General features: G+C 29.6%; 52 protein-coding genes (2 of these 52 only partly in view). 19 read left to right on the top strand and 33 right to left on the bottom strand.

What is annotated here, in order from left to right; all coding sequences use genetic code 11:
• The 3 genes from EGM88_RS05860 to EGM88_RS05850 form a co-directional block, all read left to right on the top strand.
• Positions 1-159 carry the final stretch of an ABC transporter ATP-binding protein gene (locus EGM88_RS05860; protein ID WP_123897028.1) on the top strand. 570 nt of this gene lie to the left of the window's left edge, so only the last 159 of its 729 coding nucleotides appear in the window; the start codon falls outside the window, past its left edge; it ends in the stop codon at positions 157-159.
• 6 nt (positions 160-165) lie between these two features.
• The gene (locus EGM88_RS05855) at positions 166-948 is read left to right on the top strand and encodes an ABC transporter permease (protein WP_123897027.1); all 783 of its coding nucleotides are present in this window, start codon (positions 166-168) and stop codon (positions 946-948) included.
• Positions 949-1115: 167 nt separating this feature from the next.
• The gene (locus tag EGM88_RS05850; RefSeq protein ID WP_123897026.1) at positions 1116-2912 is read left to right on the top strand and encodes a hypothetical protein; all 1797 of its coding nucleotides are present in this window, start codon (positions 1116-1118) and stop codon (positions 2910-2912) included.
• A 77-nt stretch (positions 2913-2989) separates the two neighbouring features.
• Here the strand turns inward: EGM88_RS05850 and nadB are convergent, their stop codons facing one another.
• Together nadB and nadA are read right to left on the bottom strand one after the other, a co-directional pair.
• Positions 2990-4597: an L-aspartate oxidase gene (nadB, locus tag EGM88_RS05845; RefSeq protein WP_238988392.1), complete on the bottom strand. Its 1608-nt coding sequence runs from the start codon at positions 4595-4597 to the stop codon at positions 2990-2992.
• Positions 4598-4603: 6 nt separating this feature from the next.
• Positions 4604-5599, bottom strand: a complete 996-nt coding sequence (gene nadA / locus EGM88_RS05840) for a quinolinate synthase NadA (RefSeq protein WP_203229434.1) — start codon at positions 5597-5599, stop codon at positions 4604-4606.
• A gap of 230 nt (positions 5600-5829) precedes the next feature.
• Between nadA and EGM88_RS05835 the strand changes: the two genes are divergently transcribed.
• The 4 genes from EGM88_RS05835 to EGM88_RS05820 all read left to right on the top strand — a co-directional run bounded on the left by EGM88_RS05835 (position 5830) and on the right by EGM88_RS05820 (position 10340).
• Positions 5830-7287, top strand: coding sequence for a pyridoxal phosphate-dependent decarboxylase family protein (locus EGM88_RS05835; RefSeq protein WP_123897025.1), 1458 nt, complete (start codon positions 5830-5832; stop codon positions 7285-7287).
• On the top strand, positions 7274-7936 hold the full coding sequence (locus EGM88_RS05830) for a hypothetical protein (protein ID WP_123897024.1): 663 nt from the start codon (positions 7274-7276) through the stop codon (positions 7934-7936). The genes EGM88_RS05835 and EGM88_RS05830 overlap by 14 nt, the downstream gene beginning before the upstream one ends.
• A 94-nt stretch (positions 7937-8030) precedes the next feature.
• Positions 8031-9509, top strand: a complete 1479-nt coding sequence (locus EGM88_RS05825; RefSeq protein WP_123897023.1) for a potassium/proton antiporter — start codon at positions 8031-8033, stop codon at positions 9507-9509.
• A 12-nt stretch (positions 9510-9521) separates the two neighbouring features.
• Positions 9522-10340: a universal stress protein gene (locus EGM88_RS05820; protein WP_123897022.1), complete on the top strand. Its 819-nt coding sequence runs from the start codon at positions 9522-9524 to the stop codon at positions 10338-10340.
• 87 nt (positions 10341-10427) lie between these two features.
• Here EGM88_RS05820 and EGM88_RS05815 read toward each other — a convergent pair whose 3' ends face one another.
• The 9 genes from EGM88_RS05815 to EGM88_RS05770 form a co-directional block, all read right to left on the bottom strand.
• A complete protein-coding gene (locus EGM88_RS05815; protein WP_123897021.1) occupies positions 10428-11798 on the bottom strand; it encodes an aldehyde dehydrogenase in 1371 nt (456 codons plus the stop codon).
• 164 nt (positions 11799-11962) lie between these two features.
• A complete protein-coding gene (locus EGM88_RS05810) occupies positions 11963-14533 on the bottom strand; it encodes a glycoside hydrolase family 3 C-terminal domain-containing protein (protein WP_123897020.1) in 2571 nt (856 codons plus the stop codon).
• 73 nt (positions 14534-14606) lie between these two features.
• Entirely contained in the window at positions 14607-15311 is a 705-nt protein-coding gene (locus EGM88_RS05805; RefSeq protein WP_123897019.1) for a sulfite exporter TauE/SafE family protein, read from the bottom strand.
• Positions 15312-15326: 15 nt separating this feature from the next.
• A complete protein-coding gene (locus tag EGM88_RS05800; protein WP_123897018.1) occupies positions 15327-15782 on the bottom strand; it encodes a FixH family protein in 456 nt (151 codons plus the stop codon).
• Between the two features lie 28 nt (positions 15783-15810).
• Positions 15811-17226 carry a cytochrome c oxidase accessory protein CcoG gene (gene ccoG, locus EGM88_RS05795; protein WP_123897017.1) on the bottom strand — a complete coding sequence of 472 codons (1416 nt, stop codon included), beginning with the start codon at positions 17224-17226 and terminating at the stop codon, positions 15811-15813.
• 230 nt (positions 17227-17456) lie between these two features.
• On the bottom strand, positions 17457-18101 hold the full coding sequence (locus tag EGM88_RS05790; protein WP_123897016.1) for a cbb3-type cytochrome c oxidase N-terminal domain-containing protein: 645 nt from the start codon (positions 18099-18101) through the stop codon (positions 17457-17459).
• A gap of 189 nt (positions 18102-18290) precedes the next feature.
• On the bottom strand, positions 18291-20441 hold the full coding sequence (gene ccoN, locus EGM88_RS05780; protein ID WP_123897014.1) for a cytochrome-c oxidase, cbb3-type subunit I: 2151 nt from the start codon (positions 20439-20441) through the stop codon (positions 18291-18293).
• Between the two features lie 2 nt (positions 20442-20443).
• On the bottom strand, positions 20444-20635 hold the full coding sequence (gene ccoS, locus EGM88_RS05775) for a cbb3-type cytochrome oxidase assembly protein CcoS (protein ID WP_123897013.1): 192 nt from the start codon (positions 20633-20635) through the stop codon (positions 20444-20446).
• A 97-nt stretch (positions 20636-20732) separates the two neighbouring features.
• Entirely contained in the window at positions 20733-23099 is a 2367-nt protein-coding gene (locus EGM88_RS05770; protein ID WP_123897012.1) for a heavy metal translocating P-type ATPase, read from the bottom strand.
• 103 nt (positions 23100-23202) lie between these two features.
• Between EGM88_RS05770 and EGM88_RS05765 the strand changes: the two genes are divergently transcribed.
• Entirely contained in the window at positions 23203-23889 is a 687-nt protein-coding gene (locus EGM88_RS05765) for a Crp/Fnr family transcriptional regulator (RefSeq protein ID WP_123897011.1), read from the top strand.
• 15 nt (positions 23890-23904) lie between these two features.
• Here the strand turns inward: EGM88_RS05765 and EGM88_RS05760 are convergent, their stop codons facing one another.
• Positions 23905-24573: a TrmH family RNA methyltransferase gene (locus tag EGM88_RS05760; protein WP_123897010.1), complete on the bottom strand. Its 669-nt coding sequence runs from the start codon at positions 24571-24573 to the stop codon at positions 23905-23907.
• 131 nt (positions 24574-24704) lie between these two features.
• Here EGM88_RS05760 and EGM88_RS05755 point away from each other — a divergent pair, with 131 nt between their 5' ends.
• Both EGM88_RS05755 and EGM88_RS05750 read left to right on the top strand, forming a co-directional pair.
• Complete coding sequence (locus tag EGM88_RS05755) at positions 24705-25385, top strand: SIR2 family NAD-dependent protein deacylase (RefSeq protein WP_123897009.1); 681 nt, start codon at positions 24705-24707, stop codon at positions 25383-25385.
• The gene (locus tag EGM88_RS05750) at positions 25386-25967 is read left to right on the top strand and encodes an adenylosuccinate lyase (protein ID WP_123897008.1); all 582 of its coding nucleotides are present in this window, start codon (positions 25386-25388) and stop codon (positions 25965-25967) included.
• A gap of 90 nt (positions 25968-26057) precedes the next feature.
• On the opposite strand, the gene EGM88_RS05745 is transcribed toward EGM88_RS05750, so the two are convergent.
• The 5 genes from EGM88_RS05745 to rpsF form a co-directional block, all read right to left on the bottom strand.
• Entirely contained in the window at positions 26058-26516 is a 459-nt protein-coding gene (locus EGM88_RS05745) for a heme-binding domain-containing protein (protein WP_123897007.1), read from the bottom strand.
• A 15-nt stretch (positions 26517-26531) separates the two neighbouring features.
• The gene (locus tag EGM88_RS05740) at positions 26532-27002 is read right to left on the bottom strand and encodes a DUF6495 family protein (protein WP_123897006.1); all 471 of its coding nucleotides are present in this window, start codon (positions 27000-27002) and stop codon (positions 26532-26534) included.
• A gap of 137 nt (positions 27003-27139) precedes the next feature.
• The gene (rplI, locus tag EGM88_RS05735) at positions 27140-27592 is read right to left on the bottom strand and encodes a 50S ribosomal protein L9 (protein WP_123897005.1); all 453 of its coding nucleotides are present in this window, start codon (positions 27590-27592) and stop codon (positions 27140-27142) included.
• A 19-nt stretch (positions 27593-27611) separates the two neighbouring features.
• A complete protein-coding gene (gene rpsR, locus EGM88_RS05730) occupies positions 27612-27911 on the bottom strand; it encodes a 30S ribosomal protein S18 (protein ID WP_123897004.1) in 300 nt (99 codons plus the stop codon).
• Between the two features lie 3 nt (positions 27912-27914).
• Positions 27915-28256: a 30S ribosomal protein S6 gene (gene rpsF / locus EGM88_RS05725; RefSeq protein WP_123897003.1), complete on the bottom strand. Its 342-nt coding sequence runs from the start codon at positions 28254-28256 to the stop codon at positions 27915-27917.
• Between the two features lie 192 nt (positions 28257-28448).
• On the opposite strand from rpsF, the gene EGM88_RS05720 reads away from it, so the two are divergent.
• The 5 genes from EGM88_RS05720 (at position 28449) to EGM88_RS05705 (ending at position 33066) form a co-directional block, all read left to right on the top strand.
• Positions 28449-29357, top strand: coding sequence for a sterol desaturase family protein (locus tag EGM88_RS05720; RefSeq protein ID WP_123897002.1), 909 nt, complete (start codon positions 28449-28451; stop codon positions 29355-29357).
• Positions 29358-29383: 26 nt separating this feature from the next.
• Positions 29384-30634 carry a serine hydrolase domain-containing protein gene (locus tag EGM88_RS05715; RefSeq protein WP_123897001.1) on the top strand — a complete coding sequence of 417 codons (1251 nt, stop codon included), beginning with the start codon at positions 29384-29386 and terminating at the stop codon, positions 30632-30634.
• A gap of 94 nt (positions 30635-30728) precedes the next feature.
• On the top strand, positions 30729-31013 hold the full coding sequence (locus EGM88_RS16005) for a hypothetical protein (RefSeq protein ID WP_238988391.1): 285 nt from the start codon (positions 30729-30731) through the stop codon (positions 31011-31013).
• Complete coding sequence (locus EGM88_RS05710; RefSeq protein WP_238988390.1) at positions 31013-31555, top strand: hypothetical protein; 543 nt, start codon at positions 31013-31015, stop codon at positions 31553-31555. The genes EGM88_RS16005 and EGM88_RS05710 overlap by 1 nt, the downstream gene beginning before the upstream one ends.
• Before the next feature lie 230 nt (positions 31556-31785).
• A complete protein-coding gene (locus EGM88_RS05705; RefSeq protein WP_238988389.1) occupies positions 31786-33066 on the top strand; it encodes an alkaline phosphatase family protein in 1281 nt (426 codons plus the stop codon).
• A gap of 30 nt (positions 33067-33096) precedes the next feature.
• Here the strand turns inward: EGM88_RS05705 and EGM88_RS05700 are convergent, their stop codons facing one another.
• Entirely contained in the window at positions 33097-36576 is a 3480-nt protein-coding gene (locus tag EGM88_RS05700; protein WP_123897000.1) for a hypothetical protein, read from the bottom strand.
• A gap of 254 nt (positions 36577-36830) precedes the next feature.
• A complete protein-coding gene (priA, locus tag EGM88_RS05695) occupies positions 36831-39278 on the bottom strand; it encodes a replication restart helicase PriA (protein ID WP_203229433.1) in 2448 nt (815 codons plus the stop codon).
• 290 nt (positions 39279-39568) lie between these two features.
• Here priA and EGM88_RS05690 point away from each other — a divergent pair, with 290 nt between their 5' ends.
• Both EGM88_RS05690 and EGM88_RS05685 read left to right on the top strand, forming a co-directional pair.
• Positions 39569-40456 carry a dienelactone hydrolase family protein gene (locus tag EGM88_RS05690; RefSeq protein ID WP_123896999.1) on the top strand — a complete coding sequence of 296 codons (888 nt, stop codon included), beginning with the start codon at positions 39569-39571 and terminating at the stop codon, positions 40454-40456.
• 133 nt (positions 40457-40589) lie between these two features.
• Positions 40590-41639, top strand: a complete 1050-nt coding sequence (locus EGM88_RS05685) for a hypothetical protein (protein WP_123896998.1) — start codon at positions 40590-40592, stop codon at positions 41637-41639.
• Positions 41640-41774: 135 nt separating this feature from the next.
• Here EGM88_RS05685 and EGM88_RS05680 read toward each other — a convergent pair whose 3' ends face one another.
• The 6 genes from EGM88_RS05680 to EGM88_RS05655 all read right to left on the bottom strand — a co-directional run bounded on the left by EGM88_RS05680 (position 41775) and on the right by EGM88_RS05655 (position 47013).
• Complete coding sequence (locus tag EGM88_RS05680) at positions 41775-42191, bottom strand: VOC family protein (RefSeq protein WP_123896997.1); 417 nt, start codon at positions 42189-42191, stop codon at positions 41775-41777.
• 217 nt (positions 42192-42408) lie between these two features.
• Entirely contained in the window at positions 42409-42735 is a 327-nt protein-coding gene (locus EGM88_RS05675; protein ID WP_123896996.1) for a hypothetical protein, read from the bottom strand.
• A gap of 40 nt (positions 42736-42775) precedes the next feature.
• Positions 42776-43747, bottom strand: a complete 972-nt coding sequence (locus EGM88_RS05670; RefSeq protein WP_123897188.1) for a deoxyhypusine synthase family protein — start codon at positions 43745-43747, stop codon at positions 42776-42778.
• Positions 43740-44681 (bottom strand): agmatinase, encoded by a 942-nt coding sequence (speB, locus tag EGM88_RS05665; protein ID WP_123896995.1) that lies wholly within the window; start codon positions 44679-44681, stop codon positions 43740-43742. The genes EGM88_RS05670 and speB overlap by 8 nt, the downstream gene beginning before the upstream one ends.
• Positions 44674-46071 (bottom strand): type III PLP-dependent enzyme domain-containing protein, encoded by a 1398-nt coding sequence (locus EGM88_RS05660; RefSeq protein ID WP_123896994.1) that lies wholly within the window; start codon positions 46069-46071, stop codon positions 44674-44676. The genes speB and EGM88_RS05660 overlap by 8 nt, the downstream gene beginning before the upstream one ends.
• Positions 46072-46365: 294 nt before the next feature.
• A complete protein-coding gene (locus tag EGM88_RS05655) occupies positions 46366-47013 on the bottom strand; it encodes a rhomboid family intramembrane serine protease (RefSeq protein WP_123896993.1) in 648 nt (215 codons plus the stop codon).
• Between the two features lie 72 nt (positions 47014-47085).
• On the opposite strand from EGM88_RS05655, the gene EGM88_RS05650 reads away from it, so the two are divergent.
• Positions 47086-47994: a lysophospholipid acyltransferase family protein gene (locus tag EGM88_RS05650; RefSeq protein WP_123896992.1), complete on the top strand. Its 909-nt coding sequence runs from the start codon at positions 47086-47088 to the stop codon at positions 47992-47994.
• A 3-nt stretch (positions 47995-47997) separates the two neighbouring features.
• On the opposite strand, the gene EGM88_RS05645 is transcribed toward EGM88_RS05650, so the two are convergent.
• The 7 genes from EGM88_RS05645 to EGM88_RS05615 all read right to left on the bottom strand — a co-directional run bounded on the left by EGM88_RS05645 (position 47998) and on the right by EGM88_RS05615 (position 55922).
• The gene (locus EGM88_RS05645) at positions 47998-49479 is read right to left on the bottom strand and encodes an aminotransferase class V-fold PLP-dependent enzyme (protein WP_123896991.1); all 1482 of its coding nucleotides are present in this window, start codon (positions 49477-49479) and stop codon (positions 47998-48000) included.
• 49 nt (positions 49480-49528) lie between these two features.
• Complete coding sequence (gene glmM / locus EGM88_RS05640; protein ID WP_123896990.1) at positions 49529-50920, bottom strand: phosphoglucosamine mutase; 1392 nt, start codon at positions 50918-50920, stop codon at positions 49529-49531.
• 106 nt (positions 50921-51026) lie between these two features.
• Positions 51027-51911, bottom strand: coding sequence for a DMT family transporter (locus EGM88_RS05635; protein ID WP_317126532.1), 885 nt, complete (start codon positions 51909-51911; stop codon positions 51027-51029).
• A complete protein-coding gene (locus tag EGM88_RS05630; RefSeq protein ID WP_123896988.1) occupies positions 51911-52996 on the bottom strand; it encodes an LptF/LptG family permease in 1086 nt (361 codons plus the stop codon). The genes EGM88_RS05635 and EGM88_RS05630 overlap by 1 nt, the downstream gene beginning before the upstream one ends.
• 79 nt (positions 52997-53075) lie before the next feature.
• Positions 53076-54206, bottom strand: coding sequence for a tRNA guanosine(34) transglycosylase Tgt (tgt, locus tag EGM88_RS05625; RefSeq protein ID WP_123896987.1), 1131 nt, complete (start codon positions 54204-54206; stop codon positions 53076-53078).
• Between the two features lie 60 nt (positions 54207-54266).
• A complete protein-coding gene (gene ychF, locus EGM88_RS05620; protein ID WP_123896986.1) occupies positions 54267-55361 on the bottom strand; it encodes a redox-regulated ATPase YchF in 1095 nt (364 codons plus the stop codon).
• A 210-nt stretch (positions 55362-55571) separates the two neighbouring features.
• The gene (locus tag EGM88_RS05615; RefSeq protein ID WP_123896985.1) at positions 55572-55922 is read right to left on the bottom strand and encodes a 4Fe-4S dicluster domain-containing protein; all 351 of its coding nucleotides are present in this window, start codon (positions 55920-55922) and stop codon (positions 55572-55574) included.
• A 64-nt stretch (positions 55923-55986) separates the two neighbouring features.
• Here EGM88_RS05615 and EGM88_RS05610 point away from each other — a divergent pair, with 64 nt between their 5' ends.
• Positions 55987-57045 (top strand): acyl-CoA reductase, encoded by a 1059-nt coding sequence (locus EGM88_RS05610; protein WP_123896984.1) that lies wholly within the window; start codon positions 55987-55989, stop codon positions 57043-57045.
• Between the two features lie 4 nt (positions 57046-57049).
• Here EGM88_RS05610 and EGM88_RS05605 read toward each other — a convergent pair whose 3' ends face one another.
• On the bottom strand, positions 57050-57671 hold the 3' portion of the coding sequence (locus tag EGM88_RS05605) for a PH domain-containing protein (RefSeq protein ID WP_123896983.1). Its footprint extends 860 nt past the window's final position; only the last 622 of its 1482 coding nucleotides appear in the window; the start codon falls outside the window, past its right edge; the stop codon is at positions 57050-57052.

Genomic DNA, 57671 nt, shown 5'->3' with positions numbered 1-57671 from the left:
AGTTTTGTTGAAGAAATGGCCGATGAAATTGTATTTCTTTTAGATGGAAAAATATATTTCAAAGGCACTTTGGTAGAAATTAAACAAAGTACCAATCAAAAAGATTTAGAACATGCTATTGCTGCTATATTAACTACTACCAATTCAAAATTCAATTGATATAATATGTTTAAAATATTAAAATATAGTTTTTACGATTTAATGCGTAGCAGTTGGAGTTATGTATATTTTCTATTTTATTTGGCTTTAGGCTTTGTATTGCTATTTCTTAATAACGATGTTTCTAAAGCTGTAATCACTTTAATGAACGTTATTGTAGTACTTACACCTTTAATAGGAACTATTTTTGGTGTTATGTATTATTACAATTCTCGTGAATTTACAGAGCTACTCTTAGCACAACCTTTAAAAAGATCAACAATTTTTATTGGTCAATATTTAGGAGTTGCTCTATCTTTATCTTTAAGTTTAATTATTGGACTTGGTATTCCATTTTTAGCCTATGGCTTACTACAGTCTAATGCCATTTTTAATTTTACTTCCCTTCTACTAGTTGGAGCCTTTTTAACATTTATTTTTGTTGCATTAGCATTTAATATTGCATTATCTCATGAAAATAAAATAAAAGGTTTTGGCTATGCCATTTTAGTTTGGCTGTTTTTGGCTGTAATTTATGATGGACTTTTTTTGATATCATTAGTAATGCTTCAGGAATATCCATTAGATAAATTTTCGTTAATAGCAACGATGTTTAATCCTATAGATTTATCTCGTATTTTAGTTTTATTAAAACTTGATATCTCAGCTCTTCTTGGCTATACTGGTGCCGTGTTTCAAAAGTTTTTTGGAACAAATGCTGGTATGCTAATTTCTTTTTTTGTGCTTTTGTTATGGGTAATATTACCTGCGTTAAGAATCATTTATATATCGAAACGAAAAGACTTTTAAGTTGTTCTATTCCTTTTTAACCGGAACATTTTTAAAACAGATAGCGTATCTAATTGATATTTATAAAAGGTCTTACTTATAAAAACATGACAATCATCATGTTTTTAATACAACACTAACTCTACATTTGACCTTGCTACTTTTTTGCAAAAAAACAAAACTTATATATGACAAAAACACACACATTTCACATTCCTGTAATGGGTATTGGTTATACAATTGATACACCATTAAAAGTTTCTCATTTAGGTATAGATTCCGTTATTTCTTTGGTAGATGATATGCTACTGGAAAAACTAAGAAAAATGTACAGCGAAAAGTTTGAGATTCCTTATAAAGAAATCACTGAGAAATTTCAAGATTTTAGAGCTAAACGAATTACTTCTTATCTAAATCTAATGAATGATTTAGCTGACAAAAAATTGAATGAACTAAAAAATTCGGTTTCTGGAGTTAAAGACTATTTTAATATGCTACCAGATAGCTCAACTATAAAAAACGAATTTAAAAAACTCACTGCTCAACATTTTAACCTTGACGATTTAAAATCGTGGATTGATACTAATATAACTAAAGGAAGTATTGATGTTAATATTATGACGAAAGTTGACAAGGACAATTATAATAAAAACAAAAAATTATCTATAGAATTTAATGATGCCCATGCAGCTTTAAGAGGTTTTGCTGAAAGTAATTTAACATCTTCATTAATACTCTCTGCAGGCATGAATCCAAGGCTTTATGCTTATTTAGAAAACTTTGATGACTTTTATCCAAATAAAAATGGTGAATTCAAAAAGAAAATTGTTCTAAAAGTTAGCGATTACCGTTCTGCTTTAATTCAAGGAAAATTTTTAGCCAAAAAAGGGATTTGGGTTTCTGAATACCGTGTAGAATCTGGTTTAAATTGTGGCGGTCATGCTTTTGCAACTGATGGATATTTATTAGGTCCTATTTTAGCAGAATTTAGAGATAACAAAGATGAAATTAAGCAAACGGTACATGAACTATTTATAAAAGCTCTTAAAGATAAAAACAGAGTTGTTCCACAATCTCCACTAGACTTAAAAATAACTGCCCAAGGAGGTGTAGGCACAGCAGAAGAACATCAATTTCTATTGGAATACTATAACGTTGATTCTGTAGGTTGGGGCTCTCCATTTCTATTAGTTCCAGAAGCCACTACAGTAGATAATCAAACTCTAAAAAAATTAGAAAATGCAAAAGAAAAAGATTTATATCTAAGTGATATTTCACCATTAGGTGTCCCTTTTAACAATTTAAAAGGCAATACTAAAGATGAAGAAAAATTCAGTTATATCGCAAAAAACAGACCTGGAAGTCCTTGTCCTAAAAAATATGTTGCTTTAAACTATGAGTTTGATAAAAAAGGACTGTGTACCGCATCACGAAAATATCAATATTTAAAAATTAAAGAACTTGAAAAACAAAATTTATCTGAACTCGAGACCAAAAAAAAGTACAATAAAATTATTGAAAAATCTTGTGTTTGTGTTGGTTTAGGCACCTCAGCTTTACTTAATTATCATGTTGAGACTAAAAAAGAAGGACCTGGAGTATCTATATGTCCGGGACCTAATATGGCCTATTTTTCTAATCAAATGAGTTTAAAAAATATAACAGATCATATTTATGGTAGAGCAAATATGATTTCAAGATCGGATAGACCAAATCTATTTATAAAAGAATTAAACATTTATATAGATTATCTTAAAAAGAAATTTGAAGAATCAAAAGACTATATGGATGTGAAACAGGAAAAATATTTAAAAAAATTCAGTAACAACCTAAAAGATGGCATTACTTATTATCAAAATGTATTTAATACAGTTTACAATCATTTTAATGAAATAAAGTCTTCTTTAGTTAAAGAATTAGATAAAAGTAAAGACAAATTAAATCAAATAACTGTAGAGATAGAAAAAGCAAAATGGATGGTTTAAATTAAGGTTTTCTATACTTAAGATAATACTAGAACAATTCACTAAGATTAAAAAATAATTATATAATTAACTAAATTTCAACCATTTAGAGAATTGTTCTTTTCTTCCAAGTCTAAGTTATAAAAACCACCACAATTTGTTTTTCTATTTTTAGAAAATTGAGTAATTAAATATGCTGTAGTAATTAAGTTTCTTAATTCACATAACGGAATTGATAATTCTGAATGGTCATATAATCGCTTATTATCTTCATATAAGACTTGCAATCTTCTTTCTGCTCTTAATAATCGTTCATTGGACCTAACTATACCAACATAGTTGCTCATTATCGTTTTAACTTCTGCTCTATCGTGAGTAATTAAAACCTGTTCCATATTTTTTACAACACCATTATCATTCCAAACAGGAATATTTTTAGGCATAGCAACCTTAGAGAATCGTTTAGAAACATTTAAAAATGCTCTATGAGAATATACCAAAGCTTCTAATAAAGAATTAGAAGCCAATCTATTTGCTCCGTGTAATCCTGTTCTAGAAACCTCTCCACAAGCATATAAATTTTTAATTGAAGTTTTTGCATTTTTATTAACATTCACACCACCACAAATATAATGAGAAGCAGGAACCACCGGGATAAAATCTTTACGTATATCAATTCCTAAAGAGGCACATTTCTCTGTAATAGTTGGAAAATGTGCTTGAAACTTTTGAAAATCTAAATGGGTACAATCTAAATACACATGAGGTGCACCACTTCTTTTTAATTCGTTATCAATAGTCCTTGCAACAATATCTCTAGAGGCTAGCTCTTCTCTTTCGTCATAACGATGCATAAAATTTTGCTTGTTATAATCTTTAAGTTTTGCACCAAATCCACGAACAGCTTCAGAAATTAAAAATGCTGGATATTCACCTGGATTGTAAAGTGCTGTTGGATGAAATTGTATAAATTCAACTTCAGAAATTTCAGCTTTTGCTCTATATGCCAAACCTAAACCATCTCCTGTAGCTACTTCAGGGTTTGTTGTAGTTGTATAAACTTGTCCACTGCCACCCGTAGCCAATAAAGTAAATTTAGACACAAAGGTTTTTACTTTGTTTGAATGGGCATCTAATACATAAGCTCCAAAACATGAAATTTTAGATTTTCTTTTTGTTTTTTTCTTTTTAGCTTGATGCTCTGTAATCAAATCAATAGCATAATGATATGGTAAAAAGTTAATATTTTCTGCTTCTTTTACTTGTGCTATTAGGGCTCTTTCAATTTCTCCTCCAGTAAAATCTTTATAGTGTAGTACTCTATTTTGAGAATGACCTCCTTCTTTTCCTAAATCAAAATCACCACTTTTATTTTTATCAAATCGAGTTCCCCAATCTATTAATTCTTGAATTCTAGTAGGTGCATCTTCTATCACCATTCTTACTACTTGCTCATCACACAACCCATCACCAGCCTTTAAAGTATCTGCGACATGCTGCTCAAAAGTGTCTACTGTTTTGTTATAGACTGAAGCTATTCCTCCTTGGGCATACTTTGTATTAGACTCATCAATTTCATTTTTTGTAATAATAGTAACCGTAGCATTTTTAAACTTTTCTGCTATTTTTAAGGCAAAACTTAAACCAGAAATACCTGATCCTAGCACCAAAAAATCAGTTTTATACAAGTTCTCTTGACTATTCATTCTACATTATTTAGATAATTCTAACATTCTATTAATAGAAACAATAGCCTTTTTACTTAATTCTGAATCAACTTCTATAGCTGGTAACTCGTACTTCATACATAAATATAGTTTTTTTATACTATTCATTTTCATATACATACATTCACTACAAGCACAAGTGTTATCTTCTTTGGCAGGAGCTGGTATTATTTCTTTATCAGGGTTTTCTAACATCATTTGATATAAAATTCCAGCTTCAGTAGCTACAATAAAAGTTTCTTTTTCACTATTTTTTACGTACTTTAATAAGCCAGAAGTAGATCCAATATAAGATGCTGCTTTTAAAATATGAGATTGAGATTCTGGATGAGCAATAATTTCTGCATTAGGATGTTTTTGAAACAAATTAATTAACTTTTCAACTGAAAATGCTTCATGCACCATACATGCTCCGTCCCATAGCAACATATTTCTACCTGTTTCTTTGTTTAAATAAGCTCCTAAGTTTTTATCAGGAGCAAATATAATAGGTTGATCAATTGGTATAGAATCAATAACAGCCTTTGCATTGGAAGAAGTACAAACAATATCACTTAAAGCTTTAATTTCTGCCGAACAATTTATATAAGTAACAACAACATGATTTGGATTTTGTTGTTTAAACTCTCTAAATTCCTTTGGAGGACATGAGTCGGCCAAAGAGCAACCTGCTTTTAAATCTGGCAATACCACTTTTTTTGTTGGATTTAAAATTTTAGCCGTTTCAGCCATAAAATGTACTCCTGCAAAAACAATCATATCTGCATTTGTTTCAGCTGCCTTTTGAGCTAAATAAAGACTATCACCAACAAAATCAGCAATTTTTTGTATTTCTTCAATTTGATAATAATGAGCCAATATTACCGCATTCTTTTCCTTTTTTAGTCTTTTTATTTCAGACACATAATCAATATTTGGAGTTTCAATATTTAAAAACCCTTTGTCTTCTAAATTCTGTTTTGCTTTTTCTAAAATTTCCATAATTGAAAATAACCTTATCTTAATATTCTTGACCCAACAAAGATAGTTCTTGTTTAGAAAGTTAACACCATAATCATTTATAAAATGGTTATTTACGTTAAATTTATCTTTTATCCAACATGTAAAACACATTTTAATATTGTCATTTATTTTCTCAATAACTACATCTGTTTTTTGTAATTTTACGCCTTATAAACCTATTAATTTACACCATTATTGAAGTATATTATATGTTAAATAAAACCCAAGCTCCACTTACTCTAACAAAAGAAGAAATGCAACAATACGGCTATAAAATTGTCGATTTGTTAGCTTCTCATTTTGAAAATTTAAATTCAGAAAAATTAGTTGGTCTTTCTGACAGAAAGCAGATGGACAAATTATTGAAACAACCGGTTCCTAATGAACCGAGCTCACCAGATAAAGTTTTAAACGAAGTAATTAAAAATGTACTAAGCAATGTAGATTACCTTGCTCATCCAAAATTTTACTCTTTTGTTCCCAGTCCTAGCAATTATATAAGTGCAATGGCCGATGCTATTGCATCAGGTTTTAATGTGTTTTCTGGAAATTGGTCAACATCACCAGCGGCAGCAGAATTGGAAATTGTTGTCATCAATTGGTTGCTTGAAATGTTTAATTTTCCAATAGTTGAAGGTGGTGGAATTTTAACTAGTGGAGGCTCAATGGCAAACCTAACGGCCTTAACTACTGCTAGACGCATAAAATTAAAAAACGATTATTCAAAAGCAATTATTTATCTTTCTGATCAAACACATTCTTCTAATATTAAAGCCATTAGAGTTTTAGGATTTAAAAAACATCAAGTTAGAATAATTCCTACTGATATGGAATTTAAACTATCCTTAAATAAACTAAAAAATGCTATTGCAAAAGATAAATTAGAAGGTTATCAACCTTTTTGTATTATTGCTACTGCAGGGACAACGAATACTGGCACAGTTGATCCGTTAGAAGAAATAGCTGCCATTTGTAAAAAAGAAAATTTATGGATGCATGTAGATGGAGCTTTTGGTGGAGCTGCTATTTTGTCAGATAAAGGAAAATCTTATTTAAAAGGAATTGAAAAAGCTGATTCATTAACTGTAGACCCTCATAAATGGTTTTTTCAACCTTATGAAATAGGTTGTTTATTAGTTAAAAATCATAAATGGTTAAGTAAAACATTTAGTGAAAATCCTGTATATTTAAGAGATATTGAAGGTAATGAATCTGAAATTAATTTTTATGATCATGGCATTCAGCTTACGCGAGGATTCAGAGCTTTAAAATTTTTTATGTCTATAAAAACTTTTGGGCTTAATGCTTTTAAAGACGCTATTCAATCAGGTATTCAACTTACAGAAAATGTAGAAGAGATCTTAAGAGAAAGTCCTAAATGGGAAGTAGTTTCACCTGCAACTTTAGCCATTATTAATTTTAGATATAATCCTATTACACATAACCTATCAGAAGAAAAATTAGACGCGTTAAATCAATACATTTCTAAACGAGTAATTGCTTCGAGAAGTGCTGTATTAGTCACAACCATTTTGTTAGACCAAGTTGTATTAAGAATGTGTTTAATAAACCCCAGAACTACACTTGACGATATCAAAGATACTTTAACTATGTGTGAACAATTTGCTGATGAATATTTTGAAAAAAACAAATATGAAAATAATTAAAATACTACTTTTATTAGTATTAATTGCAACAATTGGATGTACAAAAAAAACTGTACAAATTCCGGTGTTTAGTGTACCTGGAATCCAAGATACTATTTATGACAATTCTCAAATCTGGATGTTTCTAGAAGTAAAAGATGGAGATACTATTGCTACATTAAATAGAAAAAATAGTATTTCCACTACCAGTTGGATTTTCAATATTGATAAGAAACTACCCATGCACCTAGTAATTCCTCATTTGGAAAAATTAATTGAAAAAAGAGAGAAACCTTCTTTGCACCAAAAAGACGAAGATGATTTTAACTATTTTTCATATGTAGATTCAGATTCTGGTCTATTGTCTTTAGTTCAATTTGATGTTATTTATTTTGATAAAAATAAAGTTTTAAATCATATTGATTTTGCAAAAGATACAATCAAAAAACATTTGGTTTTAGACTATAATACAAATCAACTCACCATCAATGACAGTTTAGTACCCTTCAATAATTTGAATACCTATATCCAAAAGCTTTCTTCAACAATGAAAATGAAGGTACATTTGAATTTTGATGCCAATATAAAATATCAGAATTATTTGGAATTAAAAGCTCAATTACAGAATAATATGGAAATAGAGTTAGATACTATTGAATATGTTTATTAACAAATAATTATATTTACTATTACAACAAATTTAATTAAACTGTATTTATAAATATTATAAATACAATTAAATACTTTAATAAAACAACAATTGCATGAGTATTACCATAGAAAACATATTGCTAATTGGTTCATTACTACTATTTATAAGTGTAATTGCTGGTAAACCATCTTATCGATTTGGAGTTCCTACATTAATATTATTTTTGGGTATTGGAATGCTTGCAGGCACAGACGGAATAGGTGGTATTTATTTTGACAATCCTCAAGTTGCTCAGTTTATCGGTATTGTTTCACTTAATTTTATTCTGTTTTCTGGTGGACTTGATACCAGTTGGAATTCTGTAAAACCAATTCTAAAAGAAGGGCTAATTTTATCAACTTTAGGTGTTTTACTTACAGCCATAACCCTTGGTCTCTTTGTTTATTATTTAACTGATTTTACCATTTATGAAAGTATGCTATTGGGTTCTATTGTTTCATCAACAGACGCCGCTGCTGTATTTTCAATTTTACGTGCAAAAAGCTTAGCTCTTAAAAAAAATATAAGACCAACATTAGAATTAGAAAGTGGGAGTAATGATCCAATGGCTTACGTTCTAACTATTGCATTTTTAACTCTAGTAGTCAATCAAGACCAAAGCTTTACCTCTATTATTCCCTTATTTTTTCAACAAATGATTTTGGGTGCTATTGCTGGGTTCGTTTTTGGTAAATTAAGTAAATTAATTATTAATAAAATTAAACTCGATTTTGAAGGGCTTTATCCTGTACTTGTAATCGCCTTAATGTTTATCACCTTTTCTGCAACTGATTTTATAGGAGGAAATGGTTTTCTTGCTATTTACATTTGTGCGGTATTTTTAGGAAATCAGGACTTAATACATAAAAAAACCATTCTAAAAATGTTTGATGGTTTAGCATGGTTAATGCAAATTGTTTTATTCTTAACCTTAGGATTACTAGTATTCCCATCACAAATTATTCCTTATATGGGTATTGGACTAGTAATTTCTCTATTTCTTATTTTGATTGCAAGACCTATGAGTGTTTTTATCAGTTTGATGTTTTTTAAAATGAAACTACGAAGACGATTTTATATTTCATGGGTAGGTTTACGTGGTGCGGTTCCAATTGTATTTGCTACGTATCCACTTTTGGCTGGAATAGATAAAGCCAATATAATTTTTAATATTGTATTTTTTATATCTGTTACTTCAGTTTTAATTCAAGGAACAACATTATCTCTTGTTGCAAAATGGTTGAGAGTTGCTGAACCAAATGAAGAAAAACGAATTACAGATGTAGATAAACTCATTTTTGACCTACCAAAATCTTCTTTACAAGAAATTAAAATATTACCTAAATTCAATGCAATAAATAAAAGAATTGTGGATTTAAACTTTCCTAAATCTGCATTTATCATTATAATAAAACGAAATGGAGAATATATTCCACCAAATGGTTCAACAAAGATTAAAACAAATGATATTTTAATGGTGCTCGCCGATGGTCAAGAAGATTATGACAAAGTAAACGATTGTCTTTGCAACTCAACATCTTTAAAACATTAAATTTATAATGAAATGAGAAAACGATTTATATTACTTGTTGACTTTTCGGAATATTCAACCAATCTAATAAAATATGCTTACGATTGGAGTAAAGAAGCAAATGCTACAATTCTTTTGCATCATCAAACCACTGCGTTTTTACCTGCTTTTGCCGATAATGAAGCCAAACAAGAACTTACTCAACATGCGAACAACGACGCACTTCAAAAATTACAGTTACTAGTAAAAAAGCTGATTCCAAATACTGTTGAAATTTCTTATTCTGTTTCTGAAATTGATTTTTATCATACACTACCTAATTTATTAGCAGAACCTTATGAAAATTTAATCTTTGTAGGACTAAAAGGAACAGGACTACTAAAAAAAATATTTCTTGGCAGTGTAGCCCTTGAGATTATTAGAAATACAGATAACATTATTGTTGCAATGCCTAAGGAAATTGACACGTATTCTCATGAAAAAATATATATAGCTGTAAGTCAAAATAAACCTTTGAATATTCTAGAATTAAAGAAATTTTTCAAATTTATAGACAATAGAAATACTAATATTACATTTTTTTATTTGGCAAAGCCCAACGAAAATACAATTGCTATAAATAAACAATTACATGATTTATCAGAAATGTTCTCTGAAAATTTTAATACTAATTATACTGTTTACAAAGGAGACAATCCTTTAGAGGACATGAAGAATGTAATAAACAATAATATTGAAGAATTATTAATAGTTCAAAAAGGTTCACGCCTTTTAACAGACCAACTTTTTAGAAACTTTTTAATTAACGAATTAGTTTTTACAGGACAAACACCTTTAGTTGTTTTACCTTAGAAACACTACAGGACATTAAATAGCTATTAAAATTAGCAGTTAAGCCATTTACAAAACATTTTATTTAGGTATTAAATAAATGACTACTTAAAAAAGATGTTTAATTTTCTTAACAAATTTCATTGGCAAAGTATATGGAGGATAACGAAGTGAAGGGTCAAACCAATTTGCTTTTTTAACAATAGCTTTATGATGCGAAAAAATTTCAAAAGAAGTTTTACCGTGATATGCTCCTATTCCACTTTGTCCTACACCTCCAAATGGCAATCGTTTGTTTGTTATTTGAATAACCGTATCATTAATTGCTCCACCACCAAAACTATATGTATTAATTATTTTATTTTGGAATTTCTTATTATTTGAAAAAACATAAGTGGCTAATGGCTTTCCATAATTCATAATATAATTATGAATATCTTCTTCCGTATTATAAGAAATAATAGGTAAAATCGGTCCAAAAATTTCACCTGCCATTAATTTACTATCTAATTTTGGTTCGTTAACCAATGTTGGTGATAAATAATTATCTTCATCATTCCTATGTCCTCCAAAAAGAATTTCTTCTCCTTTTAGCATTTCCTTTAAACGTAAATAATGTTTTTGGTTTACTGTTCTTGAAAAGTCATGAGACGCTTCTATATTTTCTCCATAACTTTTGGTAATACTTTCTTGTAAAGCTACAATCAACTTATTTTTTACTGTATGATGCACTAGAATATAATCTGAAGCAATACAGGTTTGTCCTGCATTTAAAAATTTGCCCCAAACTATACGTTTTGCTGCTAAGTTTATTGAAGCTGTATCATCTACAATACAAGGATTTTTACCTCCTAACTCTAAGGTAACAGGTGTTAAATGTTTTGCGGCACTTTCGTAAACTATTTTGCCAACATGACTACTTCCAGTAAAAAATATATAATCCCATTTTTCTTCCAATAATTGTTGTGAGACTTCCACACCACCTTCAACAACAGTAACATGATGGGGTTTAAAAACAGCTTTAATAATTTCAGTAACTATAGCTGCTGTATTAGGTGTTATTTCTGATGGTTTTACAACCACTGTATTGCCTGCCGCAACAGCACCAATTAAAGGGGCAATTGCTAACTGAAAAGGGTAGTTCCATGGAGCTATAATTAAAACAGTACCATAAGGTTCTTTATAAATGTAGTCTGAAGAAGGCCAGTTTATCCAACTAGAAGATACTTTTTTAGTACTTGCCCAATTATCAATTTTTTTGAGTACATACTTTAATTCTGCTAATACAAATTGCGTTTCTGCTGCTAAAGTCTCAAACCTTGGTTTTTTAAAATCAGCAAATAAAGCATCACAAATTGCTTCCTCCCGTTTACTAATTTCTTGTTGTAAACGTTTTAGCGTTTCTTTTCTAAAAGAAATATCTTTTGTTTGTTGCGTTTTAAAAAAATTATTCTGTTTTTCTACTATTTCTTTAATCATTATAAGACAGCTTATTTCCAAATTTATGAAAAATCACAGATTAAATCATTGAGATTTCAACATTCTGCTAAACAAATAATCTTAATGTGATTTTCTCTTATAAGAGTTTATTGCTTTCACCTTTGAAAACAAGAGTATAACTGTTATATAAAACTTAAGAAATGTTACTTAACAATGAATGTCTCTTTATTTGTTGTTGCTGAATTTTCTCCTACAAAAACTTCAAAGATACCAGACTCTATAAAAGTATTCCCATTAGTATCAAAAATGGATAAAACATCTGAAGTAATATCAAATTCTACCTTTTGAGAAGCTCCTTTTTTTAAGAATATTTTTTGAAATCCTTTTAATGATTTCTGGGGTGTTGCTACACTTGCTTCTTTATCATTTATATAAAACTGCACGACTGTTTCTCCATCAAAATCTCCAGTATTAGTAACAATTACACTTACCTTATTGCTATCATCCTTACCCATTTCTTTTTTATCTAATACTGGTTTTGAATACGTAAAATCTGTAAAGCTTAACCCATAACCAAAAGGATATAAAACATCTCCATTAAAATAACGGTAAGTACGCCCTTTCATGTGATAATCTTCAAAAGGAGGCAAATCTTCTACAGATTTATAAAAAGTTACAGGTAGTTTACCTGATGGATTATAATTTCCAAAAAGAATATCTGCTGTAGCTTCCCCTCCTCCTTGTCCAGGATACCAAACATTTAAAATAGCATCTAAATTTTCTTGCTCCCAATTAATGGCCATTGCACTTCCTCCTGTTAAAACAAAAACGATAGGTTTACCTAAACTATTTAATTCTTTTAAAAGTTCATGTTGAACTTTGGGTAATTTCAAATTTGTTCTATCTCCTTTATAAAAGCCTTCTACATTAACAGGCATCTCTTCCCCTTCTAATCGAGCTGAAATACCTCCAACATAAACAACAACATCACTTTCTTTCACTTTTTCAATCATTCTTTCTTTACCCATTCTATGTTCAATATCCCATAATAATTGTAAAGAGGCCAACCAAGGGTTGGTACATTTATATTCTAAAACAAAGTTATATTTCTTATTTTTTTCTAAAAACATAGCTTTTGGTTCCACTTCTTCTTGATTGTTAGAACTTTCAAGAATTTGTTTTCCATCAACCATTAATTTAAAAGTACCTCCACTTATAAGTACATTTAAAGCTACTTCTCCTGTAAAGTCTGGTTTAATTATTCCAGAATAACGGATAGAGAAATTTCCAGGTTCTAATACATCTACAGGTGCTGCCCCACCCCAATCAAAATCAATATAATTTAAAGTTTTTATTACTGACGGATCTCCTTCTAAATTTGAATTGTTATAATACTCAACTTTAATTTTACCATGATAGTTTTTATTCCCTACAACATCAAACACAGGCTTATCATCAGCAATATTTACTCCTTTAAAATAATGGACTTTTGTTTTTTTAGAAACTTGTTCTTTAATCCCTTCTAAAATTGTTTTTGAATAAGTAGGTGTTCCAAAATAATTACCTAATACAAAATGACGGTCATTAGCATTTGGCCCAATTACAGCAATTGATTTAATACTATTTGATAACGGCAAAATATTATTTTCATTTTTTAACAAAACCATAGACTCTCTGGCTGTTTTTAAAGCTAACTTTTGATGAGCTTCAGACTCCAATGAATCATTAGAGATATCAGAAAAAGGAGTTTTACCATCAACATTTAATAATCCTAATTTAATTTTTGCAATAATTAATCTTTTTAAAGCTATATCAATTTCTTTCTCTGTTATTAAACCTTTTTCTACTGCTTTATCTAAATGTGCATATGTATTTCCACAATTCAAATCGCAACCTGCTTTTACCGCTAATGCCGAAGCTTCTTCTGCGGTTTCTACAATTTCATGAAATTTATAAATATCATAAACAGCACCACAATCAGATACAACATATCCTTCAAATCCCCATTTCTCTCTTAAAATATCATTCAATAATAGTTTGCTTGCGGTAGCTGAAGCTCCTAAATAACGATTGTAGGCTGACATTACTGAAAATGCCTTACCTTCAACAATAGCAGCTTCAAAAGCGGGTAAATAAGTCTCCCATAAATCTTTTTTATCAGTATAGGCATTAAAACTATGTCTATTATGTTCAGGACCACTGTGTACCGCAAAATGTTTGGGAGTTGCAATTACTTTAAAATAATTGGGATTATCTCCTTGTAATCCTTTTATAAAAGCCACACCCATTTTAGAAGTTAAGTACGGGTCTTCACCATAAGTTTCTTGCCCACGTCCCCATCTCGGGTCTCTAAAAATATTTATATTAGGAGTCCACATTGTTAACCCTTGATAGCGATTATGTTGGCCTAATTTTATACTATGATTGTATTTAGCTCTAGCTTCTGTACTAATAACACTAGCAACTTTATTAATTAAAGGAACATTAAATGTAGCTGCCATTCCAATTGCTTGCGGAAAGGAAGTTGCTGATCCAGCTCTAGCAACACCATGTAAACACTCGTTCCACCAATTGTACTTTGGTATGCCTAGTCTTTCAATAGCAGGAGCAACGTCTTGCATTTGAGCAATTTTTTCAGACAAAGATAACCGTTGTATAAAGTCATCAGCTCTAACTTCAGCATCTAAAGCAGAATCTTGAAATGGATATTTAACATTCTGACTAACAACAAATAACGGCATAAACATTAATAAAAAAACAATACTTTTTTTCATTATACAATGATTTAATTATAAGAGGAAATGTATTACTAAAAACTAAAATAGTTTATATATTATTTTCAATATTTCAATTACAGACCTCAGCATTATTAGAGATATGCAATTTAGCATCAGATGGTGAAATGTAAGGAATTCCTAATCCTAAACCACGAAGAATAAACAACAACCCAATAATAACTACAAAAACGGGAATTGCTTTTTGTATCTTACTTCTAATTGTTCCTTTTAAAAAATTACCCATTAACACTGCAACACTCATCATTGGCACTGTACCTAATCCAAATAAAAACATATATAATGCCCCTTCAAAAGCACCGGAAGCAGCAATGGAACCTACTAATGCCATATACACCAATCCACAAGGTAAAAACCCATTAAAAAATCCTATTGAGAAAAAAGTAGTATTGGTCCGTTTTTTTAAGTAATATCCCATTTTAGATTTAACATAAGATATGCCTTTATATATGGGTTTAGAAAAGTTATATTTATTAAAAATATGCAAAGGAATAACAACCATTACAATCATTAAAACACCAATTAAAATAGATAATCGTTGTTGAAAACCTGCCAAATACAACCCTCTCCCTACCAATCCGAAAATTAGACCAATAAGTGAATATGTTAATAAACGGCCTATATGATATAACAACGTTTGAAATATCATTTTAGGTTTACTTTTTCTATCTACTGGAAGTGCAAAAGCAATTGGTCCACACATGCCAATACAGTGAAAACTACCTAATAATCCTAATATGAAAGCCGTATAAAAAATAACTTTTAAATTTTCTTAATAAAAAATATTTTTCTTAAACATGTACGCCTCATCTTCATATTTCCAATCAATTTTAATATTCCATCTTCCATTAATTAACTTCTCATCTTCCACAATCATAATATTATCATCTTTCAATTTAATCTCTCTACTAAAATCGATTCTTTTATCTGAAGGTCTTTGAAAATAAATAGTTCCAGAAATTTCACTTTGATCCATATCACTAGGAAACGTAAATTTCATAGTATTTTCTGCACGTTCAACAACTACATTTTGAGCCAACTTACTTGCATTATTCATTTTATTAATTTCATCTTGAAAATACAATTCATCTTTATAGTAATCTTCTGATACCATATGATGTTCAAGATTTTCATCTGCAATAGACCTGTATACAAATTGTAATATAAAAATCATAAATGCTCCCATTGCAATTACTATTGCCCATCCCCAATTTATTCTAATTTTCATAATGTTTTTATTAGATGTAATAATATAATTAATTAATTTTCATTGGTCCAGTAAAATTTGTAGACGTGGTTCCCAATAACTCTCCATCAGCATATATGCCAATTTTCAATTTTTCTTTTGAAGATTCTAAGTCTTCTTTATCAATATCAATAAACAAAGTACCTTCTGTTAAATCACCTTTAGGAACCATACTTGTGCCTCCAACAATTCTAATTTTTCCTGGATGTGACATTAATTTTATTTCAACATTATTTAAGTCCTTTACTGTCTTATTTATCAACTTAAAGGTATAAACATTACTTACTCCAGTTTCTGTTGTTGTAAAATTCTGACCTGGTAATCTTAAAATTGTAGCTTCTAAATCTGAACGTAAAAATAACAAAGTAATTAACACCCCTACAAGAATAGTTAATACTGCTGAATATGCAGTTATGCGTGCATTAAACTTAAATTTTTCACCTTTTGTAATATTATCTTCAGAAGCATATTTAATTAATCCTGTTTCGAAACCAACTTTGTCCATTACTTCGTCACAAGCATCTATACACGCTGTACAGTTAACACACTCTAATTGTGTACCATTTCTAATATCTATACCTGTTGGACAAACAACAACACATTGGTTACAATCAATACAATCTCCATTACCTAAGGCTTCTCTATCTTCGTTTTTTCTAAATTTTTTTCTACCATTCTCGCCTTCTCCTCTCTTATGATCGTAAGCTACAACTATGGATTTTCTATCTAACAATACGCCTTGAAGTCTACCATAAGGACAAACGATAATACATACTTGTTCTCTAAACCAAGCAAATACAAAATAGAAAACAAGTGTAAAAACTAATAATTTAACAAGAGTACCTATATGATTTAATGGACCATCTGTAATATACTCTAAAAGAGTATCTCCACCAATAAAATAAGCTAAAAATACATTAGCTATAATAAAAGAAACTAGAAAAAAAAGGCTCCACTTAATTGCCTTTTTTCTAATTTTTTCCGCATTCCAAGGTTGTTTATTAAGTCTGATTTGTTTCCCTCTATCACCTTCAATCCAATACTCAATTTTTCTAAAAACCATTTCCATAAAAATGGTTTGTGGACATATCCATCCGCAGAATATTCTACCAAAAATAACGGTAAATAAAATAATAAATACAATTCCAACTAACATGGAAAGTACCAATAAGTAAAAATCTTGTGGCCAAAAAGGTTGCCCAAAAATATTGTATTTTCCTTCTAATATATTAAATAATAAAAATTGATTACCATTAATTTTTATAAAAGGAGAAATAATAAGTACAGCAAGTAAAAACCAACTTAAATAGGTTCTATAATTTGTAAATTTACCTGATGGTTTTTTAGGAAATATATAATTTCGTTTACCATCTTCTGTGATGGTTCCGATAGAGTCTCTAAAATTTTCTTGTTTTTGTGATGCCATTAGTATGTAAAATGAATTCGCAAAATATTTTTGCTTACTTCAACAATAATGCAATAAACTAAATAATTAATTTGCATATGAACTAAAAAAAATACTTCTACTTACACTACAAAGTTAACGTTAATAAACGGACAAAAATGAAACATTTATTACACAACTAGGGGGAATAAATAGAAGTATTCTAAGACGTTAAAAACGTCCAAAAAACTAATCTGAGTCAGTAAAAATTATTAACTACCTTCACCTTCCTTCCAAATTTCTCCTTCAGGAGCCTTTGGATTAGCTGGTGTTGTACCTTGTAGTGTTAAAATATAACTAGCTAACTGCTGTCTTTCTTTTTGACTTATCGTGCTTTCCCAAGCAATCATACCTTTACCAGGTCTTCCTCCTTTAGAAATTGTATTAAATATATTTTTAAAACCTCCTCCTAAAACCCAATATTCATCGGTAAGATTAGGTCCAATACTACCTCCACCATCTTCCAAATGACAAGCAGTACAAGTTTTAGAAGCAAATAATTCTTTACCCTTTTGAATATCTTTAGGATCAGTTAATGCTTCTAAATTGGCATCATCATATAATTCAGGATTATCTTTTTTATACTGCTCAACCGCTGCATTACCTTCGGCAACAGCTCTTTCATATTCTGCCTTTTGATCATATTTATCAGTAAAGAAGACCATTATGTAATAAAATATACCTACGGCTATAGTGATATAAAAACCTGCTAACCACCAAGGTGGTAATACATTATCTAACTCTTTAATACCATCATAATCATGATCCGTCATTATATCTTCTTCATTCTCAATAGGCTTCGCTTTGGTTAACTTTTGTGAAAGTTTACTCCAAAATGATTGTTCGTTTTTACTCATAATCGTTTATATTTTCATCCTCTTCAAGAGGTAAATTACTAATATTTTCTATACTCTTTTTTGGTAATCTTATTACGTGAATTAACATGGTAACAAATACTGTAAAAAATAAGATTAATGATATGATGGGATAAATTTCCACATCAGCCATTGAATCTAAATGATGTTTTATAAATTTTAACATTTTTATTAATTTTGAGCTGTTTCACCTTTTTTAATATCTGTACCTAATCGTTGTAAATAAGCAATTAAAGCAACAATTTCTTTTTCTTGCATATTGCTATCTCCATAATTTTTCACGTATTCTGGATCTTGTCTTAGGTTCTTTTCAATGGCTTCTGCCTGATTTCTAAGTAAAAACAAGCCTTTATCCACTTCAGATTGTGTATAAGGAACACCTAACTTAACCATAGCTTCCATTTTACCTTGTGTATTTGAAGTATTCAAATTATTAGTATATAACCAAGGGTAACGTGGCATAATAGAACCTGGTGAAGTTGATCTAGGATCTAACATATGATTAAAGTGCCAGTTATCATTATATTTACCTCCTAACCTATGTACATCTGGTCCAGTTCTACGAGACCCCCAAAGGAATGGGAAATCATAAACATATTCACCTGCTTTGGAATACTCTCCATATCGTTCTACTTCTGAACGGAAAGGTCTAATCATTTGTGAGTGACAGTTATTACATCCTTCTCTAATATAAATATCTCTACCTTCTAGTTCTAATGGAGTATATGGTTTTATACTTGTAATTTTAGGAATATTAGAATCTACCATCAACAATGGTATAATTTCCACGGCTCCACCAACAGCAATAGCCAACGTAGTTAATAACGTAAATAGAATTGTTCTTCTTTCTAACCAACTATGCCATCCTTCACCAGCCATTCTTGCATTTGTAATTTTCTTTAATGGTGCTGCTTCTACAAGTTCATCTTCAACAGTAGCACCTTTTTTAGCTGTTTTATAAATATTATATGATAATAAAATAAAACCTATTAAATACAAAGTACCTCCAAAAGCACGCATAGCATACATTGGTAAAATTTGAGTAACGGTTTCTAAGAAGTTACCATAAACCAATGTACCATCTGGATTAAATTGTTTCCACATAGATGCTTGAGTAAATCCTGCTACATACAAAGGTATTGCATAAAATAAAATACCTAATGTACCAATCCAGAAATGAGTATTAGCTAATTTTTGAGAATACAACTCGGTTTTCCAAATTTTAGTTGCTAGCCAATAAAGCATACCTGAAATCATAAAACCGTTCCACGCCAAGGTTCCGATGTGTACGTGTGCTACAATCCAATCTGTATAATGTCCAATAGCATTTAGGTTTTTAAAAGACAACATAGGTCCCTCAAAAGTACTCATACCATATCCTGTTATTGCAACAACAAAGAATTTTAATATGGCACTTTCTCTAACTTTATCCCATGCTCCACGTAAAGTCAAAAGACCATTAATCATACCACCCCAAGATGGGAAAATTAACATTACAGAAAATACGGTACCTAAATTTTGAGCCCATTCAGGTAAAGCTGTATATAATAAGTGGTGTGGCCCTGCCCATATATAAATAAATATTAAAGACCAAAAGTGTACTATAGAGAGTCTATAAGAATATACAGGTCTATTTGCCGCTTTAGGCACAAAATAATACATTAAACCAAGTATAGGTGTAGTTAAGAAAAATGCTACCGCATTGTGTCCATACCACCACTGTACTAAGGCATCTTGCACTCCGGCATAAATTGAATAACTTTTAAATGCACTAACAGGTAATTCTAAATTATTAAAAATATGTAACACTGCTATTGTTACGAAAGTTGCTAGATAAAACCAAATAGCTACATATATATGACGTTGACGTCTTTTTAAAATAGTACCAATCATATTTATACCCATTACTACCCATACAAGAGTAATTGCGATATCGATTGGCCACTCTAATTCAGCATATTCTTTTGACGACGTTAACCCTAATGGTAAAGTAATAGCCGCCGCTACAATAATTAATTGCCATCCCCAAAAATGTATTTTACTTAATGTATCACTAAACATTCTTGTTTTAAGCAATCTTTGCATAGAATAATACATTCCAACAAAAAAACCATTTCCAACAAAAGCAAAGATAACTGCATTGGTATGTAAAGGTCTCAAACGACCAAAACTTAACCATGATATCCCTTCCATGTAATTGGGAAAGTTAAATAAGAAAGCGACCATAAGTCCAACCGCCATACCAATAATTCCCCATGCTATTGTGGCTATGAGGAACAACTTTACAATTTTGTTGTCGTAATAAAATTGTTCTTTTTCCATTATTATTTCTGATTAATTGATTTTGATTCTTTTACTTTAGATTTGTCACTAATAAATTCATCTTCAAAAAGCATTCTTACAGAGGGTGTATACATATCATCATACTGTCCTGATTTTACTGATTTAATAAACAGTATAAAAAACACTACAGCAATCACAATACTAACTCCAATCATTAAAAAGATGATGTCCATTTTATAGTGATAGTTAAAATTTTCACAAAAGTAAGATATTTCATATTACTTAAAACATGATAATTATCATGTTTTACTACACAGTAAATTTATAAAATTATCTTTCACTTGCCAATATATTTGTACCTAATGTAACAAATATTACAATAGTTATAGAACTTAACGGCATTAAAATAGCTGCTACAATGGGAGATAAATTACCTGTAATGGCAAACATCATTCCTATTAAATTATACAAAACAGACACTACAAAACTCATTTTCACTACCTTAAGTGTTTTTTTAGATAATTTTAAAAATTTAGGCAATTTATAAAACTTCGAAGCATCAACTATACCATCCGAAGCTGGGGAAAACACATTTATATTTTCAGAAACTACCAATCCAACATTACTTTGCACTAGAGCACCAGCATCATTTAATCCATCACCTATCATTAACACATTTTTACCTTTATTTTGTAAACCTTTTATGTAGTTTAGTTTATCCGTAGGTTTTTTATTGAAGATTAAAGTTGCATTTTCAGGAAGCATGGTTTTTAATTGTTGTTTTTCACCATCATTATCTCCAGATAAAATTCCCAATTCATAATCACTTTTTAACTCATTAAAAATTGCATTTAATCCTTTTCTATATGAATTTTTAAAAATATATTTTCCTTTTATCACTCCATTTATACTAATAAAAGATTGTGTTTGTAAAACTTCTTCATTTTTTGTATTTAAAAACTGTGCTGAACCTATTTTTACATTTATATCATTTACTCTACCTTCTAAACCTTTACCAACAAACTCCTTAAAATCAGACACTTCTACAACTTCCACATCTTCCATTTCTTCATACAACATTCTACTTAATGGATGATTAGAAGCTCTTAACACACTTTTTACAGCAACAATTTCTTTTTCAATAAGCAATTCTCCATCATAAAAAACTTTTGCTTTGTTATTGGTAATTGTACCTGTTTTGTCAAAAATTATAGTATCTACTTTTGATAAATCTTCAATAACATCAGCATTTTTCAAATAGAGTTTCCGTTTTCCAAAAATACGTAGCATATTACCTAAAGCAAAAGGTGCTGATAGAGCTAAAGCACACGGACAAGCCACAATCAACACTGCAGTAACCACATTAGCAACCATACTAACATCAACAAAATACCAATACAAACCAGCCAAAAAAGCGATGAATAATACAATAATAGTAAATCGTTTACTTATAGAATCGGTTAAACTTTTTATTCCACTAATTTTTTCCCTCTTAAAAACATCATTACTCCATAATTGAGTTAAATAACTTTGTGATACAGTTTGTAAAATTTCCATTTCAATAGCTCCAGACAACTGTTTTCCTCCTGCAAATAGCTTATCTCCTGATTTTTTTGTGACTGGCAAAGACTCTCCTGTTACAAAACTGTAATCAATTTCAGCGTTGCCAGCTATTAAAATACCATCTGCAGGAATTAGCTCTTTATCTCTAATTAATAACCTATCTCCTTTTTTAACATCATAAATTGCAACATTTTTTTCTGACCTATCTTTATTAATTTTTGTAACAGCTACAGGAAAATAAGATTTATAATCACGCTCAAAAGATAAGAAACTATAGGTTTGTTGTTGAAATATTTTACCTAATAATAAAAAGAAAACAAATCCGGCAAGGCTATCAAAATACCCTTGACCTACATTAAAAAATACTTCATAAGAACTTCGTAAAAATAATACAATCATACCTAATACAATAGGTACATCTATATTTAAAATTTTATGTTTTAATCCTTTGAACGCAGAGACAAAATAATCGGTTGCAGAATAAAACATTACAGGCAAAATCATTACAAAAATGATTAATTTAAAGAAAAATTTATACCTGTCTAACCAAAACTCTTCTGCCTGTAAATATTCAGGAACAGACATAAGCATAATATTACCAAAAGCAAAGCCGGCAACTCCAATTTTATAAATAAGAGATCTATCAATTTTACGTTTACTTACTGTAGCATCCTCTAAACTAATTAAAGGTTCATATCCAATAGAACTTAACAACTCTACAACTTGTCTTAAAGAAATAGCTTTACAATTAAAAGTAACTCTAACCTCTTTTCTTGGAAAATTAACTTGAGAAGTACTAATTGCAGAATTTAATTTATTCAAATTCTCTAAAATCCATATACACGAACTACAATGAATGTGAGGTATATAAAAAGTAATTACTCTAGTCTCTCCATCTTTAAAATCATATAACTTTTCTACAATTTTTTCATCATCCAGGTAACTATACTTTCCTTTTATATCTTCAGGGATTTTACCTGGTGCATTTTCCAAATCATAATAACACGTTAAATCATTCTCATTAAAAATTTCGTAAACTGTTTTACAACCGTTACAACAGAAATTTTTTGAATCATAAACTACTGGTTTTGAACCACAATCGTTACCACAATGGAAACATGTTTTTTTTGTCATTACTTTTTAATTCAACTTACAAATATCTAATACAAACTTAGTCAAGTCTATGATAAAAGTCATAAAATTTAGATATATTTGTTACTTAATTCGTTTTGCCCATATGAGTAAATGTCAACAATGTATTATAAGGGAATTCAACTCACTAAAATCTCTATCTGCAGATGAGTTGAAAAGCATGTCTGAACAAAAAGATGTCTTAACTTTTAAAAAGGGCGATATCATTTTTGAAGAAGGAAACACCTTAAATGGTGTATATTGTATGAAAGAAGGCATTTGCAAATTATCTAAACTTAATGCCAACGGGAAAGAACAAATAGTTCGATTTATAAAGGGAGGAGATATGTTGGGCTATCGTTCCGTATTAAGCGAAGAGCCTGTATCACTCACGGTTACTGCCTTAAAAGACATCAAAGCCTGCTTTATACCAAAAAAAGAAATTTTAGATGCTATTAAAGAAAATCCTAAATTTTCTTTAGACATGATGAAAACGGTTTGTAGTGATTTACGTGATGCGAATATGTCACTTTCTAACATGGCACAAAAAAGTGTTAAAGAAAGATTAGCTGACACTTTAATATTTCTTAAAGAAACCTTCGGAGAAGATGAAGATGGCTATTTAAGTATTTTATTAACGCGTGAAGAAATATCAAGTGTAATTGGTACTGCTACAGAATCTGCTATTCGATTATTATCAGAATTTAAAAAGAAAGGATTTATTGCTTTAGAAGGTAAAAGGGTTAAAATTTTAGATGAAGTTGAGTTGTTAAAATTATCACAAGGATTTTAATTACTTAACAACCTTTTAATTATCCGATTTCCATCTTTCAATAATCTCATCTACATGGTTTATCGACTTTTTTGTCCAGTCCATTCTTTTCTCTTCTTTTTCCTGTTCAGTAAGTTGCCAATTAATATTTGAGGTTCGTAATCTTAGAGATAATGATTGTAAAATAATAGCCACAGCAACGGAAATATTTAAACTTTCTGTAAATCCATACATTGGTATTTTTAAATATCCATCTGCTTCTTTTAACATATAATCAGAAACACCTTCCTTTTCTACTCCAAAAACTAAAGCTGATTTTTTTGTGATATCAAAATCTTGTAACAAACAAGAATCGTTATGTGGTGTAGTTGCTATAATTTGGTACCCTTTACCTCTAAGAGATTTAATACAGTTTTCAGTATTATTTTCTTGTTGATTATACTCGTAAAAATCAATCCATTTTTGAGCACCTTTAGCTACTTGGTTAGAAACATAACTATTGTACTTATTTTCTATAATATGAATATCTTGAATACCAAAAACATCACAACTCCGTACTACAGCACTAGTATTATGTTTTTGATATATATCTTCTAATACAACCGTAAAATGACGGGTTCTTTCTTTTAAAATTTTTTCGAAAAGATTTTTTCTGTTCTCTGTTAATAATTCTTGTAAATAACTTAACAATTGTTTATCTACCATATTTTTCTGTTCTTATAAATAAGTTTTAAATTTATGGCAAGATAAGAAATCGATAAGAAAAGATAAATAACAATCTACTATTATAAGAACAATTCATCAATACTCAGAAAATAACAGTAACAATATTCACAATGAAAAAAATAGTAGTACTTACAGGTGCAGGAATGAGTGCTGAGAGCGGCATTAATACTTTTAGAGATGCAAATGGTTTGTGGGAAGGACATGATGTAATGGAAGTTGCCTCACCTGAAGGTTTTAAAAGAAATCCTAAATTGGTATTGGATTTTTACAACCAAAGACGTCGTCAATTATTAACAGTAAAACCCAACAGTGGGCATAAAGCCTTAGCTGATTTGGAAAAGAAATACGACATAACTATTATTACTCAAAATGTAGATGATCTTCATGAACGAGCTGGAAGTACTGATGTTATTCACCTACACGGAGAGTTATTGAAATCTAGAAGCATCACCAACGAGAATGAAATTTATGAGTGTAAAAATGATATCAATGTTGGAGACTTATGTCCGAATAACACACAATTAAGGCCACATATTGTTTGGTTTGGAGAAGCAGTTCCTATGCTCGATAAAGCTGCACAAATAACTACCTCCGCAGATATTTTGATAATCATTGGAACCTCTATGCAAGTATATCCAGCTGCAAGCTTAATAAATTATGTAAAGTCAGGCATCCCCATCTATTTTATTGATCCAAAACCAGCGATAAATGCAAATGATTTTAATAATTTGACTGTCATTGCTGAAAAAGCTACTAAAGGAGTTAAAATTCTAGTTGATAATTATTTATAGATGAATCAAAAAACTTTTGTTTCCTTATTGACAAACGCTACCCATAAGTTAACCAATCGAGAAAAATTAATTGATGCTGCAATTAACAATCCCGAATATGTACCTCTACTATTAACCAATATGGAAGCAATTGAAGATGACATTTCTACTTTTTCAGCTCGTACTTTAGAACTGGCTTGCAAAGAAAAATTAGGTATCATTACCCCCTATTTAGATCAATTTTGTAACATAATACTCAAAATTAAACAACCTGCAGTAATTAGAGCCAGTGCAAAAATTTGTGAATTATTAGTACTTGGTTATTTTACTAAAGATAATACTGGTGTTCAATCTGTTTTAAAAGAAAATCATCTTGAAAAAATTATAGAAGCAGGTTTTGATTGGATGATTACAAATCAAAAAACGGCGGTTAAAGCTTACACCATGCACACTTTATACATATTGGGCACAAAATACCAATGGATTTATCCAGAATTAGTACTTAATATTGAAAAAGATATACCAAAAGCAACTATAGGCTACGTCAATAGAGGTAGAAAAGTAATAAAGGCTATTGAGACCAAAACCAAGTTAAAGCTTTAATTATGTTAATATTTCTCGAGACTAATTTTATGGTTCCTACAAAATTCACCCAACAATAAGGCTCTATAGTTTTTAGAAATATTTAGATTTTTACTTACTATAATTAATTTCTGACCTAATTTTCTTAAAAAAAGCTATAAGTTCTTGTTGCTGTACTTCTGTCAGTTTTGCCTCTGGATGCATAGGTAAATAACTTTCTAAAGGCATCTCTTTTTTCTCAATCATTTCAATTGTTTCTTCCAATTTATGATCTTTCTTTTTTTCACTATATGTATTCCAAATTGAAAAATCTAAATGTTTTTTACCATAAGTTACATGATTGGAAATCCACCATGAAACTGGTGCAACTTCAGAATACCATGGGTAAGTGGTATTATTGGAATGACAATCGTAACAAGAAGCCTTAATTGTTGATGCTATTTTTGCATCCGTACCATAAACAACCAAAAAGTCGGTATCAGGTGTTTCTGTTGAAGTATTTTTTTCAGGACGATAAAATTGAATGGCTATAAAAACAAATAACAATCCAATAACTATTTTTTTTAGCATAACTTAAATTTTATGCTAAGATATTAATTTAAAAATACCTTCAAACAATTTGCCATCAGCAATTACACTACCTTTTTGTATTAAATCAAAAATTTCTGAATTTCTATCGGCTCCATATTTTTTTGCTCCTTTATAAAAAGTAATAGAACCATCTTTAGTATTGTCTATAAACCATTTATAATCTTTATCGTTAAAAAAACTAAAATCAGTTTTATTTACTTGAACAACAATTCTAAAAATTTCGTTTTTATCACATTTAAATAAATTGATATTCTTCTCAGAAAAATGTTCGAGATAATTGGTTCTATTCAATACATCATCCCACACCACATCACTAAATAAATTTAATTCTTGTTCTGCCAATTCTGGCTTATCGGCTTTAATGGCATTCCATTCCTTAACATCAATTTGCTGTGTAGCTAAAAACTGAGCAAATTCTTTGTGTAAAGCTTCAAACTGTTCTTTTGTTAACTGTTTATACTTCATAACTTATTTACTATTATCTTTCTGAGACTCGAAAAATATCTGAATCACATTTAACATAACTATGAATAAAAATAATCATAAAAAAAACCGTTCAATACCAAATGAGGCTGAACGGTTTTATATAAGTTGAGATTGTATTATTTACCTTCAGCAACTACATCAAAAGGAAAATCAACAATTACCTCTCTGTGTAAACGAATTTTTGCTTCGTAAGTACCTAATCTTTTTACTAAACCACCAAGTACACTAACGTATTTTTTCTCAATTTCTACACCAGCTTTAGAAATAGCTTCAGCAACATCAGCACTACTTACAGAGCCAAAAAGCTTATCGCCAGCACCTACTTTAGCAGGTATTTTAATTTCTAATTCTTGTAATTTTTTAGCAGAAGCTTCAGCTTCTTTTATTACTTTAGCCTCTTTATAGGCTCTTTGTTTCAATGTTTCTTCTAACACTTTCTTTGCAGAAGGTGTAGCTAACACTGCATATCCTTGTGGAATTAAAAAATTGCGACCATAACCATTCTTTACAGTTACCACATCATCTGTAAAGCCTAAATTAGCTACGTCTTGTTTTAATATAAGTTCCATAATAGTTCTTAAATTTAGATTATTTTAACATATCACCAACATAAGGCAATAGTGCCAAATGACGAGCTCTTTTTATTGCCTGCGATACTTTACGTTGATATTTTAATGAAGTACCAGTTAAACGACGAGGTAAAATTTTACCTTGTTCATTTACTAAGTACAATAAAAAATCAGCGTCTTTATAATCTATATATTTGATACCGTTTTTCTTAAAACGACAATATTTTACTTTTTGTTTTGTATCAATATCTAAAGGAGTTAGATATCTGATTTCGGCTTTATTTCCGCCTTTTGCTTGTTGTTCTATTGTTGATGACATAACTTAGTTTTTTGCAGCTTTATTACGTTGTTTTCTTTTTTCAGCCCATTCAGCAGCGTGTTTATCTAACTTAACAGTTAAATAACGCATAATACTATCATCTCTTCTGAATTCTAATTCAAAAGGATAGATAAGATCACCAGGAGCTTTAAACTCAAATAAGTGATAAAATCCAGTTTTTTTCTTTTGGATTGGATACGCTAATTTTTTTAAGCCCCAATCTTCTTTGTGGATCATTTCGGCACCTTTAGAAACCAAGTAGTCTTCAAACTTCTTTACTGTTTCCTTTACCTGAACATCAGATAAAACGGGATTCAAAATGAAAACAGTTTCGTAATGATTCATAATTAATTATTTTTTGTTTATTTTTAAGCGTGCAAATATAAGGCTTTTGATTTAAATTAAAAGGTTAAAAATTAAAAGATTTTAAATAATATTCTTTTTACAGACTATACCACAACATTTTAATAACAAACATAAAAAAGAGAAAAAATAATATTAAACATTTTTACCTACATTTGAGTATTGTTTATTACCATGGAAATACCTGAAATACCCAATTTAATTCATTACGCTATTCCGTTTTTTGTTATAACATTATTATTTGAAATTATTGTTGATGCCAAAGAAAAAACAAATAGCTATGAAACCAAAGATGCCATCACCTCAATTACAATGGGATTAGGCAATGTGTTTTTAGGATTATTTAGCAAAGTAATTATCTTTGCTTCTTTTATTTTTATGTATACTAATTTTAGAATAATCACCATCCCTTTTACTTGGTGGGCTTGGATATTAATATTAATTACAGAAGATTTTTCATATTATTGGATGCATAGAGTTAGCCACACCAACAGATTTTTTTGGGCTAGCCATATCATCCATCATTCCTCACAACATTATAACTTGAGTACTGCACTTAGACAGTCTTGGACAGGTGGTTTTATGACCTTTATTTTTTGGTTGTGGTTACCATTGTTAGGATTTCATCCGGTAATGATACTAGCTCAAATGTCTATCAGTCTTATTTATCAATATTGGATTCATACAGAACGTATAAATAAAATGCCAAAGTGGTTCGAAGCTATTTTTAACACCCCTTCACATCATAGAGTACACCATGCTACCAACCCTCAATATTTAGATAGAAACCATGCAGGAATATTTATTATTTGGGATAAATTATTTGGCACTTTTGAACCTGAAATTGAGAAACCAACTTACGGTTTGGTAAAAAATATTAATTCTTTTAATCCTCTTTATGTGGCTTTTCACGAATGGATAAATTTATTTAGAGATGTATTTACTACAAAAACATCTTTTGGCAAAAGAATAAAATATTTTATAAAACCACCAGGATGGAAGCCTGATAATAAAGGAGTGCTATCTTCTGATTTAAGGAAAGAATGGGAAAAATCAACTACAATAAAAAAAGAACCTATTTAATAAATTTATAGTTTTAAACTAATCTCATGCAAAAAAAAATTATTTACATTATTCTAATACTTTCTTTATATTTTAACACATCAGTTGCTCAAAATAAAACTAAAAAAGAAATACTTATTAGTAACATTAATCAAATTTTAGAAAACGAAATTGAACAATCAAATATTCCAAGTGCTGTAATTTTAATAAAACAAGGTAATAAAGAACTTTATAAAAATGCATTTGGATATGCTTATTTAAACAATTTTGAAAACAAACGATTAAAAAAACCTGAAAAAACTACTGTCAATCATCTTTATGATATTGCTTCATTAACTAAAGTTGTTGGAACCACAACTTCTATAATGCTTTTAGCAGATCAAGGACTTTTAAATATAAATGATCCTGTATCAAAATATATTAAAGCATTTAATACTCCAGAAAAAAGTAAAATTACTATTAGGCATTTACTTACACACACCTCTGGATTAATGGAATGGTTTCCTTTTTATTATTATTCTAGCAAAAGAAAAGACACTTATAAAATAATTGATAAACTTCCATTAAAATATGAAATTGGAAGTGGAAGACATTATAGTGATTTAGGGTTTATTCTATTGGGCGAAATTATTGAAAAGGTTTCTAAATTACCATTAGATCAATTTATGGAGCTACATATTTTTAAACCTCTAGAGATGAAGCATACTATGTTTAACCCTTTAAATAACCACTCAATTGAAAACATTACTGCTACATCGCACGGAAACCCATATGAAACACGAATGGTAACTGACAATACACTTGGAATGAAACCAGACAGCCTTAACCCTAATCAATGGAATGGCTGGCGAAAGTACACTTTAAAAGGTGAAGTTAATGATGGTAATGCTTGGCATGCCAATGAAGGAGTTTCTGGTCATGCGGGATTGTTTTCTACAGTAGAAGACATACAGAAGCTAATTGATGTTTTGAAAAATAAAGGAAAATCAAAAAATGGACAATTTATTTCTGAGAAAACATTAACTGAATTTTTAACACAAGATAAATTTAAAAATGGATTAGGTTGGGTTATGAATACCAACAGTGCCATAATAAAAAATGGTCCTAAAGGAAGCTTTGGCCATACAGGTTTTACCGGAACAAGTATTGCTGTAATACCAGAAAATAATATCTCTATAATCTTATTGGTTAATCGTCAAAATATGGGTCTCTTAGAATCAAAATCGTATTACAACCTAAATCCAATAAGAGAAAAGATTTTTAAAGCAGTATTAAAATACAGTAAGAGCTTTGATTAATAGTTACATATTGAAGTTTTATAGCATAAATCTGGACTTTATTCCTTAAATTGCTCATTCAACATTGTATACCTATTTCAAATTAACGCTCACAATGAAAACCAAATACTCATTACTAGTTATTGCCATTATTATATTCTCCATAAACAGTGTAAGAGCTCAAGAAATTCCCATTGAAATTTTGAATATGCAATTGCAATCCAATCAACAAGAATATTCTAAAAACATTCTCGAAAATGAGATTCTTGGTATACAAGTAGAACATATTGTTTTTACTGAAAAATCTGAGGGAGAAATACAGTCTAAAGATGGGTTTAAATACATTTATTTATTAAAGGAAATGGAAGTATTATTGCCAACAAACAATCTTATGACATAGTGCCTGAAACGATATTTTTACCAAATTCTATTAAAAATATTTCAATTAATGTAGCAAAAAATGATACGCTGCATTTTCTTAAAATTACTAGTGAGTTGACAGAACAAGACAAACTTGACCTAAAAGAGTTTCCTAAAAAAAATACTCAAAACGTTTATTACACAAAATTTGAAGACACCGAAGCCTATACTGAACCTATAAAAAGTCCAAATACCGTTAGTAGAACAATATTGCCTAATAAATACATACCCCGAATTGCTATGGGTACTGTTAAAGCTCCTGGACCTGATCATGTTGGTGCTCATGAACACGGAATGCTAGAACAATTATTTTTAGGCCTTAAAAACAACAAAATTGTAGTTTATGCTGATGAAGCAAAAGTTAATATGCCTGAATATTCTGTGCTGCATATTCCTTTAGGCTCAAGCCATTCTGTAGATGTATTTGATGGTGACCAAATGTATTATGTGTGGATGGACTTTTTTAGAGATAAAAAAGGAGAAGAATGGCTAAAAACTCATAATACAATAAAAAAACAATAGCTATAGTAAATGTAAATACAAAACCGCACTTTTATAAATCAATTTGATAGAAAGTGCTGTTTAATATTTTACACAAATCAAAGTAAAAATATAATGAATAAATAACATTCTAAATTTGGTGTTTTTTTAAATTTTAACGACTTTCGAGTGTAAAAACAGAATTACATTTCAAAACATTATAACTTTTTCCGCAATCCACATTTTTAGAATCTAGAAATACAACACTAATAATGCTAATAAGAAAATTAATATATGTACTTATTTTTATATTAAGTACTGTGACATTATCATCATGTAAATCCAATTCGAAATTAGTTGACTCAACAACCACTATTAATTCAAAAGCTTCACTAAAAAAACCATATTTAATTTTAATTTCTCTTGATGGTTTTAGATGGGATTATGTAGATAAGTACACCCCTCCTAATATTACTAATTTTATTAAGAAAGGTATAAAGGCTGAATCTTTAATCTCATGTTTTCCTTCTAAAACATTTCCTAACCATTACAGTATTGCTACAGGAATGTATCCTGATAAACACAACATCATAGGCAACTCATTCTATAGTGATAAAAAAAATACAATTTACAGTATAAGTAATCGAGAAACTGTAACTGATGGCTCTTTTTATGAAGGAACACCTATTTGGGTACAAGCAGAAAAAGAAAATATGGTGACTGCAAGTTATTTCTTTGTTGGTTCTGAAGCTGATATTCAAGGTATAAAACCAACTTACTATAGAGATTATAACGGCAAAATAAAAAATGAGACTCGAGTTACACAAGTTTTAAATTGGTTGACATTGCCAGAAGAGAAAAGACCACATTTAATCACTATGTATTTTTCAGACATGGATGATACAGGACATAAATATGGCCCGAATAACGATGAAGAATTAAAAAAATCTTTAATCAATTTAGATAAGAATTTAGGAAATCTATTTAAAGGTGTACAAAAAACAGGTCTCCCCGTAAATATTATCATTGTTTCTGATCATGGTATGGAAGAGCTACAAACTTCCAAATTGATACCCATAGAGCTCATTAAAAACGACAGTCTTTTCTTAACAGTAAATAATGGTTCCTTTGTAAATATTTATCCCAAAAAAGGAGTTGAAACAGATTTTATATACAACTCGTTAAAACATAAAGAAACACATTTTAAAGTATACAAGACAGAAAACGCACCAGGTTTTGAATACATACCAAAAAATAAGAATTGGGGATCAATTTTATTAATACCAGATCTTCACTATTATTTTAGTGAAAAAAAACACATAGCTTCTTTAACTGAAAATAAAATTACAGCAATAGGCGTACACGGTAGAGACCCAAAGCAAAAAGATATGCATGGTATACTTTATGCAAAAGGCCCCGCTTTTAAAGAAGGTTATGTAACACCATCAGTAAAAAACATTCATATTTATCCCTTAATTTGTAAAATATTAGGGTTAACTATTCCTGAGACAATTGACGGAGATTTATCTCAATTACAACCTGTATTAAAATAATAAATGAAAAGTAAAACAAGGACTAATGTGTTATTTTCTATATAAAGGATCTAAACCAATTGTACCCACTAAATTTTTTAAATAACTACCAGAACTGACATAATCAAGAGAAGTTATAACATTTTTTAATTGGGTATTTAAATCCAATTCATCAACCAATTGTTTATTATTAACATTAGCAATAAAGTTCTCTAAATATTTTTTTTGATTTGTATAGAACTGAATATCAATTTGTTGCTTCAATTTTAATCTTTCTTTATACCAATCACTATTAATTATATAATCTCTTTCAAAAAAACCTCTCAATTCAGGATCACTCATTTCTTTATGTTGATAATGTCCATAGGCCATCATATGCAATACTATTTTTAATGGAGGTATAGCTGTTTCTATACTTCCATCTTCAAAATAACGTAAAGCTACTTTTTGTTGAGCTTCTACAATATTTGCAATTCCATCTACATAATCATCTAAACCTTGTAATTCAGGTTTTAACATTTTTTCACTAAACACAGCGGTTGGCTCATCAAACAATCGATTTAAGCAACGTAAAGAAAACATATTTGTAATACGATACCCTAACCTACTAGCTAGTACTTTTTCTCCTTTATATTCAAAATCTTCCAATTTTTCTAATGATCCATTTGCTATCAACGCTTTTGGGTCTCTATCTTCAGGAACTAAACGTGCCCATATTTCTGGAATTAAAAGACTAATATCATGGTCTACCTTATTTTCACCTCCCACATAACCAGCTGCTGTACTAAAAGCATTTGACTCTGTTAAAATATGAGACAATAACGCATTATTTAAATCAGTTGTAGGCGTTAACATATTAAAAGGTCCTTTAGTTAAAGCCCCTTCAGAACCCGCACCTGTTGTTGAAGGTGATTTTCCTGTTAAGCTACAAATAAAATCCATAAAAAGTTCTGGAGTTTCCTGATAATGAATAGGGTTATAAACTGCTAATGGCCTTATTCCTGCTTTTTTATCTACCGGATTGTTTCTTCTTCCTGGAAGAACAGCATTAACAACATTTATTACTGGATCTTCTGATTTTACTTTTCTATACAAACGAACACCAATTTCGCCTAAATAACTGGCTTCGATTTCATTGAAAAAAATATTTGGTTCTAAATACCTTGGATTTTTAGTAGGTTCACCATTTACAATTCTTGTATGTGACGGCAAGGCAAAATATTCTTCATCATTGTCACTTGTTACTACACCTTCAATCAGTTCTTTTACTGGTGTTGTATATTTATCAAAGTTAATAGTATCTTCATAAATTTTTACCGCATCTTTTTTTGTTAATAATTCATAATTGGTTAAAAATACATTGTCTGAAACCAAATCTTGTTCGGCCCCTTCGTCATACCCTCTAATAATAGCCTCATCTGGTCTTTGAAACAAATGAGATTCACAATTGGTAACCACTTTTAAACTTTTATTAGCATATAAGGGATTTAAATTATTTAATTGATTTCGTGGAAGTGTGATTGAGGCCGAAATATCATCTTCCATTTGAATTTTAGTGGAAGCTGAAAAATCAGATCGTAATTTATTCAACAGCCAAATACCTTCTTGATTAAATCCAATACGTACATAACTACCAACTACTTTATTGTCAAAATACCACAATCCAGTACCTTTTTGACCATTTATAATTTGAACAGACATACAGTCTTTCCAATTTAACCTTTCATGGTCTTGTCGATACAATCTTTTTACAAATAAAACCAAAGATCTAATATGGACAGGAATTGAGGTTACAAATTTATTATATTCATCACTATTATTTTTAGAAGGAGATAGCAATTTAACAGCCGACCCCAAAGTTCTCCCTTTATCTAAAAAAGACCTTGACGGCGGTAATGAAGGGTCGTAATTTTTCCAACGTTTCGAGTAATTAAATTCAATTATTTCGTCTGCTTTTTTAAAATCCTCGTCAATATCAATAATATTAAATGAATTATAAGTAATCGCATTTAACATCGATTTAGAAATCTCAGATTTCCCACCTCCAGAAACCGTGCATGGCTTATGACAAAACACTCCTTCTGGCGAAGTATTAACAATTCTCCACAATGAAATTGCCTTATGTTTTTCTAAATTAAACTTATTTCCCGTAGGATGTATATAAGTTTTATGGGGAGATAAAATTAATTTTTGTATATCATTATTGTAAGTCCAGGTAATGCTATTTGTGTTTGTATTTATATAGGCATCTTCAGGAATATAAATTAGGTTTGGATATTTCTTGTCTATCGCATAATTTGAAGACTGAACCTCAATTCTATCACCCAATAATGCTTTAACATTATTAAAGGTATAACTATTGTTGAATTTTGAAGAGAAGTTAACACCATCAACAATATCTCCCATAACACCTCTTGGGTACGCTATTGCACCACCTGAATGCTCTTCTTCAACCAAACCAAATAAGTTTGCAGAATAGCTGATTTGAGTTTTAATTTCTTTTTTAGAATAGCCAAAATAATTATCTGCAATAAGCGTAACTACCACACCTTTATCGTCTCTACATGTAATTTTAAAAGCACCGCCATCATTATATAATTCATCTTCTTTTTTCCAACACATTCCATCATTTTGTTGACGTTCAGTAGCATCATCATAATAAGGTAATCCTAGATCCTTTTTCTTAAGTGTTTTTAATTGTGGTGCTAGCACAATACAACCTGTATGGCCTGTCCAGTGATCAGTATCAAGAGCTGCATCATTATGAGCTAAATTTGGATTACCTGCATTACCAAAAATAGTTTCTACAAAATCTAAATTACTAACTAAACTGCCTGGTGCATAAAAACGTACTTCTAAACTCTTTTTTGATATCACACCTTTTACTTCTGGACAAACCGTAGGCCTCATTAACAGCGATACCATTAATTTGGCTTTTTCCTTTTGATTGGAAGTGAATGGCAATATTTTTAATTTTTCAGAAGGATTAAATGCTGCATTCAAAAAATGTTTAAATACAATTTTTGGTACTTCTTGCTTATCTAATGGAACAGGTAATGTACCTTCTACAATATGAAACGTCCCTTTTGTAGTTCGCTTATCATGTATAGGATTATTTAAAATTCCCTGTTTAATTCTATATGAAGTAATGTCTTCACTAATAAAAGAATTTCCATTAGGAGGCAAACTTACTTCTCTGGCATGCCCTTTTTGATTTAATATTAACGTATCATTAGGTAATTGAATAATACTACCGTCAAGTTCTTCTGCTAAATAAGCGTTTAAAAAATTTTGGATTCTTGTATCTGCTGGTGATAAATGTTCTGAAAGTAATCTAGATTTTTCTCGAAAATTTTGAATTAATCCATTCGTTAATTTTTGAAATTTTGGATTACAAAATTTACTTTCAGCATTGTAATTATCATGAAAAATAGGTTGTCCTAAAGCTGATAATTGCAAATTTATATATTGTATAGTATCCCTTCTACTTTGATTGACATTATTCTTATTTAATTTATTTACCTTACTCATTTTTAAAAGTTTACACGGTATTAACCCTCAATAATTAAATAAGAAATGTATCAAATAACTTATAGAACTTACAATTGGTTAACCAATTTTAATTTAACAAATTTCGTAAAAAAACATTTATTTACGTTAAAAACATTGTTTTTTTTATAAAAATGTTAATTTTTAAACAATTTTATTAAAATTGATTATTTCTCTATAAAACAATATAAATAAAGAATTAAATTCTTATGATAAATAAATTCGAAGAATTGCTTTTAATAACAATCTACATCAATATTAAACCTAATTGACCTATAATCTGGAATAGATTGAAAGCTGTTTTTAATTTTTTGAATTACAGCTTTAGATAAGTTTATAGATTTATTTTGTGGCAATTTTATTAAAATTGTTTTGATATGTTGATTGCGAATTCTTGAAATAGCAGGACTTGTAGGGCCTAATATATTTGTACTAAAAGTATTGTATAACGATTTATACAACCAATCTGCCGCATTATTTACTTTTATATAGTCTTTGTGCTTTAATGTGATTTTTACCATCCGTAATATTGGAGGATATTTAAATTGATGGCGGTCATACAGTTGTTCTTTATACATGGTTGTATAATCATTAGTAGTAACTTGTTGTAAAATTTGATGATACGGATTAAAGGTTTGTATAGCTACTTTGCCTCTTTTTTGTGCACGCCCTGCCCTACCTGATACTTGTACTAATAATTGAAAACTTTTTTCATGAGCTCTGAAATCAGGAAAATTGAGCATGTTATCCGCATTTAAAACTCCAACCAATGATACATTATTAAAATCTAATCCTTTAGAAAGCATTTGAGTACCTACTAAAATATCAATTTCTTGCGATTGAAATGCTTCAATAACTTTATTGTATCCATATTTTCCACGGGTAGTATCTAAATCCATTCTACCTATATTATGATTTGGAAACAACTCTTTCAATTCTAGTTCAACTTGCTCTGTACCAAAACCTTTTGTATCCAAAGTCGGATTTCCACAAGCCTGACAAGTATGAGGCATATTACGATGATAACCACAATAATGACATTGCAATTCTCCTTTTATTTTATGATAAGTTAAACTTACATCACAATTAGGACATTGTGGTGAAACCCCACAAGAAGTACATTCAACTATAGGGGAATATCCGCGTCTATTTTGGAACAAAATAACCTGTTCCTTTTCATCTAAAGCTTCATTAATCAAAACCATTAAACGTTCAGAAAAATGTCCAATCATTCGTTTTTTACGATAACCTTCTTTAATATCTACCAATTCAATTTCTGGCAATAACACATTACCAAAACGTCGGTTTAATTCCACTAAACCATACTTTTTTTGCTGAGCATTATAATAACTTTCTATAGATGGTGTTGCACTACCCAATAGTACTTTTGCATTATGCAGTTTTGCCAACACAATAGATGTATCTCTGGCGTGATAACGCGGTGCTGGATCAAATTGCTTATACGAAGTTTCATGTTCTTCATCAACAATTATTAAACCCAAGTCAGAAAATGGTAAAAATACAGAAGACCTTGCTCCAAGTATTAGTTGGGCCTTATCTGATTTATTTAAAACGTTATTCCATACTTCTACCCTTTCATTTAATGAATACTTAGAGTGAAATACCGAAATTTTATTCCCAAAATATTTTTGAAGCCTATTAATTAATTGTGTTGTTAATGCTATTTCAGGAACTAAATACAACACTTGCTTTCCTTTTTTTAGTACTTCATCAATCAACTTTACATAAATTTCGGTTTTTCCACTAGAGGTGATACCATGTAATAAAACCACATCATTTTTTAGAAAACTAGCATTTAAACCCTTATAACATTCTTCTTGAAATTTAGAAAGTTCTTTAAATTTTTCAGTAGCTTCTGTAAAACTTACACGATCCGTTTGAATGGTATAAACCTCAAATATTTCTTTATCAACTAAAGTTTTTATAACTGCTGAAGAAACTTTACTAACCTCTTTTAGTTGCTTTTGCTTTATTGGTTTTTTATTTGCCCCATACAATGAAAAATAGGACATTACAGCATTCCGTTGCTGATTGGCTCTACTTAATTTATCCAATAATTTACTTAATTCCTCTTGATTATCATACCGATTATTAAGTCGTATGTATTTTACTAACTTAGGCTTGTACTGCTCAATAATTTCTTCACGCAATGCAATAGCATTTTTAGCCAATAGTGTATTTAAAATTGGTAACACTCTTTTTTTATCGAGTATATCACTAATTTTTTGAATAGGTAAAATATCTTGATGTTCTAAAGCTTCAAGAATTAGAAATTCATCATCAGATAAAGTTTCATTTATTTCAAAATTTTTGTTTTTAATTACCTGTGTTTCACTTTCTAATAAAAATGTAGACGGAATAGCAGTACGTAATACTTCACCCAAAGAACACATATAATACTTTGCCACCCATTGCCAATGTTGTAGTTGATTCTTAGTAATTATAGGAGAATCATCTAATATTTGAAAAATGTCTTTAGCTTCATAAGCTGTTGGTTTATTTTGGTGAATTTCTTCAACTATAGCTGTATATATTTTTGATTTTCCAAATGGGACTGCAACACGCATTCCTACTTCTAAAAAATTTTTTTCTGCTTCGGTTATGCGATAAGTAAATAACTGTTGCAAAGGCAGGGGCAATATGACGTTTATGAAGTTATTCAAAAATATTTATGTTTTTAAAATCTATTTTTTCCTTTAGGAAATTAATTTAAAATACTTGTGATATTCATTATCTTTTTGAACAAATTCGATAAAAAATATCATAATGTCAAAACTACTAGAGGCAAAGTTAAAATTTTAATTCTTAGAAAATTGTTTACACTATAATTTTATAATTTAAATCACAAAATGAACCATTACAATTACATTAAAGTATAAAAAACACAAACAGTTAATTAAATAATCACTATATTTATAACCCTAAGATAATCAACAAATTAAAACTTAAAAAAATGAAAAACATTAATAAAGAAGATATTAAACAAGAAGTTTTTGATTTGTATGACAGCTATGTCCATAACAAAATAGATAGAAGAAACTTTATGAATAAACTTTCTGTTTATGCTGTAGGCGGATTAACTTTACCTTCATTATTAGCGTTTTTAATGCCAAAATATACCGAAGCTCAACAAATAAAATTTAATGACCCTAGATTAACTTCTGAATATGTAGAATATGACTCACCAAATGGAGCGGGAAAAATGCGTGGCTTGTTAACTAGACCAATTAATAACTCCAAAAAACTTGGTGGTATTATTGTTGTTCATGAAAATAGAGGTTTAAATCCACATATTGAAGATGTTGCACGCAAAGCAGCTCTTGAAGGGTTTATTGCTTTCGCACCTGATGCATTATTTCCGTTAGGAGGTTATCCAGGTTCTGATGATGAAGGTAGAGAATTGCAACGTAAAAGAGACCGAAATGAAATGTTAGAAGACTTTATTTCCGCTTACAATTTTTTAAAAATCCATAAAGAATGCTCAGGTAATGTTGGTGTTGTTGGATTTTGCTTTGGAGGTTTAATTTCTAATAACATGGCCGTACATATTCCTGATTTAAAAGCCTCTGTACCTTTTTATGGAGGGCAAGCGGCAACAGAAGATGTGCCTAAAATAAAAGCTCCTCTACTACTCCACTTTGCTGAATTAGATAAAAGAGTAAATACTGGTTGGCCTACCTACGAAGCCGCCCTAAAAAAACATAAAAAAGAATATACTGCTTATATCTATAAAGGAACAAATCATGGTTTTCATAATGATACCACTCCTCGCTATGATGAAACTGCTGCAAAATTAGCCTGGAGTAGAACCATAGCTTTTTTTAAAGAAAAACTAGTTTAAAATTATTTCAATCTTAAAAACCACACTCAAAGCCTTATTAAATAAAGCTTTTTTACTTTGGCATGATGCTTGTATTTATTTTCATGTTAGTGTTAACCAAAACCTGTTAGTATTAACTTTTAACACTTTAATTATGAAAAAATTTAAAATATTATTTGTTACAGTCATAGCACTGAGTATTAGTACACAAATTTTTGCTACTAATGCAAACACCAATTTAGAAATCCAAAATACAACTATTACTACTAATAAATCTTTCACTTTTGTAGAAGAAGGAATTACATTTTCTATATTTCAAAATGGAGAATTTGATTTTTATATTAATCCACGACCTGGAATGCATGTAGGTGTTGATTTGAATAATGTAAGTATTAGTTATAATTCAGGTTATAATTACGATCCTTATGTGCAATATGATGATTATGGAGCTATTATTCAAATTGAAAATACGCCTATTTATTATGATAATTATGGACGTATAATTAGAGCAGGTGATGTTAGAATTAATTATCAATCTAATAGAGTAAAACGTATTGGTAGCTTAAACATCTACTATGATACTTATGGTAGATATTCTTACCATAGAGGCTATGTAAATGTATTTAACAGACGCCATGTTTTTCACCCATTCCATAACTTTTTTGTTCTACCATTTTTTCACAGAACTGTAGTAAGTTATAAACCATATAGAAATAGATATAGACCTGTACGATATAATTACTATTATGGAAAAAATAAGCATAAAAGACATTATAATAAAAAGTACAATCGTAAAAGAAGTTTTAAAAACATAGATGCCAGGATAAGAACAAGAAATTCTAATCTTGCAAGGACTAATAGAACAAACAGAAGAGCCACTACAGTAAGAGAAAGTTCTGAAGTGAGAAGACAAACAGCTCATAGAAACACGTCTAATAGAACTGTTACTAGTTCTAAAAGAACAGTAAATAATACACCAAAAAGAAAGGTTGTGCAAAATAGAAGTAGAATATCTCCTTCAAAAAAAGTTGTAAGAGCTAGAACTACCGTTCAAAATAAAGTTGAAAGAAAACCAGTACAACGTACTTCTAGAACTGAAGCAAGAAAAACATCTAGTTCATCTCGAAGAACAGTTGCTCAAAAATCTACTCCTAGCAGAACTAAATCTACTGTAAGCAGAACAACTTCTAGAAAAAGGATGTAAACAATATGAAAAAGGGAAAGTTGATTTATGAAGAAAAAAGGCTTACCAATATGGTAAGCCTTTTTATTACTAATAAATTTTAGTGGTTAAAATGTTATTGCGTTTTGTTCTAACATATAATAGAGTCTCTCTTTGTTAATTCGTTTTAAAAACATCTTCTTTTATAGCAAAGGTTTTAAACTCTACCATATAATCATTAGGGTCTTTAACAAAAAATGAAGCATGTTCACCTTTTTTTCCTTTTAAAAAAGTAATTTCTTCAAAAAGTTCTATTTGTTGAGCTATTACTTTTTGGTATAGCTTTTCCCAAACATCATTATCTACAATAATACCGAAATGAAAAGAGGGTAAAATTTTTCCTTCAAAACTATAATTTTGAAAACTAAAGTTGAATTTACCTGATTGGGTAAATGTAATTTGATTGCCATACAAATTGATATCTAACCAATTTTGAGCAATTCTACCAGAGTCAGCACCTAGTTTATCTACATAAAAATCTTTAGTTCTATCAATATCTAAACAAGGTAATGATAAATGAAATGGAACCTTCATATAATTAGTGATTTAAGTTATTCAAATAAATACCCCTACAAATTGAGTAGTATACTAAATCACTAACTTCTGCCTATAAACTATATTACACTCAATATAAACATGTTAGATTGATTCCAGTACAAATTCTTTTATAGTCTGAAATTAAAACTAAGCGAAATACAATTACATTCTCTTTTCTAATTCCTTAAAAAGTTATTGGATAAAAGAACAAACTTTAATCGTCATCTTCAGCATCAACATCTTCAGCATCAAAATCTAAATTTTCTCCTCCTATAGAATCATCATCAGCTATGATAACATCGTCATCTTCATCATCTTCACTTGTATCAATGTGATTCTCCATAGATTGTTCTAACCTATAACTTACTTTAACTAGATAAATAGTATCTTCTGTTCTAACTTCTACAGCTTCAACTGTTTCTCCTGCTGCATTTTTAAAGACCACAATATCAGAATCATTATAGCCATCAGGAAATTTTTCTACTAACAAATTTAAAATATCATCAGTTAGCTTCTTAAAATCTACAATTACTCTCCTCATTAGTTTAATTTAAGGTTTTTATTTTAAAATGATAATATTATTACATATTTAGCAAATATGCAAATACTAAAGGTGCTACTATTGTAGCATCACTTTCAATTATAAATTTTGGTGTATTTATATCTAACTTACCCCATGTAATTTTTTCATTAGGTACCGCTCCAGAGTACGAACCATAACTTGTAGTAGAGTCAGATATTTGACAAAAATAACTCCAAAAAGGAGTTTCTGGACGTTCCATATCTTGATAAAGCATTGGTACCACACAAATTGGAAAATCACCAGCTATTCCTCCACCTATTTGAAAAAACCCAATTCCTTTTTGAGAATTATTTGTATACCAATCAGCCAAGAAAGTCATATATTCAATACCACTTTTTACTGTACTTGCTTTTAACTCTCCTTTCAACACATAAGATGCAAAAATATTTCCCATCGTACTGTCTTCCCATCCAGGACAAATTATAGGTAAATTTTTCTGTGCTGCTGCATACATCCATGAATCTTTTAAATCAATTTCATAATATTCTTCCAATACGCCTGATAGTAACATTTTATACATAAATTCATGAGGAAAATAACGTTCTCCAGCATCTTCAGCATCTTTCCAAATTTTAAAAATATGTTTTTGTAACCTTCTAAAAGCTTCTTCTTCAGGTATACAAGTGTCAGTAACACGATTCAGTCCTTTTTCAAGTAAATTCCACTCGTCTTGTGGAGTTAAATCTCTATAATTAGGAACACGTTTATAATGAGAATGAGCTACCAAATTCATAATATCTTCTTCAAGATTTGCTCCTGTACAAGATATTATTTGTACTTTATCTTGACGAATTATTTCAGCAAATATTTTACCCAATTCAGCCGTACTCATGGCACCAGCTAAAGACACCAACATTTTAGCTCCACTATTTAATTGATCTTTATACGCTTTAGCGGCATCTACCAAAGTAGCTGAATTAAAGTGTAAATAATACTTTTCTATAAAATTTGAAATAGGACCTTTAGACATCGTCTTCATCTTTAAAATTAGCAAAATTATTTTTTAATACATTAATTCCATCATCAATATCTTCAAAATCATCCACATTATCATTTTCAGCAAACTTATAACTTAACATTTTATAATATAGTTTGGCTGCTAAAAAATCTGAAGATTTATCAATATCATTTGGACAAAGCTCTACAATATCAAAACCTACTACATTTTTTTCCTTAAAGACTTGTTTTAAAAAATCTAATGTTTCATACCATAATAATCCACCTGGTTCTGGAGTACCAGTACTTGGTAGTATTGATGGGTCAAAAACATCTAAATCTAAAGTAATAAAAACATTATCTGTCATTAAGTCAATAGCATTTTCTACCCAATATTCGTTAGTTACCATTTCATGAGCAAAAAACGTTTTATCATTATCCATTACTGTTTTTTCTATAGCATCCATACTACGAATTCCAACTTGAATTAAATTGGTATTCTGACTGGCTTCATATACTGCACACGCATGATTGCATTTAGTACCCTCATATTCAGGTCTTAAATCAGCATGAGCATCAATATGCAACACTGTTAAACTATTAAAACACTCATTAAAGGCTCTAATTGTTCCAATAGAGATAGAATGTTCTCCTCCAAAAATAGTAACAAATTTTTTCTTATTTATGTATTTCTTCACAGTTTGGTGTACCTCTTCAACCATTGCTTCTGGAGAGCTATCTTCCGTTACGGTTTCTGCCAAAAATATACCTTGTTTATAAACTTCAGAATCTGTTTCAATATCGTACAGCTCCATGTTTTCTGAAGCTTCTAAAAAAGCTTCAGGCCCCTTGTTAGCACCTTTTTGCCATGTACTTGTTCCATCATAAGGAACAGGAATTAAAACCACTTGTGAATTTTCTAGCTTTGAATATTCTTGTGGAATTCCAGCATACGTTTTGTCACTCATAATAACCTAAAATTTTTAAAAAGTCTGAATGTGTTTGTTGTTGTGAAAATAATTTAGTTGTGATGTTTCCATCGTTATCTTTGTCTATTAAAATATGTTTGGGTTGAGGTATTAAACAATGTTGCAATCCACCAAAACCTCCGATACTTTGTTGATAAGCTCCTGTATTAAAAAAACCTATGTATAATGGTTTATCTTCTTTAAATAATGGCATATAAATAGCATTTATATGTTGTTCAGAGTTGTAATAATCATCACTATCACAAGTTAATCCTCCAAGTAAAACTCTTTCGTAATTTGAATTCCACCTATTAATAGGTAACATTACAAATCGTTTATTTATCGCCCAAGAGTCAGGTAATGTTGTAATAAAAGAGGAATCTATCATGTTCCAATTCTCCCTATCATTTTGTTTTTTTTGATACAACACTTTGTAAATAGCACCACCACTTTCTCCTACGGTAAAGCTGCCAAATTCAGTAAAAATGTTAGGCACATCTACTTCTTCTTCTTGACAGGTCAAATTAATTTGATTTACAATTTCATCAATCATATATTGATAGTCATAATCAAATGCTAATGAATTTTTAATAGGAAAACCTCCTCCAATATTTAGGCTATCTAAAGTAGGACAAATTTTTTTTAGATTTACATAAACTTTTAAACATTTTAATAATTCATTCCAATAATATGCATTGTCTTTAATACCTGTATTAATAAAAAAGTGTAGCATTTTTAATTCAACCTTATCATTGTTGGCTATCTGATTTCTATAAAAAGGAACAATATTTTTATATCCAATACCTAATCTACTGGTATAAAATTCAAATTTTGGTTCTTCTTCAGACGCTATTCTAATACCAACTTTATAGTTGCCTTTAATTTCTTCACTAAGTAAACTTAGCTCTTCATAATTATCAATAATTGGAATACAGTTTGTGTGTCCATTATTAATTAGTCTAGCAATATTAGAAATGTATTGTTCACGTTTAAAACCATTACAAAGAATATAATCTGTATCTTTAATTTTACCGTTCTCTTTTAATTTTTCGACAATATTGATGTCAAAAGCTGAAGAAGTTTCTATATGAATATCATTTTTTAATGCTTCATTAAGAATAAAATTAAAATGTGAACTTTTTGTACAATAACAATAGTTATACTTGCCCTTATATTGATGTTTTTTAAAGGCTTCTGCAAACCACTGTTTTGCTCTATGTATATTTTCAGATATTTTAGGCAAATAGGTAAACTTTAATGGAGAACCATACTTTTCTACCAACGCCATTAAATTAATATCATGAAAAAGTAATTGATCTTTTTCTACTTTAAATTCTTCTTGAGGAAAATCAAATGTTTGATCTATTAAATCTATATATTTTGTGTTCATTTTAAATTGTTAATTCATATTAATTATTTTTAATACTAGCAAAAACAATTTTAAAAATTAAACACGTAAATATATATAGCCTTTCGCTATTCGGATAAACTTAAGGTTATTAAACCCGATAAAAGAAGAAGAAACCATAATTTTTTCGTTGTACATTCCATGTACATTACAATCGAGCTTCTTCAAACTTAGATTGTAATCGAAAAAAGGAAAACCGATCACTTAGTTTTTTTATAGTGCGGCAAATGTAGAAAAAAAATGAAATAACCACTATAAAAAATAATTATTTTCAATTTATTTATTTATAAGTTTATCTTTAAAAACAAACATCAATATAATAGGAACCGCAAGAATTATTATGATTGTTCTATTTAGCATAAAAAGTTCTGGATATAAAGCTAATGTTAGCACAAAACCTCCAACTGCACCTCCTAAATGAGCACTATGCCCAATATTACCTAACTGTTTTTTCATACCATATATGGAATATAGTAAGTACCCTACACCAAAAACATAACCCGGTATAGCAAAGAATGGGAAAAATATAAAACTTAATCTCATATCAGGATTTAGCATAATACCCGCATAAATAACTCCCATTACAGCACCAGAAGCACCAACCGCACTATAATAAGGTTGGTTTTTATGAAAACTTAAAGCTAAAGTACTACCAGCTAACAAACTTCCTAAATAAATAATTACAAATTTTAAAACACCTAAATGATCAATTACTGAATCTGAGAAAATGTATAATGCAAACATGTTAAAAAACAAATGAGCCTGATCTACATGTAAAAAACCTGAAGTTAACATTCGAATTTGTTGTCCTTGTAAAATTGGACCAATTTGAAATTTATAACGTTCAAAAAACAATCGATCTGAAAACCCTTTTAGAGAAACCAGCACATTTATAATTATCAATCCTATTACAACTTGGTTCATTTGTATTTAAAAATTTGCTCAAAGATAAAATTATATACCGATATTTGCCCTTAGTTAACTTAATAATTAGTTGTGCAGTTTTTAATTTTTTTACTTGTCTATCCTTTTATTTGGCTATTATCCATTTTACCTTTCAGGGTTTTACATTTTATTTCAGATATATTTTATTATTTACTCTATTATGTTATTGGCTATCGTAAAAAGGTAGTTTTTAATAATATTAAATTAGCATTTCCTGAAAAATCGGATAAAGAAATTAAGCGTATTGCTAAAAAATCACATAGACATTTTATAGATGTATTTGTAGAGATTATAAAATTATTTACAATTTCAGAAAAACAACTAAGAAAAAGGTATAAAATTGGAAATATTGATATCTTTAAAAACCTAGAAAAACAGCATAGAAGTAGTATTTTAATGGGGGCACACTATGCCAACTGGGAATGGATATTTCTATTAAACAAAAACATAAATTTTAATGGGTATGCTGTTTACAAAAAAATAAAAAATAAGTATTTTGACAAAAAGATAATAGAAACTAGAGGTCGTTTTAATACTACATTAGTAAGTACTAAAGATATTTTTTCGGTAATAGCTAAAAACACAAAAGAAAATAAGTTATCTCTTTACGGTTTTTTAGGAGACCAATCTCCAAAAGTTCATAAAGCGTATTATTGGTCTCATTTTTTTGGTGTGGAAAATTTACCTGTACATACAGGTTCTGAGTTATTAGCAAAACGAAATGATTTCGCTGTAGTATTTTTTAAAACAAAAAGAGTAAAACGTGGCTATTATGAAGTTAATTTTGAAATGATTACTGATAATCCTCGTTCTTTTAAAGATTATGATATTACCGATATCTATTTACGAAAAGTTGAAGAGCAAGTAAAAGAGGCTCCTGAATTTTATTTTTGGACACACAAACGGTTTAAACATAGAGGTAAAAATTTACTAGATAAAAAACTTACTAAAAGAGCTTAATTATTAGGAATTGGAGAACCATTTTTCAACCAATTGTTTTTCAAAAATATCTTTTCCTATAAATTCAAATTCATTAGAAATTGCATTGTATTTATAATCCTTTTTCCAATCATTAAAGTTAATACATAATTCTTTAATACTTTGGCAAACATAATCTATCTCTTCATCTTTAATAGTTGGATGTATAGACATTCTAATCCATCCTGGACGCTCTATTAAACAACCTTCTTCAATTTTTTCTTTATACTGCTCAGATGTTTGTAAATCTATATGTAATAAATAATGCCCATAAGTTCCCGCACAAGAACAACCTCCACGAGTTTGGATACCAAATTTATCATTCAATAATTTAACTCCAAGATTATAATGTAACCCATCTATAAAAAAAGAAAAAACACCCAATCGATCTTCGTGTTCTTCTGCTAATAAATGTAAATTATCTATACTCTTAAGTTCTTTAAATATTTTTTTATTAATCTCATGTTCTCTCTCCAGAATTTTTTCAATACTCATTTTTTCTTTTAACTGAATAGCTAAAGCAATTTTTATGGTTTGTAAAAATCCTGGTGTACCTCCATCTTCTCTTAATTCAATATCCTCAATATACCTATGATCTCCCCAAGGATTGGTATATTTTACTGTACCACCTCCTGGGTTATCAGGAACTGAATTATTATACAATTTATCACAAAAAACTAATACTCCTGATGTTCCTGGACCTCCTAAAAATTTATGTGGAGAAAACATAACTGCATCCAATTTTTCATCTTCATTTTTAGGATGCATATTAATAGACACATAAGGTGCAGAACAAGCAAAATCAACAAAACAGTAACCGTCATAAGCATGAATCATTTTTGCCATCCTATGGTAATCAGTTCTAATTCCAGTAACATTAGAACATGCTGTTACCGACGCGATTTTAGTTTTTCTGTCTTTATACTTTTCAAGTAACTCTTGAAAGCTATTAAAACAAACCAATCCTGTTTCTTCACATGGAATTACTACAACATCTGCAATAGTTTCTAACCACGAAGTATGGTTAGAATGGTGTTCCATGTGAGTTATAAACACAATAGGTTTTAACTCTTCAGGAACATTAGTAAAATCTCGTATACTTTCAGGCACACGCAATCCTAAAATTCGTTGAAACTTATTAATTACTCCTGTCATACCAGTTCCAGAAGTAATTAAACAATCACTATCTTTTGCATTAACATGTTGTTTTATAATTTCTCTTGCTTTATGATAAGCATGTGTCATAGCGGACCCTGTGATAGAAGTTTCGGTATGTGTATTGGCTACAAAAGGACCAAAATCATTTATTAATTTTTCTTCAATGGGTCTATACAATCTTCCACTAGCAGTCCAATCTGTATATATAACTTTCTTTTTACCATACGGAGATTCAAAATATTGGTCCACTCCAATAATATTTTCTCTAAACTGGTTAAAATAAGATTCTAAGGAAGATATATGTTGCATATTACTACAAATTAGAATTGGTTATTTTTTATTCTAAAAATTAAATTGATTAAATTCCTGCTATGGATGCTATTTCACCCATAATTCTCTTTGCAAGTTGATCTGCATTGGTTTGAGAATTACTTTCTGTATATATTCTAATAATGGGTTCTGTATTTGATTTTCTTAAATGCACCCATTCATCAGCAAAATCTATCTTTACTCCATCAATGGTATTTACCTCTTCGTTTATATATTTATCTGCCATTTTAGCTAGAATTCCATCAACATCTAACTGTGGAGTAAGTTGTATTTTATTTTTACTCATAAAATAACTTGGATAACTATCTCTTAATGCTTTACAACTCTTATTGGATTTTGCTAAGTGTGATAAAAACAAAGCCACTCCTACTAAAGAATCTCTTCCATAATGAGAGGCTGGATAGATAATACCTCCATTACCTTCTCCACCAATAATAGCATCCGTTTTTTTCATTAATTCTACTACATTCACTTCTCCTACTGCACTTGCTTTGTATAACCCGCCATGTTTTTCAGTTACATCTCGTAATGCCCTTGACGAAGATAAATTTGAAACAGTATTACCTTTAGCTAGACCCAACACATAATCAGCACAAGCCACTAATGTATATTCCTCTCCAAACATAGAACCATCTTCACAAACCAGTGCCAATCGATCTACATCTGGATCAACGACAATACCTAAATGAGCCTCTTCTTTAACCACCAATTCAGAAATATCTTTTAAATGTTCTTTTAATGGTTCTGGATTGTGAGGAAAATTACCATTAGGTTCACAATATAATTCCACACACTCTACGCCTAACTTTTTCAATAAATTAGGAATAACAATTCCTCCTGTAGAGTTTACAGCATCAACAACAACTTTAAAATTTGCATTTTTTATAGCTTCAACATCAACAAACTCAAGCTTTAAAACTTCATCTATGTGTTTGTCCATATAGCCTGGAAGTTTGGTATAAGATCCCAAATTATCAACTTCGGCAAAAGTATATCCATCAGCTTCTGCAATTTCTAATATTTCAGCACCATCAGCACCATTTAAAAACTCTCCTTTTTCATTTAGTAACTTTAAGGCATTCCATTGTTTAGGATTATGAGATGCTGTTAATATAATACCTCCATTGGCTTTTTCAAGAGGAACAGCAACTTCTACTGTTGGGGTAGTTGATAAGCCTAAATCTATTACATTAATTCCCATACCTACTAGGGTGTTAGCAACTAAACTGCTTATCATTTTACCTGAAATACGAGCATCTCTACCAATTACAACGGTTAAATCTTTAGTATTACTATTTCTTGTTATTAACCAACTACCATAAGAAGCTGCAAATTTTACCGCATCAACGGGTGTTAGGTTATCATTTACTTTTCCTCCAATGGTACCTCTAATTCCTGAAATTGATTTTATTAAACTCACAAGCTATTTTTTTTGATTTTTACAAAGGTAATAGAAATTGAAAGATTTGTGAATTAATTATAAAGAATTTGAGTTGCTGTTAAAAGATAAAAAAAACATTGATGATTCAATTAACTTTAGGCTTTTTCTTTAATTTAACAACTCCATTTAAAATTACCGTTATTAAAATTAACAAAGCTCCGATATAAAAATTATTGGTCATTATTTCTTTTTCCTTAAAAATAATAATTGCCAAAAGTATACCATAAACAGGTTCTAAATTGATACTGAGCATCATAGTAAAAGGACTAACACTTTTTAAAACTTGAGTAGATGCAGCAAAAGCATAAGCAGTACATATAGATGCTAATAATATTAAATAAAGCCAATCAGATTTTGAAAGCATAAAAAAATCAATGGTTATACTTCCATTAAGCACTAAAATTATTCCTATAAATAGTGAGGCATAAAGCAACTCATAAAAAGAAATAACAGTTGCATTACTTTCTTTAATTAGACTTGAATTTAAAATTGAAAAACATGATGACAAAAATGAGGATATTAAAGCTACACTTATTCCAATATAATATTTTGTTTCTGCATTAAATATAATTATCAAACCAACGATTGCTAAAAGTGAAAACAAAAATTCGTATGGAATTAATTTTTTTCTAAAAACAAGCCATTGAATTAAAGTTACAAACAATGCTCCGGTTGACATGGCTGTTAATGCAATTGAAACTGTAGCTATTTTAATGGCGTAAAAAAAAGTAATCCAATGTAGAGCAATAAAAATTCCTCCTAAAAGAAATCTAAACATTACCCTAGTAGACACTTTCATTCTAATTTTTTTTATAACAATATACGTGTATAAAAAAAGAGTAGCTAAACTAACTCTATACCAGACTAGTGGAATAGCACTGATAGTAATTAGGGCCCCAAGTATTGCAGTAAATCCCCAAATAAAAATTATAAAATGGAGATGAAAATAATTTTTAGTTCTTGGGTTCATTATTGTTTTGCCTTAGTATAAAGATAAATAGCAATTATTCCGAATAAAATATTAGGTATCCACACCATTATTAACGGATTATTAGTAGCAGAAGCCCCTAGTACTTCTGTTACTTTCATAAAAAATACATAAAGAAACATTAAACTAACACCTGCCGCTAAATTAACACCAATTCCTCCTCTTCTTTTTCTTGAAGCTAAAGAAACTGCAATTATGGTAAGTATTATAGAAGATACGGGCAAAGTTGTTCTAGAATACAACTCTACTTTGTATTTATTGAGGTTTTTTACACCTCTATTTTCCGATTCCTTTATATGATGATATAGTTCTGGAGAAGCCATTTCACCTGCCAGATAATCTACATACAATAGGTCTTTAGGCAAAAAATTAAAAGTGGTATCCAATTTTCTACCTACTTCAATACTGTCATTTTTATTACCAACCCACCGTTTTGTATAATTGGTAATTGTATAAATACTATCTTTTTTATTCCAACTTATTCGGCTCCCAGTAAGTATATATTTAAGATTTAACCCATCAAAATGTTGGTATGAAAATCCATAGCCATTATTTCTTGTTAAATTAAAATTTTTAAAATAAACAATGTCATTTTCTGTCAATTGTAAGTTGACTTGAGGCACAAAAGTTTTAGCTTTTTTTTCTCTACGTAAATAAGCTTCATTAAAGGCTTCAAAAGTTTTATTAGACTCATTTAATAAAAAATGATTTGCAGTTAACGATACTAAACAAATCAATAAAGAACCTAATATATATGGCTTTAGAAATCGAATATAAGGAATACCAGCACTATGAATGGCAACAATTTCTGTATTAGAAGCCATTTTTGAAGTAAATAAAATAGTAGAAATAAAAAGAGCCAATGGCATAAATGTATTTCCATAATTGACTATAAAAGGAATATAATAATCACTTATTATTTCTCCGACTCCCAAATCTGCATGATCAGAAAATTTACTATACTTTTCCGAAACATCAATTGCTATTGTTATAGGGATTAAAATTAATAGTGTAAAAAAGAAAGTTGTAAAGTACTTTTTTAATATGTATTTATCTAGAATTCTCATCCTTTACCACCCTTAACATTTTGGTTTACATTTGATTTAACAACTACACCAAAACAAAGGCCTTTCTTAAGTTAATAATTTATAAACGTTTATCCATTTGCTTTACCATGCCGTTTTTCCATGTGGTAAAATCTCCTGCTAAGATATGCTTTCTTGCTTCACGAACCAACCACATATAAAATCCTAAATTATGTATGGTAGCTATTTGTTTTCCTAAATACTCTTTTGCCACAAATAAATGTCTTAAATATGCCTTAGAATATTGGGTATCAACGGAAGTAATATTCATTTCATCAATAGGAGAAAAATCGTCCTCCCATTTTTTATTTTTAATATTTATTGTTCCATGAGCTGTAAATAACATTCCGTTTCTAGCATTTCTAGTAGGCATTACACAATCAAACATATCAACACCCAATGCAATATTTTCTAAAATATTAATTGGAGTACCAACCCCCATTAAATACCTTGGTTTATTTTCTGGTAATATACTACAAACAATGTCTGTCATCTCATACATTTCTTCAGCCGGTTCTCCAACTGATAACCCACCTATTGCATTACCTTCAGCTTCAACTGAAGCAATAAACTCTGCAGATTGTTTACGTAAATCTTTGTATGTACTACCTTGAACAATAGGAAAAAAAGCTTGTTTAAAGTTATAAATTTCAGGTGTTTTTTCTAAGTGCTTTATACATCGCTTTAACCACCTATGTGTCATGTGCATAGAGTTTTTAGCATAACTATATTCACAAGGATAAGGAGTACATTCATCAAAAGCCATTATAATATCAGCCCCTATACTACGCTGAATATCCATAGAAGATTCAGGTGAAAAAAAATGAGTTGAACCATCAATATGTGACTTGAATTTTACTCCTTCTTCATTAATTTTATTATTTCCTGAAAGTGAATATACTTGATATCCACCACTATCTGTTAAAATAGGTCTATCCCAATTCATAAACCTATGTAAACCTCCGGCTTTTTCTAAAATTGAAGTTGTAGGGCGTAAATATAAATGGTAAGTATTTCCTAAAATTATATCAGCGTTTATATCTTCCTTTAATTCGTGCTGATGTACTCCTTTTACAGATGCTACAGTACCTACAGGCATAAAAATTGGAGTTTCTATGTTGCCATGGTCTGTGGCAATTATTCCCGCTCTGGCTTTTGAAGTATTATCTTTTACTTTTAAATCAAACTTCATTTTTTCTACAACTAATATAATTTAGACAATGGTGTAAATTCAATTAAACCTACAACTTTTTTAAACATTAAATCTAAAGTGCATAATGTCTCCATCTTGCACAATATATTCTTTACCTTCTATTGATAATTTACCTGCTTCTTTAACTTTCGCTTCACTTCCATACGTTACAAAATCTTCATATTTCATAACCTCAGCACGGATAAATCCTTTTTCAAAATCAGTATGAATAACACTAGCAGCTTGGGGTGCTGTACTACCAGCCAAAATTGTCCAAGCTCTAACTTCTTTAACACCCGCGGTAAAATAAGTTTGTAAATTTAATAGCTTATAAGCTGCTCTAATTAATTTTGAAGAACCTGGCTCATCTAAACCTAAATCTTCTAGAAATAACTGTCTTTCTTCGTAAGAATCTAACTCCGTAATATCTGCTTCAGTAGCTACCGCCAGCACAATAACTTCTGCATTTTCATTTGCAACTGCTTCTTTAACTGCTTCTACATAAGCATTACCATTTTTAGCAGATGCTTCATCAACATTACAAACATAAAGAATAGGCTTATCTGTTAACAATTGTAAGGGCTTAACAAAATCATCATGTTCATCTTTTGTCAATTCTATTGCTCGAACTGAAATAGCACTTTCTAAACCAGTTTTCAATTTAGTTAGTGTTACTTCCTCTTTTTGTGCTTCTTTATTTCCTGTTTTAGCAGTTCGTTTTACTTTTTCAAGTTTTTTCTCAACCGTTTCAAGATCTTTTAATTGAAGCTCTATATCAATTGTTTCTTTATCTCTAATTGGATCTACAGTAGCATCAACATGCACAATATTATCATTATCAAAACAACGTAGTACATGAATAATAGCATCAGTTTCTCTAATATTACCTAAAAATTGATTGCCCAATCCTTCGCCTTTGCTTGCTCCTCTAACTAAACCAGCTATATCAACAATATCAACTGTTGCTGGCAATACCCGCTCTGGATTTACCAACGATTCTAATTTTTCCAAACGTTTATCTGGCACATTTACTACACCAATATTAGGTTCTATTGTACAAAATGGGAAATTAGCACTTTGAGCTTTTGCATTGGACAAACAATTAAAAAGTGTGGATTTACCAACATTAGGAAGTCCTACTATACCTGCCTTCATATATTATTATTTCTAAAATTTTGAGGTGCAAATATAGGGTTAAATTGGTTACTGAGAAATTAAGTTATTGAGTTATTTCTATGACTATTTTAGATAAAGTTCGGTAATGAGTTTATAACTCAGTAGAAAAATCAATGGAAATAAAAATTTAACAAAACAAACCTCTATAAAAACAGGGTACTAAATTAAAAAAAACACTTATGCTTTTATCTATTCTGGATGCATAAAACGTTGTTTCTCTAACAAAGTTTCTTCACTTTCTACATGGTCTTCATCAGGTATACAACAATCTACGGGACAAACGGCAGCACATTGAGGCTCGTCATGGAATCCTTTACATTCTGTACATTTATCAGGGACTATAAAATAAATCTCGTCACTAACAGGTTCTTGATCTTCTTCGGCATTTACTTTTTTACCATTAGGCAAAACCACATCTCCAGTTAATAAAGTACCATCTTTATAACGCCAGTCTTCCGCTCCTTCATAAATTGCTGTATTAGGACATTCTGGCTCACAAGCTCCACAATTTATACATTCATCAGTTATTATAATTGCCATTTGTTTATTTCAATTAAATTTGTGCTGCAAAGATATGAAAAACTAGAACGATAAAAAACTGAAAATGGTATTAGAAAAAAGGATCAATGCTTTTGCTGAATTAGGAAATTTTTTAAGTCAGTTCTCTCAACAAAAAATTGAGAAAAAAGAAGATGTTTTATTTAATGATTTATTTTTTGATGCGGTAAAACTTCAAATAAATCGTGCTACAGAATTTAATAGTTGGTTTACTAAAGACAATGTACTTTACGCTATCGAAAATTGGTCTAAACTACTAAACAAAAATGAATTAACGGCATGGACTTCTTGTTACAATTTAAACATCGATACTTCAAAAACAGTTGCTGTTATTATGGCCGGAAACATTCCGTTAGTTGGTTTTCACGATTTTTTATCTGTATTAATTTCAGGACATCATATTTGTATAAAACAATCGTCTAATGATAAGCATTTTTTACCTTTACTAGCTAAATATTTAGAACATGTTGAACCTAACTTTAAAGGAAAAATACATTTTACTGAAGAAAAATTAACTGATTTTGATGCAACTATAGCTACAGGAAGCAATAATACAGCTAGGTATTTTAAATATTATTTTGGTAATAAACCTCATATTATTAGAAACAATAGAAATAGTGTTGCTGTGCTTACAGGAAATGAAAACCTTGATACCTTAAAAGGAATAGGAGAAGATATTTTTAGATACTTTGGGTTAGGTTGCAGAAGTGTATCTAAACTTTTTGTACCTAAAGGTTATGATTTTAACCTTTTCTTTAATGCTATTTATGAGTATAATGATATAATCAATTATAAAAAATACGAAAACAATTACGACTACAATAAAGCAGTCTATTTAATGAGTGAATTTGATATTTTAGAAAATGGCTTTTTTATGATTAAAGAGGATAATAGTTACTCCTCACCTATTGCCACAGCTTTTTATGAGTATTATGATAATTTAGACAACTTAAAATCTAAACTTAAAGCGGATAACGATTATATACAATGTGTAGTTAGTGATGTTTTAGAAAACACTGTCAATTTTGGAAAAACACAACAACCTGGCTTAAGTGAATATGCAGATGGCGTAGATACATTAAAGTTTTTGAGCGAATTAGAATAAATTACTATTGCCAAGCCAATTCACTTGATTCTATTTTATATAATAAGTAATTGGTTAATTTAACAACCTCTTGCTCTTCTATACAAGGAATCTTGAATTTATTAGAAGCTGTAGCTAAATGTAAATTGAAAAGTTTATGTTTTTTTTGAAAATAAGTTTGAGTTGTTCTAACAGATTGAACATTATGAATTTCTATGATACTTGTAACTGTATCAATTCCTCCTGAACCGAATACAAAATAGTCTGCATCAAAATAATAATAACATTTTTTCCATTTTAAATAAGCCATAAAAGCCACATAAGGAATAATTAAAAAATTTAGAAAAAACAGATAAGGCAGCGGTGGTAAAACCAAGATATAGATATTGAAAAGAGCAACTATTATAAACGCCCTAAGACTTAATTGTCTCAAATAATAAACATGAGGTTTATTTTTAACAAGCTTTTTTATAGGACTAAACTTAAAAATATAATTTTCAAGAGCCCTTAAATCTTCGTTTTTTAATCCAATCAATTCTCTTTTTTTCTGCGTTTTAAATTCTGTAGCTGTCTGAAACAAACGCACTGTATAAAGACCAAATCTAGATTTAAAAAAATTGGTAACATATGCAACAGACTGAATTTTA

The sequence above is a fragment of the Aureibaculum marinum genome (assembly GCF_003813905.1).
Classification (GTDB): domain Bacteria; phylum Bacteroidota; class Bacteroidia; order Flavobacteriales; family Flavobacteriaceae; genus Aureibaculum; species Aureibaculum marinum.
This window is presented reverse-complemented; position numbering and strand designations above follow the sequence as displayed.

Excerpts from the sequence above, each read along its gene's own strand:
- EGM88_RS05635 (WP_317126532.1), bottom strand. The coding sequence starts at position 51,911 with ATGAACCCAAGAACTAAAAATTATTTTCATCTCCATTTTATAATTTTT.
- EGM88_RS05830 (WP_123897024.1), top strand. The coding sequence starts at position 7,274 with ATGAAAATAATTAAAATACTACTTTTATTAGTATTAATTGCAACAATT.
- EGM88_RS05800 (WP_123897018.1), bottom strand. The coding sequence starts at position 15,782 with ATGAAAATTAGAATAAATTGGGGATGGGCAATAGTAATTGCAATGGGA.
- EGM88_RS16005 (WP_238988391.1), top strand. The coding sequence starts at position 30,729 with ATGAAAACCAAATACTCATTACTAGTTATTGCCATTATTATATTCTCC.
- EGM88_RS05750 (WP_123897008.1), top strand. The coding sequence starts at position 25,386 with ATGAATCAAAAAACTTTTGTTTCCTTATTGACAAACGCTACCCATAAG.
- ccoN (WP_123897014.1), bottom strand. The coding sequence starts at position 20,441 with ATGGAAAAAGAACAATTTTATTACGACAACAAAATTGTAAAGTTGTTC.
- EGM88_RS05760 (WP_123897010.1), bottom strand. The coding sequence starts at position 24,573 with ATGGTAGATAAACAATTGTTAAGTTATTTACAAGAATTATTAACAGAG.
- nadB (WP_238988392.1), bottom strand. The coding sequence starts at position 4,597 with ATGAATAGTCAAGAGAACTTGTATAAAACTGATTTTTTGGTGCTAGGA.
- EGM88_RS05755 (WP_123897009.1), top strand. The coding sequence starts at position 24,705 with ATGAAAAAAATAGTAGTACTTACAGGTGCAGGAATGAGTGCTGAGAGC.
- EGM88_RS05700 (WP_123897000.1), bottom strand. The coding sequence starts at position 36,576 with ATGAGTAAGGTAAATAAATTAAATAAGAATAATGTCAATCAAAGTAGA.
- EGM88_RS05740 (WP_123897006.1), bottom strand. The coding sequence starts at position 27,002 with ATGAAGTATAAACAGTTAACAAAAGAACAGTTTGAAGCTTTACACAAA.
- EGM88_RS05630 (WP_123896988.1), bottom strand. The coding sequence starts at position 52,996 with ATGAGAATTCTAGATAAATACATATTAAAAAAGTACTTTACAACTTTC.
- EGM88_RS05765 (WP_123897011.1), top strand. The coding sequence starts at position 23,203 with ATGAGTAAATGTCAACAATGTATTATAAGGGAATTCAACTCACTAAAA.
- EGM88_RS05610 (WP_123896984.1), top strand. The coding sequence starts at position 55,987 with ATGGTATTAGAAAAAAGGATCAATGCTTTTGCTGAATTAGGAAATTTT.
- EGM88_RS05690 (WP_123896999.1), top strand. The coding sequence starts at position 39,569 with ATGAAAAACATTAATAAAGAAGATATTAAACAAGAAGTTTTTGATTTG.
- EGM88_RS05615 (WP_123896985.1), bottom strand. The coding sequence starts at position 55,922 with ATGGCAATTATAATAACTGATGAATGTATAAATTGTGGAGCTTGTGAG.
- ccoG (WP_123897017.1), bottom strand. The coding sequence starts at position 17,226 with ATGGCATCACAAAAACAAGAAAATTTTAGAGACTCTATCGGAACCATC.
- EGM88_RS05855 (WP_123897027.1), top strand. The coding sequence starts at position 166 with ATGTTTAAAATATTAAAATATAGTTTTTACGATTTAATGCGTAGCAGT.
- EGM88_RS05685 (WP_123896998.1), top strand. The coding sequence starts at position 40,590 with ATGAAAAAATTTAAAATATTATTTGTTACAGTCATAGCACTGAGTATT.
- ychF (WP_123896986.1), bottom strand. The coding sequence starts at position 55,361 with ATGAAGGCAGGTATAGTAGGACTTCCTAATGTTGGTAAATCCACACTT.
- EGM88_RS05835 (WP_123897025.1), top strand. The coding sequence starts at position 5,830 with ATGTTAAATAAAACCCAAGCTCCACTTACTCTAACAAAAGAAGAAATG.
- EGM88_RS05745 (WP_123897007.1), bottom strand. The coding sequence starts at position 26,516 with ATGCTAAAAAAAATAGTTATTGGATTGTTATTTGTTTTTATAGCCATT.
- EGM88_RS05850 (WP_123897026.1), top strand. The coding sequence starts at position 1,116 with ATGACAAAAACACACACATTTCACATTCCTGTAATGGGTATTGGTTAT.
- EGM88_RS05675 (WP_123896996.1), bottom strand. The coding sequence starts at position 42,735 with ATGAGGAGAGTAATTGTAGATTTTAAGAAGCTAACTGATGATATTTTA.
- ccoS (WP_123897013.1), bottom strand. The coding sequence starts at position 20,635 with ATGGACATCATCTTTTTAATGATTGGAGTTAGTATTGTGATTGCTGTA.
- EGM88_RS05770 (WP_123897012.1), bottom strand. The coding sequence starts at position 23,099 with ATGACAAAAAAAACATGTTTCCATTGTGGTAACGATTGTGGTTCAAAA.
- EGM88_RS05810 (WP_123897020.1), bottom strand. The coding sequence starts at position 14,533 with ATGAAAAAAAGTATTGTTTTTTTATTAATGTTTATGCCGTTATTTGTT.
- EGM88_RS05670 (WP_123897188.1), bottom strand. The coding sequence starts at position 43,747 with ATGTCTAAAGGTCCTATTTCAAATTTTATAGAAAAGTATTATTTACAC.
- EGM88_RS05825 (WP_123897023.1), top strand. The coding sequence starts at position 8,031 with ATGAGTATTACCATAGAAAACATATTGCTAATTGGTTCATTACTACTA.
- EGM88_RS05660 (WP_123896994.1), bottom strand. The coding sequence starts at position 46,071 with ATGAACACAAAATATATAGATTTAATAGATCAAACATTTGATTTTCCT.
- speB (WP_123896995.1), bottom strand. The coding sequence starts at position 44,681 with ATGAGTGACAAAACGTATGCTGGAATTCCACAAGAATATTCAAAGCTA.
- EGM88_RS05820 (WP_123897022.1), top strand. The coding sequence starts at position 9,522 with ATGAGAAAACGATTTATATTACTTGTTGACTTTTCGGAATATTCAACC.
- EGM88_RS05645 (WP_123896991.1), bottom strand. The coding sequence starts at position 49,479 with ATGCAACATATATCTTCCTTAGAATCTTATTTTAACCAGTTTAGAGAA.
- EGM88_RS05720 (WP_123897002.1), top strand. The coding sequence starts at position 28,449 with ATGGAAATACCTGAAATACCCAATTTAATTCATTACGCTATTCCGTTT.
- EGM88_RS05715 (WP_123897001.1), top strand. The coding sequence starts at position 29,384 with ATGCAAAAAAAAATTATTTACATTATTCTAATACTTTCTTTATATTTT.
- EGM88_RS05790 (WP_123897016.1), bottom strand. The coding sequence starts at position 18,101 with ATGAGTAAAAACGAACAATCATTTTGGAGTAAACTTTCACAAAAGTTA.
- EGM88_RS05655 (WP_123896993.1), bottom strand. The coding sequence starts at position 47,013 with ATGAACCAAGTTGTAATAGGATTGATAATTATAAATGTGCTGGTTTCT.
- EGM88_RS05680 (WP_123896997.1), bottom strand. The coding sequence starts at position 42,191 with ATGAAGGTTCCATTTCATTTATCATTACCTTGTTTAGATATTGATAGA.
- rplI (WP_123897005.1), bottom strand. The coding sequence starts at position 27,592 with ATGGAACTTATATTAAAACAAGACGTAGCTAATTTAGGCTTTACAGAT.
- rpsF (WP_123897003.1), bottom strand. The coding sequence starts at position 28,256 with ATGAATCATTACGAAACTGTTTTCATTTTGAATCCCGTTTTATCTGAT.
- rpsR (WP_123897004.1), bottom strand. The coding sequence starts at position 27,911 with ATGTCATCAACAATAGAACAACAAGCAAAAGGCGGAAATAAAGCCGAA.
- tgt (WP_123896987.1), bottom strand. The coding sequence starts at position 54,206 with ATGAAGTTTGATTTAAAAGTAAAAGATAATACTTCAAAAGCCAGAGCG.
- nadA (WP_203229434.1), bottom strand. The coding sequence starts at position 5,599 with ATGGAAATTTTAGAAAAAGCAAAACAGAATTTAGAAGACAAAGGGTTT.
- EGM88_RS05705 (WP_238988389.1), top strand. The coding sequence starts at position 31,786 with ATGCTAATAAGAAAATTAATATATGTACTTATTTTTATATTAAGTACT.
- EGM88_RS05815 (WP_123897021.1), bottom strand. The coding sequence starts at position 11,798 with ATGATTAAAGAAATAGTAGAAAAACAGAATAATTTTTTTAAAACGCAA.